Source organism: Comamonas terrae (assembly GCF_001544075.1).
GTDB classification, from domain to species: domain Bacteria; phylum Pseudomonadota; class Gammaproteobacteria; order Burkholderiales; family Burkholderiaceae_C; genus Comamonas; species Comamonas terrae.
In genome coordinates, this window is sequence record NZ_BCNT01000003.1 from 168,721 (window position 1) to 224,798 (window position 56,078).

Sequence of the window (56,078 nt, forward strand, 5' to 3'; positions counted from 1 at the left end):
AGGTCCAAAGAGAAAGGACGAGTCGATCAATTGAAAAATCGGCTCAAGACGCTCCGCCGAGCGAGAGACGAGATTGCCCCTCAGGGTCACACCGAAACTCAACTAATTGCGCGGGATACAAGCGCGTTTCCGGCAGGGCTCCCAACACTCGGAAATGGTAAGGGTTATAAAGCCTTCGAGCTTCCCGATGGCAACGCACTTCGCGTGCATGTCTTTCATCCCGACAAACCTGAACACGTGTCTGGAGCGGACGTTCTATACGAGCGACATGATCCATTAACCGATAGCGCCACACTAGTGTTTGTGCAGTACAAAATTTGGGAGAAGCAGAGTCTCAGTCTAAATGATCCTCGCATGCAGGCACAGCTGATGAAACTCAAGTCCGTAGTCTGTGACGGCGGCCTGTGCTCCATCGACAGTGTGAACACTCCTTACCGATTTCCCCACTGCGCTGCATTCTTGCGACCCACTGACAAACTTCAGAATCCGGACCAAAAGTTGATCAGCAGCGGCGAGCATCTTCCGATCTGCCGAATTGAAGAGTGCACAAAGACGAATCGCTTTAATACACCCGTGCTTGATTTTGAAGGAATTCGCCGAACGTCCTTGTCGGGAACTGCATTCGAATACATGTTCACCTACAACAAGGTCGGATCGCGACCTGTTCCGTACGAAGAACTGGAGCAGCTATATCAACGCCTCAGCATAATGGCAGAGCCTGGCAATCTGCTTGTTCACGCACAGGAGTTCGAACTTGCGTTCGATGACGATGATGCCTAACTCGGTGGTCAAGCTGAAACAATAGGCTGAGCCTGTTGACTCCCTTTGCTTCGCTGTGACGCAGCTTACTGCGAGCGTTGAGAGTCTGCTTTCACGGTCCATCATTGGCTGCTTTTGGCCGATTCCAGCCCATCACCATACCTAGCCACAAACCGATCACGCCTGCATTCCAGGTGGCATAAAACCGAAACGCCCGTCATCTCTGGAATAAAAAAAGCGCTCACCAGGAGCGCTTTTTTTATTGGCAGGTAGAACCGCAGTGCTGTCGGCAATTCACTGCCCTGCCGGCCCCTGCAGATCCGAGGCGGTAGCAGGCGCGTTGCAGACACGCGGTTTCACCCCCCCGTCACCGGCGGGAAAAACGCCACTTCGTCGCCGCTGCGGATTTCGGCATCGCCATCGCACATGGCCTGGTTCAGCGCCATGCGTACGGCCTTGCCGTGGGTGAGCGCGGCAGCGGCGGCGCCGCTCTGGGCCATCAGTTCCTCGCGCAGCGCGCCCACGGTGGCGGCCGCAGTCTGCAGCGTGGCGCTGCCCGTGCCCATGGCTTCGCGGATGGAGGCGAAATAGCGCACGGTGATCGTCTTCAAATTCGTCGTCATGCCATCAGCTCCGCAAAAGGAATGAAGCGCACGGTATCGCCCTCGGCGATCGTGGTGCCGGCCGGGTTGTCCACCACGCCGTCGCCCCAGGCAGCCGAGGTCAGCACGCCCGAACTCTGGTTGCCAAACAGTTCCAGCCCGCCCCGCTCGTTGTAGCGCACGCGCAGGAATTCGCGGCGGCGGTCGGCCTTGGGCAGGGCGAAGTCGGCGCGCGCGGGCATGCCGCGCGGCAGCACGTTGTCCACGCCCTGCAGGCGCAGCAGGAAGGGCCGCACCAGCACCTGGAAGGTCACGAAGCTGGAGACCGGATTGCCCGGCAGGCCGATGAAGTGGGCAAAGCCCGCGCCCTCCTCGCTGCGGTTGACGCGGCCGTAGGCAAAGGGCTTGCCGGGCTTGATGTCGATCTGCCACAGGTCAAGCTGGCCTAGCTGCTGCACGGCGGGCTTGATATGGTCTTCCTCGCCCACCGAGACGCCGCCGCTGGTGACGATCAGGTCATGGCCGGCGGCCGCCCGGGCCAGGGCGTCGATGGTGGCCTGGCGGTCGTCGGGGACGATGCCCAGGTCCGTCACCTCGCAGCCCATGCGCAGCAGCAGCGCGCGCAGGAAGAAGCGGTTGCTGTTGTAGATGCTGCCGGGCTTCATGTCCTGCGGGGCCACGGTACCGGGCATGACCAGTTCGTCGCCCGTGGAAAACAGGGCCACGCGCGGCTTGCGCGCCACCTGCAGGCGGGCAAATCCCATGCTGGCGGCCAGGCCCAGGTGGGCGGGCGTGAGGCGCGTGCCGGCGGCAATCACCGTCGCGCCCAGGGTGATGTCCTCGCCGGCGCGGCGAATCCACTGGCCGGCCTGGGGCAGGGCCTTGATGCGCACGCGGCCGTCTTCCAGCACTTCGCAGTCTTCCTGCATGACCACGGCGTCGGCGCCGGCGGGCACGGGCGCGCCCGTGAAGATGCGGGCCACCGAGGCCGGGGCCAGGGGCGCGGGCGAGGTGCCGGCCGGAATGCGCTGGGAAACGGGCAAGGGCAGATCGGCTTCCCAATCGGCCGCGCGCAGGGCATAGCCGTCCATGGCCGAGTTGTCCTGGGGCGGCACCTGCAGCGGCGAGACGGCGTCCTGCAGCAGCACGCGGCCGTCGGCATCGAAGGTGTCCACCAGCTCCACGTCGGGCCGGGCCTGGGCATGCGCCAGCAGCTCCTGCAGGGCCTGGTCCAGGGGTTTGAGCGGTTTTCTCTGAACTTGCATTCGCTTATTTCTCCAAAACTTGCGGGCGCTGCGCATACGCCAGCTGTTCGCCCTGCTCCAGCAGCCATTGCAGCACCTGCGCGGGCCGGTTCAGGTCCAGCACGGGCTGGCGCGGCGGCACGGGCAGGGCCTGGGGCGCATCGGTGGCCACGGCCAGCACGCGCGCGTCGTGCGGGTACAGGGGCCCGGTGCCCTTGCCCTGCTCCACGCGGTCGGGCTGTTCGCGCCAGACCTCGATCTTGGGCACGTCGCCATGCTTGAAGCCTTCGACCAGCACCCAGTCGACGCGGGGATCGAGCTCGGCCAGCATGTCGTGCACCGACAGCTCCATGGGTTGCTCGAACTCGCGCATCAGCGCCAGCCGGCGGTCCGATGCCAGCAGCACCTCGTACGCACCCGCTTCGCGGTGGCGCCAGCTGTCCTTGCCTTCGCGGTCCACGTCGAAGCGGTGGTGGGCATGCTTGACCACGGATACCCTGAGGCCGCGCTCGCGCATCAGCGCTACCACGGCTTCGACCAGCGTGGTCTTGCCCGAGCCCGAATATCCGGCAAAGCCGATGACCTTCATGCCGACCTCGCTTTGGCCGGCGCCTGCATGGCAATGGTTGGCGACATGAACCCTCTTTTTTTGATAGCTTCCCACGCTTTCCCATCAAGCGCTGGCAGCCATTTTCACCCAAAAAGAAAAAGCACCTGCAGCCAGGCTTCAGGTGCTTTATCCTCGGGCGGCGCAGATCAGCGGCAGTGTTCCGCGATGAAGGCCTTGACTTTCTCGGCATCGGCCGCCATGACGACCACGCGCTTGGGCAGCGACTCGATGCCGTCGAACTTGGCCGGACGGTCGGGCTGGCGGCCCAGCGCCTCCTCGATGGTCGCTGCGAACTTGATGGGCAGGGCGGTTTCCAGCACCAGCATGGGCTCCGCGCCCAGATGCTCGCGCGCGACCTTCACGCCGTCGGCCGTGTGGGTATCGATCATCTGGCCCAGGCGCTCGTAGCAGTCCTTGATGGTGGCCAGGCGGTCGGCATGCGTGCTCTTGCCGCTGACAAAGCCGTATTGCGCCGCAGCGTTCTGGAAGGCCGGATCCCGGCTCAGGTCGAACTTGCCTTCGCGGGCCACGCCCTCGGCAAACAGGGCCTTGGTGCGCGCGCCGTCGCGGCCGACCAGATCGAACACGAAGCGCTCGAAGTTGCTGGCCTTGGAAATGTCCATGGACGGGCTGGAAGTCTCGTAGGTGTGGGCCGCGCCGCGCACCTGGTAGACGCCGGTGCGGAAGAACTCGTCGAGCACGTCGTTCTCGTTGGTGGCCACCACCAGCTTTGCAATCGGCAGGCCCATCTGGCGCGCCACGTGGCCGGCGCAGATGTTGCCGAAGTTGCCGCTGGGCACGGTGAAGCTGACCTTTTCGGCATTGCTCTTCGTGGCCTGCAGATAGCCCGCGAAGTAGTACACCACCTGGGCCAGCAGGCGCGCCCAGTTGATGGAGTTGACGGTGCCGATCTTGTACTTCGCTTTGAAGGCGTGGTCGTTGCTGACCGCCTTGACGATGTCCTGGCAGTCGTCGAACACGCCCTCGATGGCGATGTTGTGGATGTTCTCGTCCTGCAGGCTGAACATCTGCGCCTGCTGGAAGGGGCTCATGCGGCCGTTGGGGCTGGTCATGAACACGCGCACGCCCTTCTTGCCGCGCATCGCGTACTCGGCTGCGCTGCCCGTGTCGCCGCTGGTGGCGCCCAGGATGTTGAGTTCCTCGCCGCGGCGGGCCAGCTCGTACTCGAACAGGTTGCCCAGCAGCTGCATGGCCATGTCCTTGAAGGCCAGCGTGGGACCGTTGGACAGGGCTTCGATCAGCAGATGGCCCTCGAGCTGGCGCACCGGCACGATGGCATCGGTGCCGAATACTTCCCTGGTATAGGTCTTGGCGCACAGGGCGCGCAGGTCGTCGGCCGGAATGTCGTCGATATACAGCGACAGGATCTCGAAGGCCAGGGCCGCATAGCCCTGGGTGGCCAGCGTCTGGCGCAGCCGGGTCAGCTGGGCGTCGTCGATGCGTGGGTAGTGCTCGGGCAGGTACAGGCCGCCGTCGGGCGCCAGGCCTTCGAGCAGGATGTCGCAGAAACGCTTGCGGTCGGCATGACCGCGGGTGGACAGGTACAGCATCTCGAACTCGTCAAAAACAGTCTTCAGAACGGGCAGCCAAACGGGCAGGTGTCATGCCGCCAAGCCCTCCATTATCGGTCAGCGGGCCCGAAGCCACCGTGCGCCAATGCAGAGACCGGCCAACGCCGTTGCCTCGTCCCGCGCCAGGCGCAGGGTCAAGGCTGCAGGTAGCGCTCCGCCCCCGGCCTGACATAGGGCCTCAGGTCCTTGAACGGAACACTGACGCCGCTGCCCAGGCACACCCCCATGGCATGGCCTATGCCGGAAATCACAAAACTCATCCTGTCGGGCTTGTCGAACATCGGCGCCATGTACTGAGGCAGCAGGCCGGCGCAATCGTTGTCATCTCCGGCATGCCTGCGCGCTGCCTTGTCCAGAAAACGCAGGAAGCGATCGCCGTACTCCAGCTTGTACTCGCCATATTTGGCCCCCTTGAGCAGTCGCGTGAAGTCCATGTAGCCGCCCCGCAGCAAATCCAGCACGAACGGATCGTAATGATTGTTGGGATGGGCGCCGCCGCAATCGGTAGACCCCGACTCGACCACGCTCATCAGGGCCTTGCTCAGATACGTGACCTGGATTTGCTCGTTTTCATAATTGCCCAGCGAGCCCGCCGCCGGCCCAAGGTTCAGATAGAGAGAGGCGCGGCAGCCCAGCGCTTCCAGGCTCATGGCCCAGTGGCGCTGCTCCAGCAGGGCATTGGTCCGGGCCAGAATCCGGGCATCGGGATGGCGGGTAAGGCGCGGGTACCAGAGCCTGGTACGGGCGTCGCGCACGGGCTGCCAGGCCAGATCCTGCGCAATCACCACTTCCCGGCCTCGCTCCAGCGGCTGCCCGGCAACGCGCAAATAGTCATAGGGCGTGGTCTGCTCGCTGATGGCAACGCCTTGCGAGACGCTGCTGCCAGCCCCTTGCACGATGGCCTGGGTCACCGCTTCCACGCCTTGCGGCGCAATCCTTTCGGGATCGTAGTGCGCAATGCGCCGGAGGCTCAGCGGCAGTTTCTTGCCATGAATGTGATCCACCCATTCGCCGCTCAGGCCGTCGCCCTGCGGCTGCAGGCTCCAGACCACGGCGCGCTGGCTGGCATCGGTGAACAGCGGCGCATCCTTGCCCAGCTTTTCCGTCAGCTCCGGCGTGAGCGGCTGCGCCTCGGCCAGCGCATTGAGGGGCCCCTGGAGCGGAATATCCACGCCATGGCGGCGGTAGAAATAGCGTCCCTGGCGCGAACCGTCGGCCTGGGGCCTGCCCAGCTCCATCACCACCTCGGAGCCGCCGAGCGTTCCGCGATAGACATCCACGGGCGCAGCAACGGCTGCGGCTGCGCCAGCCACAGAAACGGAAAAGGCCAGCGCCACGGGGCGCCAGCCTCTGGAGGGAAGGCCGGTGCGCGAATCGCACTGGACGGGAAGGGTTCCGGCTCGAGTGCGATCGCGCATGGGCTTTCTCAGTTGAGTTCTTCCTTGCGGATGCGGGTAATGGGCGCCAGCACCGTGGGCAGGCCCTGGATTTGCGCCAGCACGGCGTCCATATTTCCTTCGCGGGTGTCGTGCGTGAGGATGATCAGGTCGGTCTGGGTCGAGCCTTCGCCGCCCACCTCGTCGGCTTCGCGCTGCAGCACGGCATCGATGCTGATGCCGGCTTCGGCCAGCAGGCCGGTGATCTTGGCCAGCACGCCGGCCTCGTCGGACACGCGGATGCGCACGTAGTAACTGGTCACGACTTCGCCCATGGGCAGCACGGGCAGGTCCTTGCCGGCGGCGCCCAGCGTGTGGGACTGGAAGGCCAGCGGCGGCACGCGGTGGGCCGGGTCGGCGTCGTGCAGGCGGGCGATATCCACCAGGTCGGCGATCACGGCCGATGCCGTGGGCTCGGAGCCCGCACCCTTGCCGTAGTATAGGGTCGCGCCCACGGCGTCGCCATGCACGACCACGGCGTTCATCGCGCCTTCCACGTTGGCGATCAGGCGCTTGGCCGGCACCAGCGACGGGTGCACGCGCAGCTCGATGCCCTTGTCGGCACGCTTGGTGATGCCCAGCAGCTTGATGCGATAGCCCAGTTGCTCGGCATAGCGGATGTCGGCCGCGGACAGCTTGGTGATGCCCTCCACATAGGCCTTGTCGAACTGCACCGGGATGCCGAAGGCAATGGCGCTGATCAGGGTGGCCTTGTGGGCGGCGTCCACGCCTTCGATGTCGAAGGTGGGGTCAGCCTCGGCGTAGCCCAGGCGCTGGGCTTCCTTGAGCACCACGTCGAAGTCCAGGCCCTTGTCGCGCATCTCGGACAGGATGAAGTTGGTCGTGCCGTTGATGATGCCGGCCACCCACTGGATCTCGTTGGCCGTCAGGCCTTCGCGCAGCGCCTTGATGATGGGGATGCCGCCGGCCACAGCCGCCTCGAAGGCCACGATCACGCCCTTTTCGGCGGCGGCCTTGAAGATTTCCGTGCCGTGCACGGCCAGCAGCGCCTTGTTGGCGGTGACCACGTGCTTGCCGGCCGCGATGGCTTCGAGCACCAGGGCCTTGGCGATGCCGTAGCCGCCGATCAGCTCCACCACCACGTCGATGTCGGGATTGGCGATGATCTCGCGCGCATCGCCCACCACCTTGGCCTTGTCGCCGACCACGCTCCTGGCGCGGGCCGTATCCAAGTCGGCCACCATGGCAATCTCAATGCCACGGCCCGCGCGACGGCGAATCTCGTCCTGGTTGCGTTCCAGCACATTGAAAGTACCGCTACCCACGGTGCCAATGCCCAACAGGCCTACTTGGATTGGTTTCATAAACTTCAGAGGTAAAACACGCTTCGGCGCTTGCCAGTCAAGCGCCTTCAGCTATCGAAAAAAGATTCACGGCTTGCGCCCACCGGATGCAGGCAAGATCTTTGCCTTGAAGAACGGCTCTGGCGCCTTCTTCCTTCTTGTGGGCGCAAGCTTCAGGATTCCTAGGCCGCCTTCTCCACCTTGGCAACCTTGGGCTGCTGCAGCTGCGCGGCGCGGGGCTTGTCCGTGCCGTGGCGCTGGCGGTACCTGGCCAGGAAGGCAGCCAGGCGGTTGATGGCCTCGCGCAGGTCCGCCTCGTGCGGCAGGAACACGATGCGGAAGTGGTCGGGTTCGGGCCAGTTGAAGCCCGTGCCCTGCACCAGCATGACCTTGGTCTCCTGCAGCACCTCGAGGAAGAACTCCTGATCGTCCTGGATCGGATAGACCGCGGGGTCCAGGCGCGGGAACATGTACAGCGCCGCCTGGGGCTTGACGCAGGACACGCCCGGAATGGCGTTGATCATCTCCCAGGCCAGATCGCGCTGCACCCGCAGGCGGCCACCTTCCCTGACCAGCTCGTCGATGCTCTGGTGGCCGCCCAGCGCCGTCTGCACGGCCCACTGGCCCGGCACGTTGGCGCACAGGCGCATGTTCGAGAGCATGTTCAGGCCCTCGATGTAGTCCCTGGCGGGCTTCTTGTCGCCCGAGATCACCATCCAGCCGGCGCGGTAGCCGCAGCTGCGGTAGGCCTTGGACAGCGAGTTGAAGGTGATGGTCAGCACATCGGTGGACAGGCTGCCCAGCGGCGTGTGCCTGACATCGTCGTACAGCACCTTGTCGTAGACCTCGTCGGCGAATATCACCAGGCCGTGCTCGCGGGCGATCTGCACGATCTCCAGCAGCAGTTCTCTGGAATACAGTGCGCCCGTGGGGTTGTTGGGGTTGATGACCACGATGGCCTTGGTGCGCGGCGTGATCTTGGCGCGGATGTCGTCCAGGCGCGGCATCCAGCCATTGGCCTCATCGCACAGGTAGTGCACGGGCGTGCCGCCGGACAGGCTGGTCACGGCCGTCCACAGCGGATAGTCGGGCGCGGGCAGCAGCATTTCGTCGCCGTTGTCCAGCAGCGCGTTGGTGGCCAGCGCGATCAGCTCCGAGGCGCCGTTGCCCAGGAAGATGTCGTCCAGCGTCACGCCCTTGATGCCCTGGCGCTGGGTTTCGTGCATCACGGCCTTGCGCGCCGCGAAAATGCCCTTGCTGTCGGAATAGCCGGCCGAGTTGGGCAGGTTGCGGATCATGTCCTGCTGCACTTCCTCGGGGGCGTCGAAGCCGAACACGGCCAGATTGCCGATGTTGAGCTTGATGATCTTCTGGCCGTCCTCCTCCATCTTCTTGGCCGCGTCCATGATGGGCCCGCGGATGTCATAACAGACGTTGGCTAGTTTTGCGGATTTTTGAACGGTCTTCATGCTCAAGATAGGAGGAAAGGGTTTTGAGGCACGCCACGGCGCACTGCACGCCACGGTGAAACCTATAATTTGACCACAGTTCCGCATTGCAGCAAGGTCCCCACCCTGGCTGCATGGAGACCAGCGAACATGCGGACGCCTTTTGCGCCGGCGCACGCGGCCGCCGGCCTCCTGCCACACCCCAACCACCTTGCGTGCGCCGCGCCGTCTGCGCACCCGAACGCCATGAAACTCCAGGCCGACAAATTCGAAGCGCAATCCATCACCGGCTACGGCCCGGGCTGGATTGCGGTAGACCAGCAAAACCACGAGCACAGCCTGATCGTGGGCGCGCGCGGCCTGCTCCAGGAGTGGAACTGCGCGCGCTTCGAGGACCTCACGCCCGCCCACTTCGAGGAGCTGGCCCGGCTCGACGCCGAGGTCATCATCTTCGGCAGCGGCGCGCGCAACCGCTTTCCGCCGCCGGCCTGGCTCAAACCGCTGATGGAAAAGCGCATGGGGCTGGAAACCATGGACACGCATTCGGCGTGCCGCACCTACAACATCCTTGCCGGAGAAGGCCGCAATGTGATTGCAGCCCTACTTCTGGAGTAGACTCCTCGCCCCTCAATAGGGGGAATACGTATTTCAGGGTAAAATCGCTGGTTGCGGTTGGGGGCGCCTTGGCTGGTCGATAAAAACAAGAATACGCAACGACACAAAGGCGCCTTCGGCATTTCAACGACTACACCCGAGAGATACAAGCGCATGGCGATCGTTGTCAACAAACCCCTTCCTGAATTTGAAGCCAACGCTACCGGCGGGATCAAGGTGACCAACACCTCCCACACGGGCCAGATTCTGATCCTGTATTTTTACCCCAAGGACAATACGCCCGGTTGTACAACGGAAGCAATGCAGTTTCGCGATAAATACAAGGATTTCGTGAAAGCTGGCGCCACCGTGTTCGGGGTTTCGCGCGACAACATGAAGTCGCACGACGACTTCAAGGCCAAGCTCGAGCTGCCGTTCGAGCTGATTGCCGACACCGAAGAGAAAATGTGCCATATGTTCGGCGTGGTCAAGAACAAGATCATGTACGGCAAGAAGGTCAAGGGCATCGAGCGCTCCACCTTCCTGGTCGGCCCCGACGGCCTGCTGGCGCAGGAATGGCGCGGCCTGAAGGTCCCCGGCCATGTGGACGAGGTGCTCAAGGCCGTGAAGGCCATCAAGGCCCAGGACAAGAAGGTCGCCTGAGCCCCTGCCACCCGGACGCGGCACGGCGGCGAAACACCTGCACCCGCAATGTTTCACCGTCTTTAACAGCGCCGCCGCCCCGCAAAGAATCGGAAATCCGGCCTGAGCGCCCACCGGGCTATGCATAATGGGGCAATGCCTCAGTGCTACGCAGTTTTTCCTTTTCACCCACACAAAGCCGCCTCGGTTTCCAGGCGGCTTTGTGCTTTTTGATCCTTGTTGAGGAACGGTTCGTCCACTATGCCCCTGCCTCCCGCCCCCGGCCGCCGTGCCGCCAAGCTCCCCGCAGAAGCCTTTCTCACCACCCGTGCTGCGGAAACCGACGACGCATTGGGAACCGCCGCCATCTCCGACAGCACGCCCGCAGCGGCCAACGGCGCTGCCGCCAAAACACGTACCCGCCGCGCATCGACTGCCGCGGCAACGGCTGCTGCGCCGGCTGCCGGCAGCGCTGCGGCCAAAAAGCCACGCAGCACCAGAAGCGCCCCCCAATCCGCCAAGGCCCCGGCCGTGACTCCGGCCACGCCGGCTGCGCCAGCCGCCCCGGCCAAGCCTGCACCGGCCGCCGCACCGGTGTCGGGGCGCAAGGCGCGCGGCGGCCACCCGGCGCCCAAGACGCTGTTCGTGCTGGATACCAATGTGCTGCTGCATGACCCCAGCAGCCTGTTCCGCTTCGAGGAGCACGACATCTTCCTGCCCATGGTGGTGCTGGAGGAGCTGGACAACCACAAGAAGGGCATGACCGAAGTGGCGCGCAACGGCCGCCAGGTCAGCCGCACACTGGATTCCCTCGTGGCCTCCCAGCCGGCCGACGGCCTGGACAAGGGCCTGCCTTTGAGCGCCACCGGCCAAAAGGGCGCCACCGGCACGCTGTACTTCCAGACCCATCCGCTGGACTCGGCCCTGCCCGAGGGCCTGCCCCAGGGCAAGGCCGACAACCAGATCCTGGGCGTGGTGGCCGCGCTGCGCGGCGAATACAGCGACCGCGAAGTGGTGCTGGTGTCCAAGGACATCAACATGCGCGTCAAGGCGCGCGCCCTGGGCCTGGCCGCCGAGGACTACCAGAACGACAAGGTGCTGGACGACGGCGACCTGCTGTACGCCGGCGTGCTGGCCCTGCCGCACGACTTCTGGGCCAAGGCCGGCAAGAACGTGGAAAGCTGGCAGGAAGGCGCCATCACCTACTACCGCGTCAGCGGCGCCATCGTGGACCAGCTGATGATCAACCAGTTCGTCTACTACGAAGGACCCGGCGAGCCCAGCCTGTACATGCGCGTGACCGAGATCCGCGACAGGACGGCCGTGCTCAAGACGCTGCGCGACTTCGGCAACCCCAAGAATGCGGTCTGGGGCGTCTCCACCCGCAACCGCGAGCAGAACTTCGCGATGAACCTGCTCATGAACCCGGACGTGGACTTCGTCACGCTGACCGGCACGGCCGGCACCGGCAAGACGCTGCTGGCCCTGGCCGCGGGCCTGGCCCAGGTGCTGGACGAGCGCCGCTACACCGAGATCATCATGACCCGCGCCACGGTGAGCGTGGGCGAGGACATCGGCTTCCTGCCCGGCACCGAGGAGGAGAAGATGGGTCCGTGGATGGGCGCGCTGGACGACAACCTCGAGTTCCTGGCCAAGGGCGACGGCGGCAATGCCGGCGAATGGGGACGCGCGGCGACCAACGAGCTGATCCGCAGCCGCATCAAGATCAAGAGCATGAACTTCATGCGCGGGCGCACCTTCCTGAACAAGTACGTCATCATCGATGAGGCCCAGAATCTGACGCCCAAGCAGATGAAGACGCTGATCACGCGCGCCGGCCCCGGCACCAAGATCATCTGCATGGGCAACCTGGCGCAGATCGACACCCCCTACCTGACCGAAGGCAGCTCGGGCCTGACCTATGTGGTGGACCGCTTCAAGGGCTGGCCCCACAGCGGCCACATCACCCTGGCGCGCGGCGAACGCTCGCGCCTGGCGGACTTTGCCAGCGAGGTGCTCTAAGCCATGGCGATCAGCTGGATCAGCGCGCTCAAGATGGTCCCCTGGGCGGATGTGATCAAGGCCACGCCCCAGGTGGTCAAGGCCGCCCAGGGCATGCTCAAGAAGAAGGACGCCCAGGCAGAGCACCAGGCGCAGGCCGATGCCGCACAGCAGGCGGCCCAGCACCTGTCGCCGCCCCGGTCCTCGGGCGAACAGGCCTTGCTGCTGATCCAGGGCCTGGAAGAGCGCGTGGCCCAGCTCGAGCAATCCCAGCGCCAGTCGCTGGAGATCATCGAGAAGCTGGCTCAGCAGAATGCCCAGATCGTGGCCACGGTGGGCGCGCTGCGCACCGGCGCCCAGCGCCTGGCCTGGGCCAGCGGCATCCTGGGCATCTGCGTGATCGGCCTGGGGGTTTACGTGCTGCGCACGGCCGCATAGCGCATTGCCACTCCAAAACAAAAGCCCGCAGCTTCAACGCTGCGGGCTTTTTATTGGGCGATGTCGACTCTTCTTTTCATAGCTGGCAGCGCCTGGCATTCATAGACTTCATATTCATAAATCTATGAATTCTCCAGAATACCTGCGCTGGCAGCTATGCTTTTAATACTCGTCGCTGCCGTAGCCCTGGGCCAGGTTCTCGAAGCGCGTCTGGTTCTTCTGGAAGAAGAGCTTCACCGTGCCCGTCGGGCCGTTACGCTGCTTGCCGATGATGACCTCGGCAATGTTCGGCTCCTTGCTCTCCTTGTTGTAGTAGTCGTCACGGTAGATGAACATGATGATGTCCGCGTCCTGCTCGATGGCGCCCGATTCCCGCAGGTCGGACATCATGGGGCGCTTGTCGGTGCGCTGCTCCACCGAGCGGTTGAGCTGGGACAGCGCAATCACCGGGCATTGCAGCTCCTTGGCCAGCATCTTCAGGCCCCGCGAGATCTCGCCCAGCTCGGTGGCGCGGTTGTCGGCGCTGGCAGCCCCCGAGCCGCTCATCAGCTGCAGGTAGTCGACCACGATGAGCCCGAGCTTGCCGCAGGTGCGCGCCAGGCGCCGCGCATTGGCGCGCAGCTCCGTGGGCGAGAGGCCCGGCGTTTCGTCGATATGCAGGCTCACCGTGCGCAGGCGCTCGATGGCCTCGGTCAGGCGCGGCCACTCCTCGTCGCTGAGCTTGCCCGTACGCAGATTGCCCTGGTTGACGCGGCCGATGGAACCCACGATACGCACGGCCAGCTGGGCCGCGCCCATTTCCATCGAGAAAATGGCGACCGGCAGGCCTTCGTTGAGCGCCACATGCTCGGCGATGTTCACCGCGAACGAGGTCTTGCCCATGGAGGGGCGCGCCGCCAGGATCACAAGGTCGCCCGCCTGCAGGCCCGAAGTCATGCGGTCCAGGTCGACAAAGCCCGTGGGCACGCCGGTCACGTCCATCGGGTTGTCGGCCATCTCCTGGACGCGGTCCAGCAGGTCCACCACCAGCGTGTCCAGCGACTGGAAGCCCTGCTTGTTGCGCGCGCCCTCTTCGCCGATGGCCATGATCTTCTGCTCGGCCTCGTCGAGAATGCGCTCCACCGTCTTGCCCTGCTGGTTGAAGGCATTGGTGGCGATCTCGTCGCTGGCCGTCACCAGCTTGCGCAGGATGGCGCGCTCGCGCACGATTTCCGCGTAGCGGCGGATATTGCTGGCACTGGGCACATATTGCGCCAGCTGGTTCAGGTACATCAGGCCGCCGATTTCCTCGGCCTTGCCCATGCCCTGCAGGTGCTCGTAGACGGTGATCACGTCGGCGGGCTTGCTGGCGTTGATCAGCTTGCCGATGGCCTCGTAGATCAGCTTGTGCTCATGGCGGTAGAAATCGCTGTCGTTGAGCAGATCGCCCACACGGTCCCAGGCATTGTTGTCCAGCAGCAGGCCGCCCAGCACGCTGGACTCGGACTCCATGGAGTGCGGCGGCACGCGCAGCTGCGCCACTTGCTGGTCCGCCGGGGGCACCGGCGCAAAAGCATCATCATCAAGATCGAGCGGGGGCATTACAGACGACATGGAATTCCTTGGGACAGCCCTCCATCCTAACGGGAGGCGCTCGCCGCGTCACGGCCGCGCCCAGATACCTGGACGCAGCACAGCCGGCACCTGGCAGTGCCGGCCTGAAAACAAAAAAACCGCCCGAAGGCGGCTTTTTGCCAGTTCGGAACGGAGTCCGAATCAGGAGTGGTCGCCGTACACCGAAACGGAGACTTCGGCGGACACATCGGTGTGCAGAGCCACCACCACGGTAGCGTCGCCAACCATCTTGATGGGACCGTTGGGCATGCGCACCTGGGCCTTGTGCACTTCGAAACCGGCCTTGGTCAGTTCTTCAGCGATGTCGGCATTGGTGATGGAGCCGAACAGACGGCCGTCCACGCCAGCCTTCTGGGTCAGCTTGACGTTCACGCCGTTGAGCTTCTCGCCCATGGCCTGAGCGGCAGCCAGCTTCTCGGCAGCAGCCTTTTCCAGTTCGGCGCGCTTGGCTTCGAATTCGGCCTTGGCAGCTTCGGTGGCACGACGGGCAGCGCCCGTGGGGATCAGGAAGTTGCGGGCGTAGCCGTCCTTGACCTTGACGATATCGCCGAGGTTGCCCAGGTTCACAACCTTGTCGAGCAGAATAACTTGCATGGGTTGTGCTCCTTAGATCTTGTGCTGGTCAGTGTAAGGAACCAGAGCCAGGAAGCGGGCGCGCTTGATGGCAGTGTTCAGCTGACGCTGGTAGATGGCGCGCGTGCCGGTCAGGCGGGCGGGCACGATCTTGCCGTTTTCGGCGATGAAGTCACGCAGGGTGTCGACATCCTTGTAGTCGATTTCCTCGACGCCGGCGACGGTGAAGCGGCAGAAGCGCTTGCGCTTGAACAGCAGCGACTGGGTGTTGCGCTTGGGACGCTTGTCCTTGTTGAATTTCTTGAACGTGGCCATTTCTGGACCTCTTGAAAATTAGTTTTGTTGAATGTCCTGAATGTGCAAAACCAGCATCTTCGTATTGCGCGGCGTGGCCAGAAAGCCCTGGAATGTCCATTGGCTGCCTGGGGCCTGGCGGGCCAGCTTCTCAGCCAGCGGGCCGAAGGCCACCGCCTTGACGGATGCAGTGACGTTGCGCTTGCTGCCGGCCTCTGCTTGCTGCGAGCTGTGCTCGATGCGCAGATCCAGGGCGGGCAATCCGGCGGGCGTGTAGCGCAGAGCGGCTAGCTCGGCGAGGGTGCCCGTCAGTGCAACGCGGTTTTCCACTCCTTCAGCGTCTTGGATGCCTTAAGCGTGCTCGGCCTGGTTGGCCTTGCGGGCTTCTTCGCGCTCGACGGTCTTCATCATGGAGGAAGGAGCGGTTTCGGCCTTCTTCTTCTGAACCGTCAGGTGACGCAGCACGGCATCGTTGAACTTGAAGGCGTGTTCCAGTTCAGCCATCACAGCCTGGTCGGCTTCGATGTTCAGGCACAGGTAGTGAGCCTTGGCGAGCTTGTTGATCAGGTAGGCCAGCTGACGGCGGCCCCAGTCTTCTTCGCGGTGGATCTTGCCGCCACCAGCGGTGATCATGCCCTTGTAGCGCTCCAGCATGGCGGGCACTTGCTCGCTCTGATCCGGATGGATCAACAAAACGATTTCGTAATGACGCATAACGACTCCTTTTGGGAAAACGCCGCCCACTGCGTCGGTAGCGGTGCGGCAAGGCAAAACGTGAGATTCTAGCGCAGCTGCTTTGTATCTGTACACTTGGGGCTTCATAAACCCGGCGTCCCGGCCGGGAAAGCAGGCATGCGCCGGTGCAGCAGGCAATCATCGAAGCACTCACTTCACCCGAAAGCATTGCCAGGCATGAAGCTCCTCAAGGGCAGCCGCATCCGGCCATCTCCTACCCGGGCAAGGCTTGAAATAATCCGGGCCGCGCACATCTACTCGCAAGATTGTCTTAAGTTCTGAAAAACACTTACCTATGTCCGACAACAATCCCAACCCTTTGCAAGACGCCTCCCCCGAAGAAGTCGAAGCCGCAATGGCTGCCAACGCGTCTGACGAGATGGATAGGCTGAAGGCTGAGCTGGAGGAACTCAAGGCCAAGAGCTCCGAGCTGGCCGACCAGTATCTGCGCGCCAAGGCGGAAGCCGAGAACGTGCGCCGCCGCGCCGAGGAAGACGTGGCCAAGGCCCGCAAGTTCGGCATCGAGAGCTTTGCCGAAAGCCTGCTGCCCGTGTGCGACAGCCTGGATGCCGCCCTGTCCATCGAGAACGCGACGGCCGAACAACTGCGCGAAGGCTCGGACGCCACGCTGCGCCAGCTGGTTTCGGCCCTGGAGCGCAACAAGGTCGTGCCCATCAATCCGGCCGCCGGCGAGAAATTCGACCCCCATCAGCACCAGGCCATCAGCATGGTGCCGGCCCAGCAGGAAGCCGGCACCGTGGTCACCGTGCTGCAAAAGGGCTACATGATTGCCGACCGCATCCTGCGCCCCGCCCTGGTGACGGTTGCCCAAGGCTGAGGCAGCAAGAAATTGCGCCGCGGCTCTTGAACCCGGGCACAGCGGCCACCAACTAACAACCAATCGAACATTTCACGAATACGGAGAGAAACATGGGAAAAATCATCGGTATCGACCTGGGCACGACCAATAGCTGCGTCGCCATCATGGATGGCAACAACACTCGCGTGATCGAGAACAGCGAAGGTGCCCGCACCACCCCCTCCATCATTGCCTACCAGGACGACGGCGAGATCCTCGTCGGCGCCTCGGCCAAGCGCCAGGCCGTCACCAACCCCAAGAACACCATCTACGCCGCCAAGCGCCTGATCGGCCGCAAGTTCGACGAAAAGGAAGTGCAGAAGGACATCGACCTGATGCCCTACTCCATCGTCAAGGCCGACAATGGCGACGCCTGGGTGGAAGTGCGCGGCCAGAAGCTGGCGCCCCCCCAGATCAGCGCCGAAGTGCTGCGCAAGATGAAGAAGACTGCCGAGGACTTCCTGGGCGAACCCGTGACCGAGGCCGTGATCACCGTGCCGGCCTACTTCAACGACGCCCAGCGCCAGGCCACCAAGGATGCGGGCCGCATCGCGGGCCTGGAAGTCAAGCGCATCATCAACGAGCCTACGGCCGCGGCACTGGCCTTCGGTCTGGACAAGGGCGGCAAGGGCGACCACAAGATCGCCGTGTATGACCTGGGCGGCGGCACGTTCGACGTGTCCATCATCGAGATCGCCGACGTGGACGGCGAAAAGCAGTTCGAAGTGCTGTCGACCAACGGCGACACCTTCCTGGGCGGCGAAGACTTCGACCAGCGCATCATCGACTACATCATCACCGAGTTCAAGAAGGAACAGGGCGTCGACCTGTCCAAGGACGTGCTGGCTCTGCAGCGCCTGAAGGAAGCCGCCGAAAAGGCCAAGATCGAGCTGTCGAACTCCTCGCAGACCGACATCAACCTGCCCTACATCACGGCCGATGCCTCGGGTCCCAAGCACCTGAACATCAAGCTGACCCGCGCCAAGCTGGAATCGCTGGTGGATGAGCTGATCGAGCGCACCATCGCGCCCTGCCGCACGGCCATCAAGGACGCCGGCATCTCCGTGTCCGACATCGACGACGTGATCCTGGTCGGCGGCATGACCCGCATGCCCAAGGTGCAGGAAAAGGTCAAGGAGTTCTTCGGCAAGGAACCCCGCAAGGACGTGAACCCCGACGAAGCCGTGGCCGTGGGCGCTGCCGTGCAGGGCCAGGTGCTGGGCGGCGAGCGCTCCGACGTGCTGCTGCTGGACGTGACTCCCCTGTCCCTGGGCATCGAGACCCTGGGCGGCGTCATGACCAAGATGATCACCAAGAACACCACGATCCCGACGAAGTTCGCGCAGACCTTCTCGACGGCCGAGGACAACCAGCCCGCCGTGACCATCAAGGTGTTCCAGGGCGAGCGTGAAATGGCTTCGGGCAACAAGCTGCTGGGCGAGTTCAACCTGGAAGGCATTCCGCCCGCAGCGCGCGGCATCCCGCAGATCGAGGTGACCTTCGACATCGACGCCAACGGCATTCTGAACGTGTCCGCCAAGGACAAGGCTTCGGGCAAGGAAAACAAGATCACCATCAAGGCCAACTCCGGCCTGTCCGAGGAAGAGATCCAGAAGATGGTCAAGGATGCGGAACTGAACGCAGCCGACGACAAGAAGAAGCTGGAAATCATCCAGGCCAAGAACCAGGGCGAAGCCGCTGTGCACAGCGTCAAGAAGAGCCTGGGCGAGCATGGCGACAAGCTCGACGCCGCCGAGAAGTCGGCCATCGAGGCTGCCGTGAAGGACCTGGAAGAAGCCCTCAAGGGTGACGACAAGGACGCCATCGATGCCAAGACCACGGCGCTGATGACCGCCAGCCAGAAGCTGGGCGAGAAGATGTACGCCGACGCCCAGGCCGCCGCAGGCGGCGCTGAGGCAGCCGCTGCCGCCGGTGCAGGCGCATCCGCCGCAGGCTCCTCCACCGCTGGCGACGACAACGTGGTCGACGCCGAAGTCAAGGAAGTCAAGAAGGACTGATCCCACCCTCGGTCCTGAGTCCACTCACTGACCGCTTGCCGCCGCGCCGGCTCCGACAAGGGGTTGACGCGGCGTTCCTGCTCCTTCTGGCGGAAGAATTACCATGTCCAAACGTGACTACTACGAAGTCCTGGGCGTTGCCAAGAACGCTTCGGACGACGAACTGAAAAAAGCCTATCGCAAGCTGGCGATGAAATACCACCCTGACCGCAACCAGGGTGAAAAGGCCAAGGAAGCCGAAGAAAAATTCAAGGAGGCCAAGGAGGCCTACGAGATGCTTTCGGACGCCCAGAAACGCGCAGCCTACGACCAGTACGGCCATGCCGGCGTCGACCCCAACCGGGGCATGGGCGGCATGGGCGAAGGTTTTGGCGGCTTTGCCGAAGCCTTCGGCGACATCTTCGGCGACATGTTCAGCCAGGGCCGCCGCGGCGGCCGCCAGGTCTATCGCGGCAACGACCTCAGCTATTCCATGGAAATCACCCTGGAAGAAGCTGCCAAGGGCAAGGATGCGCAGATCCGCATTCCGAGCTGGGACAACTGCGACACCTGCCACGGCAGCGGCGCCAAGCCCGGCACCAGCGCCAAGACCTGCTCCACCTGCAACGGCATGGGCAGCGTGCAGATGCGCCAGGGCTTCTTCAGCGTGCAGCAGACCTGCCCGCACTGCCGCGGCACCGGCAAGATCATTCCCGAGCCCTGCCCCTCCTGCGGCGGCCAGGGCAAGGTCAAGCGCCAGAAGACGCTGGAAGTCAAGATTCCGGCCGGCATCGACGACGGCATGCGCATCCGCTCGGCCGGCAACGGCGAGCCCGGCACCAATGGCGGCCCGGCGGGCGATCTGTACATCGAGATCCGCATCAAGGACCACGACATCTTCGAGCGCGATGGCGACGACCTGCACTGCAACGTGCCGGTGAGCTTCATCACGGCCGCGCTTGGCGGCGAGATCGAAGTCCCCACCCTTTCGGGCAAGGCGGCCATCGACATCCCCGAAGGCACGCAGGCCGGCAAGCAGTTCCGCCTGCGCGGCAAGGGCATCAAGGGCATACGCTCCAGCTATCCGGGCGACCTGTACTGCCACATCGTGGTGGAAACGCCGGTCAAGCTCACCGAGCACCAGCGCAAGCTGCTCAAGGAACTGGACGAATCGCTCAAGAAGGGCGGCTCCAAGCACTCGCCCAGCGGCGAAAGCTGGACCGACCGCCTCAAGAGCTTCTTCAGCTGAACAAAAAACGCAGCCACTGGCTGCGTTTTTTTTATCAGGCCGCGCCAAGATGAAAGCGCCCCTCCCGGAGGGGCAGCGTCTACGCGCGGCGAGGAGCGGGGGAGCCATTTTTCATGGCCGGACGGCCCCGGCTCAGCCCGGCTCCCGGACAGGCTTCCAGCTTCGGGCTTCGCGCTGGATGCGCAGACGCTCCGCCGGCGTCAGGGCTTCGCCGGCCGCCTGGGTGCGGGCTTCCAGCGACGCATCCTTGTCCCTGGCGACCAGCAGCCAGAAATAGGCCTTCTGCGGATTCTTGGCCACGCCCTGGCCGCTGGTGTAGAGCGATGCCAGATTGGACTGGGCCAGCGTATAGCCCTGCTTGGCCGAGCGCTCGAACCATTGCACGGCCCTGGCCGGGTCGGCAGCAACCCCCTGGCCGTTCGCATACAGAAAGCCCAGCGTGGACTGCGCCGAAGCCAGGCCCTGGTTCGCGGCCTTCTCGAACCACTGGGCCGCGCGCTGCATGTCCTGCTTGACCACGGCGCCCTCGGCATAGGTCATGCCCGCGTTGTACTGGGCATCCACATGGCCTTGCTCGCCGGCCTTCTCGAACCATTTGAGCGCGGCCTTGGCATCCTCCTTCACTCCGCGGCCGCTGGCGTACATCACGCCCAGGCTGTACTGCCCGGCGGCTTCGCCTTTCTCGGCGGAGCGCTGAAACCACTGCACGGCCTGCGCCTCGTCCTTGGGCACGCCGCGGCCTTCGGCGTACATCAGGCCCAGGTTGTTCTGGGCAATGGCGTCGCCCTGATCGGCCGCCTTGCGGTACCACAGGGCCGCCTGGGCGTCGTCCTGGGCCACGCCCCGTCCATTCGCATACAGCACGCCCAGGTCCGACTGAGCCGGCGCATAGCCCTGCTCGGCCGCGCGCCGGTACAGCTGCACCGTCTGGGACAGGTCCTGCTTCACGCCGTTGCCGAAGCGGTAGCGCGACCCCAGCAGGTATTGGGCCTTGGCATCGCCGGCCTGGGCCGACTCGCGCAGCGCCGCCAGCTCCTTGGCGTCGTCGGCACTGCCGGCCGCTGCATTGGGAGCCGGGCTCCAGTGCTCCAGGCCCATGGGGACGGCAGCCGCTGCGGCGCCAGCGGCTGCCGCCCGGCCGGTGCGGCCGTGGCGGGAAGGTGCTGCGCCCTTCCTGGCCGCGCCCTTGGCTGCCTTGCCCGCCTTGGCTGGTGCGGCCTTGGCCGCAGGTTTCGCGGCGCCGGCCGGAGAACGGGCGGGCGCCGGCTTGGAAGATTTGCTGGCGGCTGCGGTCTTGCCCTTGGCGGGCGCGGCGTGCACAGCAACAGAACCCAGTGCCAGAGCCAGGCTTGCCACAGCCGTCAGGCAGGCATGGCTCCAGCGCAAGGCATGGGAAGAAGAAGGTGAGGACGAAGGCAAGGCGGTATCGAAAAAAAAGGCCGGAAAGCTTCCGGCAGTTGGAGGGACAAGTCTGTCGAGGCTCATATTTTTGCAGCATGCTCTCGAAGCGTCACGCCACTTTACTGTCTGTTAACAGCTGGAAAAAACTCCGGCAGCCCGGCCAGCACATCGCCAGCCGATAGCAGACCCATCGCAAAAGCATCACCCATCGCCAGCAAAGACATCTCATTCAAAGATGGTTAAGCAATGATTTATAGGTAAGAATGCAATCAACTTCTCTAAACGAGAAGACAGAGTCTCCCCCATGAAGAATTCCGAGCGTAGTTTTGCAAGGCGCATAGACCTCACCTCGCTGCAGCTGTTCGTGGCTGTCTGCGAGCTGGGCAGCATTGGCCGCGCCGCAGAGCGCGAGTTCATCGCGGCTTCGGCCGTGAGCAAGCGCCTGTCCGATCTTGAAGCCACCGTCGATACCGCGCTGCTGTACCGCCACAGCCGCGGCGTGACGCTGACACCTGCGGGCGAAAGCCTGCTGCACCATGCGCGCAACGTGCTCTATGGCCTGGAACGCATGCAGGGCGAGCTGTCCGAGTATGCCGACGGCGTGCGCGGCCATGTGCGCATGCACGCCAACATGTCGGCCATCGTGCAGTTCCTGCCCGAAGACCTGGGTGCCTTCGCCCGCGAGCACAGCCAGATCAAGATCGACCTGCAGGAGCACCTGAGCCCCGACGTGCTGAGCGCCGTGGCCGAGGGCACGGCCGATATCGGTATCTGCACGCTGGGCAATGCGTTGCAGCCTGGCAGCAAGCAGGCCACCGTGCAGCTGACCCAGGGCAATGTGCCGCTGCAATACCGCCGCTACCGCGAGGACCGGCTGGTCGTCGTCGTGCCCGAGCGCCATGCGCTGGCCGAGCGCGAAAGCGTGGCCTTCGCCGAAGTGCTGGAGTGGGACATCGTCAGCCTGCATGCGGGATCTTCCATCAGCCTGGCCATGCGCGCGGCCGCAGCCCAGGCCGGCCATGCGCTGCACCAGCGCATCCAGGTCACCAGCCTGGATGCCATGTGCCGCATGATCGACAATGGCCTGGGCCTGGGCCTGCTGCCGGACCGGGCCTTCGAGCTCATGCACGGCGTGGGCCATCTGCGCGCCGTGCACCTGAGCGATGACTGGGCACGCCGCGAACTGTGCGTGGTGGCGCGCGACTTCGACGCCCTGCCCGTCACCACCCGCCTGCTGGTGGACCACCTATGCCCTGCCGGCAGCGCCCGGGCCTGACGCCTGCTGACGGCCTGCCGCACGGCTTTACCGAATCCACACCCCGACAACCCCAACCTCACGAGACCGCCATGGGACGCACCCTTTACGACAAGATTTTTGACGAGCACGTCGTTCACACCGAGGAAGACGGCACCTCCATCCTCTACATCGACCGCCACCTGGTGCACGAAGTGACCAGTCCCCAGGCCTTCGAGGGCCTGCGCATGGCCGGGCGCAAGCTGTGGCGCATCAGTTCCGTGGTGGCCACGGCCGACCACAATACGCCCACCGACGGCTGGGAGCGCGGCTACGACGGCATTGCCGATCCCATCAGCAAGGAACAGATCACCACGCTCAACAGCAACATCGCCGAATTCGGCGCGGCCGCCTTCTTCCCCTTCATGGACAAGGGCCAGGGCATCGTCCACGTGATGGGCCCCGAGCAGGGCGCGACGCTGCCCGGCATGACCGTGGTCTGCGGCGACAGCCACACCTCCACGCACGGCGCCTTCGGCGCGCTGGCCCACGGCATCGGCACCTCCGAGGTCGAGCATGTGATGGCCACGCAGACCCTGCTGGCCAAGAAGGCCAGGAACATGCTGGTCAAGGTCAACGGCAAGGTCGCCCCCGGCATCACGGCCAAGGACATCGTGCTGGCCATCATCGGCAAGATCGGCACGGCCGGCGGCACGGGCTACACCATCGAATTCGCGGGCGAAGCCATCCGCGACCTGTCCATGGAGGGCCGCATGACCGTCTGCAACATGGCCATCGAAGGCGGCGCGCGCGCCGGTCTCGTAGCCGTGGATGACAAGACCATCAACTACATCAAGGGCCGCCCGCTGGCGCCCACCGGTGCCGAGTGGGATGCCGCCGTCGCCTATTGGAAAACGCTGCACTCCGACGCCGACGCCACGTTCGACCGCGTGGTCGAGCTCAACGCCGCCGAGATCGTGCCGCAGGTCACCTGGGGCACCTCGCCCGAGATGGTGCTGGGCGTGGATGCCACCGTACCCGATCCCGACAGGGAAAAGGACCCCAACAAGCGCGGCGCCATCGAGCGCGCCCTGACCTATATGGCCCTTACGCCCGGCAAGCCCATCAACGACATCTTCGTGGACAAGGTCTTCATCGGCTCCTGCACCAACAGCCGCATCGAGGACATGCGCGAGGCCGCCGCCGTGGTCAGGAAGCTGGGCCAGAAGGTGGCCAGGAACATCAAGCTGGCCATGGTCGTGCCCGGCTCCGGACTCGTGAAGGAACAGGCCGAGCGCGAAGGCCTGGACCAGATCTTCAAGGCCGCCGGCTTCGAATGGCGCGAGCCCGGCTGCTCCATGTGCCTGGCCATGAACGCCGACCGCCTGGAGCCCGGCGAGCGCTGCGCCTCCACCAGCAACCGCAACTTCGAAGGCCGCCAGGGCGCGGGAGGCCGCACCCACCTCGTCAGCCCGGCCATGGCCGCGGCCGCCGCCATCCACGGCCACTTCGTCGATATCCGCAAGTTCGCCTGAACACATCCTCTCTTCAGCGAGTCCGACCATGAAGCCACCGTTTCCGATCCTCCTGATTGGCCTGGCCCTCACCCTGGCCGCCTGCAACACCGTCAAGGGCATTGGCCAGGACGTGCAAAGCGCAGGCAGCGCCATCGAGCGCGCCGCTCGCTGATCCCCCAGAACATACGCCTTCAAGCCATGCAAAAATTCACCGTGCACAAGGGCCTTGTCGCCCCCATGGACCGCGAGAACGTCGACACCGACGCCATCATTCCCAAGCAGTTCCTGAAGTCCATCAAGAAGACGGGCTTCGGCCCCAACCTGTTCGACGAATGGCGCTACCTGGACCAGCCCGGCCAGCCCGGCGTGCCCGAGTCCGAACGCAAGCCCAACCCCGACTTCGTGCTCAACCAGCCGCGCTACAAAGGCGCCAGCATCCTGATCGCACGCAAGAACTTCGGCTGCGGCTCCAGCCGCGAGCACGCCCCCTGGGCGCTGGATCAGTACGGCTTCCGCGCCATCCTGGCCCCCAGCTTTGCCGACATCTTCTTCAACAACAGCTTCAAGAACGGCCTGCTGCCCATCGTGCTGCCCGAGGCCACGATCGACCTGCTGTTCAACGAAGTGGCGGCCTTCCCCGGCTACGAGCTGACCATCGACCTGGAGCGCCAGGTGATCGTGCGCCCCCAGGGTGAGGAAATCCCCTTCGACGTGATCGCCTTCCGCAAGTACTGCCTGCTCAACGGCTTCGACGACATCGGCCTGACCATGCGCCATGCCGACAAGATCAAGGCCTTCGAGGCCGAGCGTCTGGCGCAAAAGCCCTGGCTGGCTCACACATTGATCCAGCGCTGATTCATTTCTATCAATAAATGAGCTGCCAACGCTCTCCATTCATAGACTTCCAAGCAAATTCAATATGAAGTCTATGAATATCAAGCGCAAGCAGTTATCAAATTAATCAAAGGAACATCATGAAGATCGCAGTGTTGCCCGGAGACGGCATCGGCCCCGAAATCGTCGCGGAAGCCGTCAAGGTGCTCGAAGCCCTGAACCTGGGCCTGGAAATGCAGACAGCCCCCGTGGGCGGCGCCGGCTATGAAGCCGAAGGCCATCCGCTGCCGCCCGCCACGCTCAAGCTGGCGCAGGAAGCCGACGCCATCCTGTTCGGCGCCGTGGGCGACTGGAAATACGACACGCTGGACCGCCCCCTGCGCCCCGAACAGGCCATCCTGGGCCTGCGCAAGGCCCTGGGCCTGTTCGCCAACTTCCGCCCCGCCATCTGCTACAAGGAACTGACCCATGCCTCCAGCCTCAAGCCCGAGCTGGTCGCGGGCCTGGACATCCTCATCATCCGCGAGCTGACCGGCGACATCTACTTCGGCCAGCCGCGCGGCCGCCGCAGCGCTCCCGACGGCCACTTCCCCGGCGCCGAGGAAGCCTTCGACACCATGCGCTACACCCGTCCCGAGATCGAGCGCATCGCCCACGTCGCCTTCCAGGCCGCGCAAAAGCGCAGCAAGCGCGTGACCAGCGTGGACAAGGCCAACGTGCTCGAAACCTTCCAGCTGTGGAAGGACGTGGTCACCGAAGTCGGCAAGCAGTACCCCGACGTGGCGCTGGACCACATGTACGTGGACAACGCCGCCATGCAGCTGGTCAAGGAGCCCAAGCGCTTCGACGTGGTGGTCACCGGCAACATGTTCGGCGACATCCTGTCCGACGAGGCCTCGATGCTCACCGGCTCCATCGGCATGCTGCCCTCGGCCTCGCTCAACGACAGGAAGCAGGGCCTGTACGAACCCAGCCACGGCTCGGCGCCCGACATCGCCGGCAAGGGCATCGCCAACCCGCTGGCCACCATCCTGTCGGCCGCGATGATGCTGCGCTTCTCGCTGAACCAGGAAGCCGCCGCCCAGCGCATCGAAGCCGCCGTGCAGAAGGTGCTGGCCAAAGGGTTGCGCACCGCCGACATCTACAGCGAAGGCACGACCAAGGTTTCCACCCGCGAAATGGGTGACGCCGTGGTCCGGGCGCTGGCCGAAGTCTGAGCCACCGGCACCGCAAAGGCCGAGGCCAGCTCCCGGCCTTTGCAGCAGATCATGTTTTCGGACGTTTTTGATCAAAACGTCAAAAATAAATCACAAATTTCGACGATTTGACTATTGCATAAAGCACATTTAACAAACTGTGCTTTTACCGCAGTCGCTACAATCACAGCTCTTATGTTTGCCGCCCGCCCTTTCCTCGCTGAAACCGCAGCACCCGCAGCCTCTGCCGGTGTGGACGTGCGCGCGCAAATCGTTAAGACCATTAAGACGATTACAGGCTGACCCAGCCCGGTTCGTCGTGCGCCCCTGATCCGGCCAGACGAGCCGGACGAAGCAGTCTCAAGCTACTGTTTTCAAAACTGAAAGGGCGTTTCAAATGAGCAAGCAACTGGTTGGTTTGGTAGGCTGGCGCGGCATGGTCGGTTCCGTGCTGATGGACCGCATGCAGGCCGAGGGCGACTTCGAGCTGATCGAGCCGGTCTTCTTCTCCACCTCCAATGCCGGCGGCAAGGCCCCGTCCATGGCCAAGACCCACACCCAGCTCAAGGATGCCAACGACATCGCCGAGCTGGCCAAGTGCGACATCATCATCACCTGCCAGGGCGGCGACTACACCAAGGAAGTCTTCCCCAGGATCCGCGCCGCCGGCTGGAACGGCCACTGGATCGACGCCGCCTCCTCGCTGCGCATGGAGAGCGATGCCGTCATCGTGCTGGACCCCGTCAATGAAGACCTGATCAAGCAAAAGCTCGCCGCCGGCGGCAAGAACTGGATCGGCGGCAACTGCACCAACTCCATCCTGCTGATGGGCCTGGGCGGCCTGTTCAAGGCCGGCCTGGTCGAGTGGGTTTCCTCCATGACCTACCAGGCTGCCTCGGGCGGCGGCGCCAACCACATGCGCGAGCTGCTCAAGGGCATGGGCGTGGTGCACGCCGCCGTGGCCGATGAGCTGGCCACGCCTGCCTCCGCCATCCTGGAGATCGACCGCAAGGTGGCCGCCACCATCCGCGAGGACGTGCCCACCGAATTCTTCGGCGCCCCGCTGGCCGGCGGCCTGATCCCCTGGATCGACGCCCAGCTGGACAACGGCCAGTCCAAGGAAGAATGGAAGGGCCAGGCCGAGGTCAACAAGATCCTGGGCACCGAAGCCACCATTCCCGTGGACGGCCTGTGCGTGCGCATCGGCGCCATGCGCTGCCACTCGCTGGCGCTGACACTCAAGCTCAAGAAGGACCTGCCGCTGGCCGAGATCGAGGCCCTGATCCGGAGCGGCAACCCCTGGGTCAAGTTCGTCGCCAACGAGCGTGCGCTCACCGTCAAGGAACTGACCCCTGCCGCCGTGACCGGCGGCCTCGAAGTGGCCGTGGGCCGCGTGCGCAAGCTCAACATGGGCCCCGAGTACGTGTCCGCCTTCGTGATCGGCGACCAGCTGCTGTGGGGCGCCGCCGAACCGCTGCGCCGCATGCTGCGCATCCTGCTGGCCGCCTGAGCGGCGCCGGCCTGGCTCTTGAGCCAGCGCAACTCCCCCTGAAGCGCCATGCCATCCCTTGGATGGATGGCGCTTTTTTCGCCTCTGCAGCACAGCCCAGGCGGCATGCATGGGGCACAATCGGGCGCCACCGATGCCGCTTTTCGGGCGTTTCGACAGTGGCCAACAGGGATACATTAGGTTTCATCTCGTTGCCAATCGACAACATTGCGCAGGCTGGCCTGCCGCCTTATCGCTGGCAACGCAATAGCGTGGATGACAATGCAAGCCGTGTGCCCTGGGCCTTGAACCTGTTCATGCGCCTTTGGTAAGTTTTATTTACATGTGTACCCGCCGGCATTCCCAGAAAAACAATAGGCGCCAGCGGAACGCACCCACAAAAGTTTGAGCTTTATGCAACGCTGGAAACTCTCTGCGCTCGCCGCCGCGACCCTGGCCCTGACCGGCATGACGGCCACCAATGCGTGGGCCCTTGCCCTGGGCCGCATCACGGTGCAGTCGGCCCTTGGCGAGCCGCTGCGCGCCGAAGTGGAGATTCCGCAGCTCAGCGCCGCGGAGGCGGACAGCCTGCAGGCCGGCGTGGCTTCGCCGGAGGCCTTCCGCGCCCAGGGCGTGGAGTATTCGGGCACGGCCAACTCGATCCGCGTCAAGGTCGTCAGGAATGCCAACGGCTCGGCCGTGCTGCAGCTGAGCAGCTTCCAGCCTGTCAACGATCCCTTCCTCGATCTCGTCATCGATGCCAGCTGGGCTTCAGGCAAGCTCCAGCGCAACTACACGCTGCTGCTGGATCCGCCGGCCGCGCGCCGTGCCGCGCCCGGTGTGACGGCTGCGGCCCAGGCTTCGGCCCCCGAAGCCGCTCGGGCTCGCCCCGGCCGCCCGGCCGTCAATACCCCCACAGTCACGGCGCCCGCCCAGGACGACAGCAGCCCCACAGTGCCGCGCAAGCCCGCGCCGCCGGCGGTTGCCGCACGCCCGGCCCCGCCGGCCGCACCGGCATCCGGCGAGGATGTGCGCGTCAGGACCGGCGACACGGCCGGCCGCCTGGCCGCGGCCCACCGCCCTGCCGGCGTTTCGCTGGACCAGATGCTGGTGGCCATGCTGCGCGCCAATCCCCAGGCCTTCATCAACGGCAACGTCAACCGCATGCGCAGCGGCGTCGTGATCCAGATGCCCGATGAGGCCGCCGCCAAAGCCACGCCGCAGAACGAGGCGCGCCGCATCATGGCCGCGCAGTCGCGCGACTTCAACCAGTTCCGCCGCCAGCTGGCCGGTGCCGCCCCCGCCGCACCGGTGGAAGCGGCATCGCGCGCGGCTTCCGGCAAGATCCAGGCCCAGGTCGAAGAGGCCAAGCCCAGCACGGCAGCCCCCGACAAGCTCACGCTGTCCAAGGGTGCGGTCAAGGGTGTGGAAGCCGACGAAAAGCTGGCCCAGCAAAAGCAGTCGGCCGACCAGTCCTCGCGCATGGACGAACTCAAGCGCAACATGGCCGAGCTCAGCCAGATCGCCGCCGCCACCAAGCCCGAGGGTTCCGCTGCCAGTGCGGCCGGCACCGGCAGTGCCGCGACCGCGGCACCAGGGGTGGCCATACCCGCAGCGGCACCGGCAGCCGCAGCACCTGCAGCAGGCGAAACGCCGGCCGAGCCGGCCGCAGCCACCCCGGCAGCCGATGCCGCAGGCACGCCCGCCGCTGCGCCCGAATCAGCCGCATCGCAGGCAGAACCTGCAGACAAGAGTACCGACGAAGCCAAGCCAGCCGAGGCTGCAGCCCCAGCGGCCGCACCGGCGCCCCAGCCCAGGCCGGCACCGGCGCCAGCTCCCGTGCCACAGGAGCCCAGCTTTATCGACAGCCTGATGGAAGACCCCACCATTCCGCTGGCCGGTGCCGCGATCCTTGCCTTGCTGCTCGGTTACGGCGGCTATCGCGTGGCGCAGCGCCGCAAGGCGGCAGCCGCCGTGGCGGACAGCACGCTGGGCGACAGCCAGCTGGCTGCCGATTCCTTCTTCGGCGCCAGCGGCGGCCAGCATGTGGATACCGGCACCAGCAGCCAGATGTCGGGCCATTCCATGCAGTATTCGCCCAGCCAGCTCGATGCCGGCGACGTGGATCCACTGGCCGAGGCGGACGTCTACCTGGCCTATGGCCGCGACCTGCAGGCCGAGGAAATCCTCAAGGAAGCCCTGCGCACCGATCCCAACCGCCTGGTGCTGCACCAGAAGCTGGCCGAAATCTATGCCAAGCGCCATGACCGCAAGGCCTTTGAAGCCACGGCCCAGACCCTGCGCAACCTGACCCAGGGCCAGGGTCCGGAATGGCAACGCCTTGCCGACCAGGGCCGCATCCTCGACCCCGAGAACGCCCTGTACCAGCAAGGCGGCAATACCTCCCTGCCCCAGGCCGGCAGCGCCAGCGCTCAGCCCGCTGCCGCAGAGCCCGCCGCAGACCTGGCTGGCGGTCTGGCCGCAGGCGCCGCCGCCATGGGCTTTGGCGCCGCGCTGGCCCAGTCGAAACTGGATGCCGACCGCGAAGGCCCCGCCACCCTGCCTGCGGGCCTGGACCTGAACATGGATCTGGACCTGCCCGGCGGCCTGGCCGACGCCGAGCCCGTGCACAAGCTCGACGAAGCACCGGCCATCCCCCAGCCCAGCGAACAGGACTTTGCCGATCTCGGCAGCTGGAGCGCCACGCCGGCAGCTCCCGCTGCGGCGCTTCCCGAAGCAGCTCCCGCCTCCGAGCACGACAACAGCCTGGACATGGATTTCGGCTCGGCCCTGGAAGCGCCCGCAGCCCAGCCCCACTCGGCTTCGCCGGGCGGCGTGATGGATACCGAGGCAGCGTCGGCCGTGCCCGCCACGCCCGAGGGCCTGGAGTTCGACCTGAGCGACTTCGCCCTGCCCTCGTCGACCCACGCAGAAGCAACCGACAGGCCTGTGGCTGCCGAGTCCCTGGCAGAAGACGATCCTGCCGACTCCAACGTCATGGAATTCGACCTGAGCGCCCTGTCGCTGGATCTGGGCAACAGCAACGCGCCGGCTTCCCCGTCGCCAGCCCCCGTGGCGCCGGAAGACCCGCTGGCCACCAAGCTGGCGCTGGCCGAGGAATTCAATGCCATCGGCGACAGCGACGGAGCACGTACACTGATAGAGGAAGTGATCGCCGAAGCCCAGGGCGATCTCAAGGCCCGGGCCCAGCGCCTGCTCTCTGAAATTGGTTGATATTTGATGCGTTTGAACTCCACGCCAGAGGCTTTGCCATGCGCATAGCCCTCGGCGTCAGCTACAACGGACAGGCCTACAACGGCTGGCAGAGCCAGCCTTCGGGCAACACCGTACAAGATCACCTCGAAGCGGCCCTGGGCCGCTTTGCTGCTCAAGAAGTGTCCACGATCTGTGCCGGCCGCACCGATGCCGGCGTGCACGGCCTCATGCAGGTCGTGCACTTCGACACCGCACTGCAGCGTGCACCGTTTTCCTGGGTGCGTGGCACCAACACCTTTCTGCCGTCCGACATTGCCGTGCAGTGGGCCCAGCCGGTACCGGACGAGTTCCACTCGCGCGCCTGCGCCACGGGCCGCCGCTACGCCTATGTGCTGCTGCAGTCGCCCGTGCGCCCCAGCGTGGAAGCCGGCCGGGTGGGCTGGGTGTTCCATGCGCTGGACGGTCAGGCCATGCAGGAGGCGGCCCGCCACCTGATCGGCGAGCACGATTTCTCGTCCTTTCGCGCCTCGGGCTGCCAGGCCAAGACGCCGGTCAAGACGCTGTACGACATCCGCGTCAGCCGCCGCATGGCCGATGGCGGCTCCCGGCAGGCCGCCGCCAGCTCCATGCGCCCGGGCGACACCGAGCCCATGGAATGCTGCTACTGGCGCTTCGAATTCGACGGCAGCGCCTTTCTGCACCACATGGTGCGCAACATCATGGGCTGCCTGATCGCCATCGGCCAGGGGCTGCACCCGCCCGAATGGATGCAGCAGGTGCTGGCGGTGCGCTCGCGCGATGCGGCAGCGCCCACCTTCGCCCCGGACGGCCTGTACTTTCTCGGCCCCATGTACGATGAGAAATGGGGCCTGCCCACGCGCACGGCCGCATTCGACTGGCTGCCATGAACCACCCACAACGAACCCGTATCAAGATCTGCGGCCTGACGCGCGAGGAGGACGTGGATGCAGCCGTGGCCGCAGGCGCCGACGCCATCGGCTTCGTGCTCTATGCCAGGAGCCCGCGCGCCGTCAGCGTGGAGCGCGCGGCCGAGCTGGCCCGGCGCCTGCCGCCCTTTGTCACGCCGGTGCTGCTGTTCGTCAACGAAAGCGCTTCCAGCGTGATAGCAGCTTGCGCCCGCATACCGGGCGCTTGCGTGCAATTCCATGGCGACGAATCCCCCGAGGACTGCGCAGCGGCCACGCTGGGCACCCGGCCCTATCTGCGGGCGGCACGCATACCCCTTGGAGACGGTGCCGCGCAGTTCGACCTCGTAGAATATGCGCAACGTTATTCGAAAGCCCAGGCCATACTGCTCGACGCCCATGTCGACGGCTATGGCGGTGGCGGAAAAGCATTCAATTGGTCACTCCTGCCAACAAGCGTCGCCTCTCACCTCGTTTTGTCTGGTGGACTCACGCCTGCAAACGTGACCGATGGCATCTTGCAAGTGCGCCCTCGCGGGCTGTCGCTGGCCGTTGATGTGAGCTCGGGAGTCGAGGCCGACGGCCCCGACGACAAGCCGCTCAAGGGCATCAAGGACGCCCACAAGATCCACCGCTTCGTTGCTGCCGTACGCGCAGCCGATGCCTCCTATTTGCAGACCACGCATGTTTGAATACCAATACCCCGACGTCCAGGGCCATTTCGGCCGCTACGGCGGCAGCTTTGCCAGCGAGACCCTGACCCACGCGCTCACCGAGCTGCGCGACGCCTACGCCAGGTACCAGAACGACCCCGAATTCATCGCCGAATTCCAGTCCGAGCTGGCCCATTACGTGGGCCGCCCCTCGCCCGTCTACCACGCGGCACGCATGTCGCGCGAGATGGGCGGCGCCCAGATCTACCTCAAGCGCGAGGACCTGAACCATACGGGCGCCCACAAGATCAACAATGTGATCGGCCAGGCCATGCTGGCCAAGCGCATGGGCAAGCCGCGCATCATCGCCGAGACCGGCGCCGGCCAGCACGGCGTGGCCACGGCCACCATCTGTGCGCGCTACGGCCTGGAGTGCATCGTCTACATGGGCGCCGAGGACGTGAAGCGCCAGAGCCCCAACGTCTACCGCATGCGCCTGCTGGGCGCCACCGTGGTGCCCGTGGAGTCGGGCAGCCGCACGCTCAAGGACGCGCTCAACGAAGCCATGCGCGACTGGGTCGCCAACGTGGACAACACCTTCTACATCATCGGCACCGTGGCCGGCCCGCACCCCTATCCCATGATGGTGCGCGACTTCCAGAAGGTGATCGGCGACGAATGCCTTGCGCAGATGCCCGAATTCCTGGGTGCAGGCCGGCAGCCCGACGCGGTGATCGCCTGCGTGGGCGGCGGCAGCAATGCCATGGGCATCTTCTACCCCTACATTCCCTATGAGAACACCCGCCTGATCGGCGTGGAAGCCGCGGGCGAGGGCCTGGACAGCGGCAAGCACTCGGCCAGCCTGCAGCGCGGCTCCTCGGGCGTGCTGCACGGCAACCGCACCTTCATCCTGCAGGACGAGAACGGCCAGATCACCGAGACGCACAGCATCAGCGCCGGCCTGGACTACCCCGGCGTGGGCCCCGAGCACGCCTGGCTGCAGGAAATCAAACGCGCCCAGTACGTGGGCATCACCGACGCCGAGGCGCTGGACGCCTTCCACTACCTGTGCCGCGCCGAAGGCATCATTCCCGCGCTGGAGTCCAGCCACGCCGTGGCCTATGCCATGAAGCTGGCCAAGACCATGCGACCCGACCAGTCCATCCTCGTGAACCTCTCGGGCCGCGGCGACAAGGACATCGGCACCGTGGCCGACCTGTCGGGCGCCGAATACTATGACCGCCCTTCCATGCGCGGCCACACCGTCAAGGGTGCGCCGGGCCACGATGCCGCCAAGGCGGCCCACGGCGCTGCGGGAGGAAACAACAAGCTATGAGCCGTATTGCCACCACTTTCAGCAAGCTCCAGGAAGAAGGCCGCAAGGCCCTGATTCCCTATGTGACCGCCGGCTTTCCGTTTGCCGCCATCACGCCCTCGCTCATGCACGGCATGGTGGAGGCCGGTGCCGACGTGATCGAGCTGGGCGTGCCCTTCTCCGACCCCATGGCCGACGGCCCCACCATCCAGCGCGCGGGTGACAAGGCCATTGCCAACGGCGTGGGCCTCAGGCAGGTGCTGGCCTATGTGGCCGAATTCCGCAAGAAGGACGAGGCCACGCCCGTGGTGCTCATGGGCTACGCCAACCCCGTGGAACGCTACGACCAGATGCATGGCGAGGATGCCTTCGTCAACGACGCGGCCGCGGCCGGCGTGGACGGCGTGCTCATCGTGGACTACCCGCCCGAGGAATGCGAGGAATTCGCCGCCAAGCTGCGCGCGCGCGACATGGACCTGATCTTCCTGCTGGCCCCGACCAGCACGGACGAGCGCATGCAACAGGTGGCCCGCGTGGCCAGCGGCTATGTGTACTACGTCTCGCTCAAGGGCGTGACGGGTTCGGGCGCCCTGGATACCTCGGCCGTGGAAGCCATGCTGCCGCGCATCCGCGCGCATGTGAGCATTCCCGTGGGCGTGGGCTTCGGCATCCGCGACGCCCAGACCGCCCACGCCATCAGCCGCGTGGCCGATGCAGTGGTCATCGGCAGCCGCATCATCGAAATGCTCGACGGCCAGCCCCACGAGAAGATTGTTCCGCTGACAATAGACTTTCTGCGTGGTGTGCGAAAGGCTCTCGACGCATAATGCAGCCCTGAAATCAGCCACCCCCTGAGCGGCTTTGCCGCTTCCCCCCTGAAGGGGGACGACCGCTTCGCAGCGGGGCGGCCCTTGCTCGCTGTCCCTGACGGGATTGCGCCAGTGCCTGCGCCGCGCCGCCCTCATGGGTTGCGGGTGGCGCGCAGTGCAGTGGAAACTGAAAAGGAAACACCATGTCCTGGCTCGAAAAACTTCTGCCTGCCAAGATCCAGCAGACCAATCCGACGGAGCGCCACCAGCAGATTCCCGAAGGCCTGTGGATCAAATGCCCCAGCTGCGAAACCGTTCTCTACAAGACCGATCTGGAGAAGAACCAGAACGTCTGCCCCAGCTGCGGTCACCACCACCGCATCGGCGCCCGCGCGCGCCTGAACCATTTCCTCGACGCCGAAGGCCGCTATGAAATCGGCCAGGAAGTCATTCCGGTCGACGCGCTCAAGTTCAAGGACAGCCGCAAGTACCCCGAGCGCCTGAAGGAAGCACTGGAGAACACCGGCGAGACCGATGCGCTGATCGTCATGGGCGGCGCCGTCAAGAGCGTCAACGTGGTCGTTGCCTGCTTCGAATTCGACTTCATGGGCGGCTCCATGGGTTCCGTGGTCGGCGAGCGCTTCGTGCGCGGCGTGGAAACCGCCATCGAGCAGAAGGTACCCTTCATCTGCTTCACCGCCACCGGCGGCGCGCGCATGCAGGAAGGCCTGCTGTCGCTGATGCAGATGGCCAAGACCAATGCCGCGCTCACGCGCCTGGCCAAGAAGGGCCTGCCCTACATCTCCGTGCTGACCGATCCGACCATGGGCGGCGTCTCGGCCGGCTTCGCCTTCATGGGCGACATCGTCATGGCCGAGCCCAATGCGCTGATCGGCTTTGCCGGCCCGCGCGTGATCGAGACCACGGTGCGCGTGAAACTGCCCGAAGGCTTCCAGCGCGCCGAGTTCCTGCAGGACAAGGGCGCCGTGGACATGATCGTGGACCGCCGGGAACTGCGCGACCGCATTTCCAGCTCGCTGGCCATGCTGCAGCGCCTGCCGGCCGACGCCGTGCAATAAGCACAAGCACCCGGGCGCATTCTGCGCCTGCCAGCAAAAAGCCCGTGCAGACCGAGATCTGCACGGGCTTTTTACCGGGCAATGCCGATCAGCCGGCGCTCACATCCCCATGGCTCCCATGGCGATGGCACCCAGCCCCCAGGCCTGCACATGGGCCAGCACGATGAGCCCCACCTGCAGCACGATCATCCCGACCAGGGCGGAGAGATCCACATTGCCGATCAGCGGCATGATCTTGCGGATGGGCACGAGCAGAGGGTCGGCCAGGCGCTGCAGCACGTTGTAGATTGGCGAGTACGGCTGCACCCAGGACAGGATGGCATAGGCCAGCAGGATGCCCATCATGCCCATCAGCGCGAGCTTGACCAGGCCGCACAACGCCAGCCAGGGCACGGCCAGCACCGACGCGGCAGCACCCAGCAGCCAGCCGATCACCATCTGCAGCAGCAGCAAAGCAGAAGCCGCCACCAGGCTGGGCACGTCCCAGCTGCCCCTGGTGGGCATCAGCTTGCGCAGCGGCAGCACGATCCAGTCGGACAGCGCAAACACCAGCTGGCCTATGGGATTGCCGAACGGAACGCGCTGCCTTTGCATGTACAGGCGCAGCAGGCAGGCGCCCCCGACCAGGCTGACCGCGACATCCAGCAGAAACCAAACGATTTGAAAAAGCATGTAGTTGAATCTATCGGCAAGTTGGCAGACATGAAACCGGGCCGGCACCGCAGACATTGCCGCGGCCATGCCCCACAGATCATGGGATGATAGCCGGGCACCATGACCGAAGCCGCCACACTGCACTCCCTGCCCCTGTTTCCGCTGGGCACCGTCCTGTTCCCGCAAGGGCTTCTGAGCCTGAGGGTCTTCGAGGTGCGCTATCTCGACATGGTGCGCAAATGCCAGGCCGCGGACGCGCCATTCGGCGTGGTGGCGCTGCAGGCCGGCCACGAGGTGCGCAAGGCCGGCGCCCGGCCCGAGCAGCTGTATGCCGAAGGCACGCTGGCCCGGCTGACGCGGCTGGAGACCGTGCAGCTGGGGCTGATGCATCTGCAATGCCGGGGCCAGCAGCGCTTTCGCATTCTCGGCAGCCGGCAGCTGCCCCACGGGCTCTGGGTGGCCGATGTGCAGATGCTGCCGGACGATGCCGAGATCGCGGTGCCCCAGCACCTGCGCAGCGTGGCCCATGCACTGGCCCAGGTACTGCTGCAGCTGCATGCGCGCGCCCAGGACCCCGACCATGCGCAACTGCCTACACCCGCCCAGATGGCCGATTGCGGATGGGTCGCCAACCGCTGGGCCGAGCTGCTGCCGCTGCCGCTGGCCGTCAAGCAGCAACTGATGACGCTGGACAGTCCGCTGCTGCGCCTGGAGCTGATCGCCGACCTGCTGGAGCGCAATGGCATCGGCCAAGCCCCCGCCACCTAGCACCAGCGCCTTTCAAGGGGGCCATTTGGGGCTTGAGGTGCTCCCCTGGCAAAAAAAACTAAAATCGCCGGTTCGGGCCGCAAGCCGTGCGGCCCCATTTTCCGGGCTTCCTGCCTTTATTTCCGGCGCCTGGCGCTGGCGCTCATTTTCATGACTGAACAAAACACCTCTTTAGCGGCTGAAAACACCGCCCCTCAGGACGAAAACAAACTCATCGCCGAGCGCCGCGAAAAACTCAAAACCCTGCGCGAGCAGGCCAAGGCCAGCGGCAATGCGGCCTTCCCCAACGACTTCAAGCCCGAGCACCGCGCCGACGCGCTGATCGCCGCGCATTCCGGCAAGGAAGCCGAGGCCCTGGAAGCCGAGGCCATCGCCGTCAGCGTGGCCGGCCGCATGATGCTCAAGCGCGTGATGGGCAAGGCCAGCTTCGCCACCATCCAGGACGCCACAGGCCGCATCCAGATCTATGTGACGCGCGATGCCGTGGGCGAGGACGTGTACGCCGACTTCAAGAAGTGGGACCTGGGCGACATCATCGCCGCCGAAGGCACGCTGATGAAGACCAAGACCGGCGAGCTGTCCATCAAGGCCACGCGCATCCGCCTGCTGACCAAGAGCCTGCGACCCATGCCCGACAAGTTCCACGGCATGGCCGACCTCGAACAGAAGGTGCGCCAGCGCTATGTGGACCTGATGATGGACGAAGAGGCCCGCAAGCGCTTCGTGGCCCGCAGCAAGGCCGTGGCCGGCATCCGCGAATTCATGGTCGAGCACGGCTTCCTCGAGGTCGAGACGCCCATGCTGCACCCCATTCCGGGCGGCGCCAACGCCAAGCCCTTCATCACCCACCACAATGCGCTGGACCAGGACATGTACCTGCGCATCGCGCCCGAGCTCTACCTCAAGCGCCTGATCGTGGGCGGCTTCGAGCGCGTGTTCGAGATCAACCGCAACTTCCGCAACGAAGGCATCTCGGTGCGCCACAACCCCGAGTTCACGATGATGGAGTTCTACGCGGCCTACTGGAACTACCGCGACCTGATGGACTACACCGAGGCGCTGATCCGCGACGCGGCCATGAAGGCTGTGGGAACGCTTTCGCTGGCCTATGGCGGCAAGAGCGTGGACCTGGCCCAGCCCTTCGAGCGCCTGACCATCGTGGAAGCCATCGTCAAGTACACCGACGCCGGCGAGAACGTGGGCAACCGCGACTGGCTGATCAATGCCTTGAAGAAGCTGGGCATGAAGGAAGACAAGGACAAGCTGTCCACCCGAACGCTGGCCAGCCTGCAGGTGCTGTACTTCGAAGAAGTGGTCGAGGAAAAGCTCTGGAACCCCACCTTCATCATGGAGCACCCCACGGAGATCTCGCCGCTGGCCCGCGCCAACGATGAGCGTCCCGAGGTGACCGAGCGCTTCGAGCTGTACATCACCGGCCGCGAGTTCGGCAACGGCTTCTCCGAGCTCAACGACGCCGAAGACCAGGCCGCGCGCTTCAACGCCCAGGTCGCCGCCAAGGACGGTGGTGACGACGAGGCCATGTACTTCGACCACGACTTCGTGCGCGCCCTGGAATACGGCATGCCTCCCACCGGCGGCTGCGGCATCGGCATCGACCGCTTCATGATGCTGCTGACCGACAGCGCCAGCATCCGCGACATCATCCTGTTCCCGGCACTGCGCCGCGAACAATAAGCCTTATTGCCTCCAGATCAATAGCTGCCAGCCCTTTTACAGAAAGGGCTGGCAGCTATTTTCATATAGGGAGCCTGCAACCGGCCGGTCACGGCCCGTGGCTATACTGGCCCCCCATGCATATCCCTCGATACTGGGCGCAAGCGCGGCTGCGCCATGAAACCGGCCAACGCCACGGCGCGACCGTCCAGCGTTGGGGTTGGTCCGACAGCAGCCCGCAGGAGGCCGAAGCCCATGCCCGGCAGCGGGCCCAGGAAGCGCTGAACGCCCTGCTGGCCGCTCCCGCGGCAAGCAACCTGGATGCAGGATTCGAGCGCATGGAATGGCGCGGCGAATACGGTCTGGACGGCGCCACGCCCATCCGCGAGGAAGTGCTGGAGCGCCGCGGCGACACGGTGCTCACGCGCAACAGCTACGGTGCCCACTGCCTCAATACCGAGCAGGTGGCCATTGCCGACATGGATTTTCCCGAGCCCCGGCGGTCGCCGCGCTTTCCGCTGCTGTCCAGCCTGCTGCTGGCGGCCGCGCTGGGCTGGCTGGCCACCCAGCCTCAGGCCGTCAATGCCCTGATGCTGGCCGGCATCGTCGCGACGGCGCTGATAGGCCTGTATTGGCTGTCCAAGCTGCGCCAATGGCAGCATGCGCGTACGGCCCGGGCCCGTGCCGTACCGCCGCTGCAGGCGGCACTGGAGCGCGTGCACACGCTGGCCAGCCAGCATCCGGACTGGAGCCTGCGCCTGTACCAGACGCCCAAGGGCCTGCGCGTCATCGTCACGCACGCCACCTTCGGCCCCGGATCTCCCGAAGTCCAGATCCTGTTCAATGCGCTGGCGGTGGATCCGCTCTACGCCATGCTGTGCGACAAGCAACAGTGCTTTCGCGCGCGCGTCACCGGCAAACCCTGGCGCATGGGCCTGAGCGGTCTTTCGTCGCAGGACCGGCAATGGCCGCTGCAGCCCAGGCATCTGCCGTCGCGCACCGCGTGGTGCCGCGATTACGACCGCAAGGCCGCCCAGTTCGCGGCCTGCCATTTCATCGAGCAACTGGGGCCGGGCGCCAGCTGTCCGCAGGCCCAGGCCTTTGTGCAATGGCATGACCAGGCCTGCAACGCCCGCACCGCGCTGCCGCTGGCCTGAGTCGCCGTGTCGCCGCAAGCAGACATTGCTTTACATTGATGTAAATGAAAGGCGGTTAAAGTAACAAAAAACTACACTCCCGGTATTCATTCCGGCCCGCCGCCCTGTTCCATGTGATCCCGCCGGATCAGCAGACCCGTACGCACATGTCCGTCATTCCGCCCCCGAGTTCCGAACGCTCAGCCATTGAATCGGACGCTGCGCGTTTCACGCCGCAGGATGCCAGCGCGCCGTTTTCCGTTCTCGTGGTGGAAGATCAGCCCTCCATGCGCACGGCCCTGGTCAGGGAGCTGCACCAGGCGGGTGTGAGCGAGGTGCTGGAAGCAGAGAACGGCCGTGCAGCCCTGGCGCTGTTTCGCAGCCGCCGCCCGGACCTGGTGCTGCTGGACATCCGTCTACCCGGCGAGGATGGCTACTGGGTGGCGCGCCAGCTGCGCGAGACCGAGCGCGGCGAGTGGACGCCCATCATCTTCCTGTCGGGACTGGACAATGACCTGGATGTCTGGCGCGGCATCGAGGCCGGCGGCGACGACTATCTGGTCAAGCCCGTCAAGCCCATCGTTCTGGTGGCCAAGCTGCGCGCCATGCGGCGCCTGCTGGACATGCGCCGCCGCCTCGTGACCCTGTCGGCCGAACTGCATCTGGCCAACCAGAAGCTCAACGAGATGGTGGAGCTGGACTCGCTCACCAACCTGGTCAACCGCCGCGGCATGGACCGCATGCTGCATGCGGAGATCGCCGCAGCCCGCCGCGAGGGCAAGCCGCTGACGCTGATGCTCTGCGACCTGGACCATTTCAAGCAGTTCAACGATACCTACGGCCATGTGCAGGGCGACGAATGCCTCAAGCACGTGGGACGGCTGCTGCGCGAGGTCTGCGTGCGCCCGCGCGACGTGGCGGCCCGCTACGGCGGCGAGGAATTCGCACTGATCCTGCCCAACACGCCGCGCTCCGGCGCGATGACGTTTGCCCGCGCGCTGGGCCAGATGCTCAAGAGCCTCAAGGTGCGGCCGCCCAATGCGCCCGGCGAGCTGCAGCTGACGCTCTCTGGCGGCATCACCACCTGCATTCCCGACGAGCACACCAGCGCGGAAACCATGCTGATGCGCGCCGACGAAGCCCTGTACGCAGCCAAGTCCCAGGGACGCAACCGCTTCTTCAGCTTCGAGATGCAGATGGACACCATCGAGCAAAGGCAGCTCTAGGGCTCTTCCTGCCCGCCCGGCGCACTGCGCGCCCGCCGACGCCGGCAGCGGCGATTAGGCGCTAGGATCAAGGCTCCGACCGGCCGCTGCTGCGGCCGGCGTTCTTGTTTCTCCCCATTGTTGGTTTATGCGCCGTCTTCAAATGCACCTGCCGGAATGGATGCAGGAATGGCTGGAAGTCCTGGTCCCGGGCATCCAGATTTTTCTCATCATCGTTGCCGCCTGGCTGCTCAACCGCCTTTGCAAGCGCATCGTCTCCCGCGTCGGCCAGCACTATGCGCTGCCGCATGAGCTGCTGCTGCCGATGCGCGGCGTACTGCGCTGGATCATCATTGCCGCCGCCGTGCTGCTGGTGCTGGAACGCCTGGGCATGTCGGCCACGGTGCTGTGGACCGCCTTCACAGGCTTCGCCACCGTGGGTGCCGTCGCCTTCTTTGCCGCCTGGAGCGTGCTCTCCAACCTGTTCTGCGCCGTGCTGATCGTGACCGTCGGACCGTTCCGGCTCGGCGACCACATCGAGCTGCTCGATTCGGCCGACAAGCCCGGCGCCAAGGGCAAGGTGATCGACCTCAACATGCTCTACACCACGCTGCAGGACGACAGCGCCCCCGAGGGCGTGCCCAATGTGGTGCAGATTCCCAATTCGCTGATCTTCCAGCGCGTGCTGCGGCGCTGGAAAGGCGGCATGCCCATGGCGACGGAAGCCGCGCCTGCCAGCAGCGGCGAGGAAGCCAGCGCCATTGCCCTGGCAACGCCCGCAGCCCGGAGTGCGGACCAAGCCGGTGCCTGACTGCGCACGAACGCAAAAAGAAAAAGGGCTCCTTCCGGGAGCCCTTTCGCATGGATGGCGCTGCCGTCAGGGCAGGCGTGGCGCCACCTTGCCGGCGGCCAGCTTGGCGTTGGCGCGGGCCGTCTCCACGTCGGCCGCGCGGGCCAGCGCCACGCCCATGCGGCGCTTGACGAAGCTCTCGGGCTTGCCGAACAGGCGCAGGTCGGTACCGGGGATGGCCAGGGCTTCATCCACGCCATCGAACACCAGGCCCGTGGCATCCTGGCCGCCATAGATCACGGCGCTGGCACCGGGATTGCGCAGGCTGGCATCCACGGGCAGGCCCAGGATGGCGCGCGCATGCAGCTCGAACTCGCTCTGCCACTGGGTGGCCAACGTCACCAGACCCGTGTCGTGCGGGCGCGGCGAAACTTCGCTGAACCAGACCTGATCGCCCTTGACGAACAGCTCCACGCCGAACAGGCCCAGGCCGCCCAGGTCGTCGGTCACGGCCTTGGCGATCTGGCGGGACTTTTCAAGCGCCGCCGCCTGCATGGGCTGAGGCTGCCAGCTTTCCACATAGTCGCCGGCCTGCTGGATATGGCCGATGGGGTCGCAGAAATGTGTCCGGACCTGGCCGTCGGCGCCCCTGGCACGCACGGTCAGCTGGGTGATTTCGTAGTCGAAGGCTATGAAGCCTTCGACGATGACGCGGCCCTTGGCCACGCGGCCGCCGGCCATGGCGTAGTCCCAGGCCTTGGCCACATCGGCCGGGCTGTCGATCTTGCTCTGGCCCTTGCCCGAGCTGCTCATCACGGGCTTGACCACGCAGGGATAGCCGATGGCCGGCCGGCCGTCCGTGCCGTCGATGGCGGCCTGCAGCTCGGCCAGCGAGTCGCAGAAGCGGTAGGGGCTGGTCGGCAGGCCCAGGGTCTCGGCGGCCAGGCGGCGGATGCCTTCGCGGTCCATGGTCAGGCGCGTGGCGCGGGCCGTGGGCACCACGGTGACCACGCCCGCGGCCTCCAGCTCTTCCAGCATGGGCGTGGCAATGGCCTCGATCTCGGGCACGACCAGATCCGGCTTGACCTCTTCGATGAGCGCCTTGAGCTGGGCCGGATCGCTCATGGTGATGGTGCGCGCATGGTGGGCCACCTGGTGGCCGGGCGCGTTTTCGTAGCGGTCCACGGCAATGGTTTCGACGCCGAGGCGCTGCAGCGCGATCAGCACTTCCTTGCCCAGTTCGCCGCTGCCCAGCAGCATGACTTTGGTGGCATGGGGGGAGAGAGGGGTTCCTAGAGTGGTCATGGAGCGGTCCGGCAAAGAATGAAAGAAATGTATGGCTCAGCGTGCGTCTGCCGCCGCGGGCAGCAGCGAATAGTGCTGGATGCGGCAGGGCCCGCGGTCCTTGCATTCGCCGTCCAGATAGCGGTAGCGCACCTTCACGGTCTGGCCCGGCTTCGGCCATTGGCGTCGCGGCACTTCGGCCTGGTAATCGGGCGTCTCGGGCCTGAAGCTCAGGGCTGCGCCGGGCTGCGGGCATTCCGCATCGCCCCGGGCCTGGGTGCTGACCACGCGGGTCTGCAGCTGCCTGCTGGAAGTCTGCTTGTCGCGCACCTTCACGCCCAGCTCGCAGATCTGCCACTGCCCGGCCATGGCCGGTGCGCTGGCGAAAGCCAGCAGCAGCAAGGACAGGGCTCCCAGAATCGGGCCGGCAATGCGCCGGCCGAGCGGCGTGCAAAACGGCTTGCGGTGTGGTTTGTGGTCTTCAGTCATAGATGTGGTCGAAGAACTGGCGCTCCAGCGCCACGGCCTGGCGGAAATACGCGGCGGCCTCGGCGCGCCGGACATCCGTGAGCTGCGGGCCCACGCGGTCCAGCTCGCGGCGCAGCCAGCCCACGAAGCCGCGGAAAAAATCGTTGGCATGCAGTCCTATCCATTCGGCATGCTCGAAGCGCGCGGGCAGCGGCACATGCTTTTTGCCGTCCTGGTCGGCCCAGTCCAGGTACAGGCCTTCGGCCACGGCCAGCACGGCAATGCAGTTGGCATAGCTCAGGCTTTGCGCAGCATCGTGCATGAGCTGCCGCAAGGCCTGTGTCGGCTGCGTGAGCGCGGGCGCCAGGCGCTGCGGCGGCGGCACGCCCAGGGCATCGAAGCTGCGCAAGAAATAGGTGTTCTCGTCGCTGGTGATCATGGCCGCGAACTGCGCCAGCCGCACACGCGGCGCGAATTCGTCGGCGCTCGCAATGGCCGCTCCCAGCAGGGCCACGAAGCGGTCGATGAACTGGTAGTCCTGCACCAGGTAGCGGCGCAGCACGGCGTCATCCAGCGTGCCGTCGAAGATCTCGTGCACGAAGCGATGGTCCACGCAGGCCTGCCAGTCCTCGCTGCAGGACCGGCGCAGCTGTTGTGCAAACCCCTCGGCCAAAACATTCATTCCGCTGCCTTCCAATACTCTTGAATCCATAGCTGCCAGTGCTTGCCCATACTGCACTACAGCCCGAATACCTTCAATGCGTGAGGCCGCCCGCCTTGGCGCCGCGCTGCGGAATCTCCTCGCGCGCAAAGTCGATGTCCGGCGTCCACACCGCATCGTCCCAGTTCCAGGGGCTGCTGGCCTGCTCCAGGCTCAGCACATGCACGCCGGACAGGTCCTTGATCCGTTCCTTGAGCCAGGCGATCTGGTCGTAGCGCACGAAGACCAGACAGCTCACGCCCCAGTCGGGCGACACGATGCCATGGGCCTGCAACTGGGCCAGCAAGGGGCCGTACCAGCGCTCCACGCGCTCGTTGATGCGGTTGACCAGGGCCAGCGGATAGCCCGAGGCGGACACCTCCACCACGCAGACCTCGCGCCGCGCGGGGCGCAGCGCCACGAAGGCCGGGCATTGCCAGCCGTCGGCCACCTCGTACTTGGGCGCCACAAAGGTTTCGCCGTTGGCCGTGAGCAGCTGCATCACGGCTTCTTCATGCCGGTCCATGTCCATTCCTCCTTCAGCCGGGCAGCCGATCGCCCAGGCAGATGCCGATGTCGCGCGCCATGGTGATGAGGTCGCTGGTAAGCGGCACGGTGCGCTGGGTGTTGGCCACATCGGCAATCGCCACGCTGCCGATCCTGCCGTCCTGCAGCGTCACCATATGGCCGAAGCGCCCTTCCATCACCAGCTGCGCCGCATGGTGGCCGAAGCGCGTGGCCAGCACGCGGTCGAACGGCGTCGGGTCGCCGCCGCGCTGCACATGGCCCAGCACCGTGGTGCGCACCTCGCTCTGGAGATGGGGCTGCAGCTGCGCGCGCAGCACATGGCCCACGCCGCCCAGGCGCACGGGATCGGGGCTGTGCTCTATGCGCTCGCGCACCGTGAGGCTGGCGCCGCTTTCCTTGGCGCCCTCGCCTATGCAGATGATGGTGTAGCGCTGGCGCTGTTCGCGCTGGCGGCAGGCCTCGATGACGGTCTGCAGGTCGTAGTCGATCTCGGGCAGCAAGATGATGTCGGCCGCGCCGGCAATGCCGGACTCCAGCGCCAGCCAGCCCGCGTGGCGGCCCATGGTCTCCACGATCATCACGCGGTGGTGGCTCATGGCCGTGCTTTCGATGCGGCGCAGGCTCTCGGTCACCGTGGCCACCGCGGTGTCGAAGCCGAAGCTGCGCTCGCAGCTGGCGATGTCGTTGTCTATGGTCTTGGGCACGCCCACGCAGTGCAGGCCGATGTTCCGCAGTCCGTGGGCCAGGCTCATGGTGCCGTCGCCGCCGATGACCACGGCCACATCCAGGCCCAGCGCCTGCACATTGCGCTGCACCTGGGCCAGCGTGGCCTCGTCGCGCAGCGGATTGGCGCTGTTGCTGGTGCCCAGGATGGTGCCGCCGATGTGCAGAATGCCCGAGACTTCGTCCCAGTCCAGGGGCTTGACGCGCGGCTGCGCGTCCATCAGGCCTTCGAAGCCGTCGGCAATGCCCAGCACCTCGCACTGGCCATGGTTGATCAGGGACTTGGTGACCGCACGGATCACCGCATTGAGACCGGGGCAGTCGCCGCCGCCGGTCAGCACACCAACGCGCATTCGGGAGTTCTCCAAAAACAGGGCCGGCCTCTATCATCCCATGCCGCGGGCCGCTCCGAGCGCAGGCACCCCAGAGGAAATGCCGGCCGCGCGGATTTTTCCGTTGTCGGCATCGAGCACCCAGCGCCTGTCATGAAAGCGCGCCACGCTGTCGCGGTGGGCCACCGAGACCAGGGCCCCGCCCCGCTCGCGCACCAGCTGCACCAGGCGCGCATAGACCTCGGCCTCGGCCGCGCTGTCCAGTGCGCTGCTGGCCTCGTCGGCAAACACCCAGGCCGGGCGCTTGAGCAACACGCGCGCAATCGCCAGGCGCTGGCGCTCGCCGCCCGAGAGCAGCGCATTCCAGGCCGCCTGCCGGTCCAGCTGCCCGGCCAGCCGCGGCAGCTGCGCCTGGATCAGCGCCTGCTCCAACGCCGCATCGGCATAGCGCGAGGCCGGCTCGGGATAGGCCAGCGCATCGCGCAGGCTGCCATCGGGAAAATAGGGGCGCTGCGGAATGAACATGGCATCCGCGGGCCGCTGCACGCGCCCCCTGGCAAACGGCCAAATGCCCGCGAACACGCGCAGCAGGGTCGATTTGCCGCTGCCCGAGGGGCCGCTGATCAGCAGCCTGTCGCCGGGCTGCACGTCGAGCTCGCTGGGCTGCAGAATGCGCTCGCCGCTGGGCAGATCCACTTCCAGCGCGCTGGCATGCAGCTGCGCCCCGGCCTGCATGCTGACGCCTGCAGGTGCGGACTCCCGCGCGCGCAGGCAGGCCTCGAAGCCGCCCAGGCGGTTGGTGGTGGCGCGCCATGCCGCGATGTCGGCATAGTTGTTGACGACCCAGCTCAGCGATTCCTGCACCTGGTTGAAGGCCGAGGCGATCTGCATGAGCTGGCCCAGCTGGATGGCGCCGCTGAAAAAGCGCGGCGCCGCGATGATGAAGGGAAACACCACGGCCGCCTGGCCGAAGAAGTTGGTGAACCAGGTCAGGTTCTTCTGCTTGCGGATGAGCTGCAGGTAGTTGGCCAGCGCGTCCGCAAAGCGCAGCGACAGCTGTTGGCCCTCCACGCGCTCGCCGCCATCGAGCGCAATGGCTTCGGAATGCTCGCGCACGCGGATCATGTGGTGGCGGAAATCGGCCTCCAGCTGCTGCTGGCGGTTGTTGAGCCAGACCTGCGGCTTGCCGATCCAGAAGGTGATGGCGCTGCCCGCCAAGCAGTACAGCACGGCCATCCAGACCATGAAGCCGGGAATGTGCAGATCGCCCCCGCCCAGCAGCTGCGGCAGGCCCACGTCCATGGCCGCGCTCAGGCCCCAGAGGATGCCGACAAAGCTGGCGAAGGTGACGCAGGCATTGAGCAGCCCCATGGAGAGCGAAACCATGTAGGTGGTGAAGAGGTTGAGGTCTTCCTGGATACGCTGGTCGGGGTTGTCAGGCACGCCCGCGCCTTCCCCATAGCGACCCAGCTCCAGCCGGTAGAAGGCCTGGTGCGCCAGCCAGCGCCCCAGCATGTGCCGGGTCAGCCAGCGCCGCCAGTCCAGCTGCAGCAGCTGGGTCAGATAGAAGCGGTAGACCGCGATGACGATATAGGCCAGTGCCAACCAGAGGAAATGCCATAGCTGCTGCCAGAACACATTGGCCTGCTTGTTCTGCAACGCATCGTAGAACACGCGGTTCCACTCGTTGATCTGCACCAGCATGAACACGGCCGCGAGGTTCAGCGCCACGATGGCGGCCAGCAGGCCCCAGGCCCTGGCTTTCTTGTCGGAGACGAAGTAAGGCCGGCTCAGGGCCAGGGCCTGCCCGAGGACTTGGATGCGGCTGTGCCCGGGGGCAGCCGTCGCTGGCGCTGTGGTGGTCATGCGGCCTCTTCTTCTGAAGTGTTTGCCGACCACTTTACGCCCGCCGACTGAGGCGAGGCTTAAGTCGCAGGCTTTGCTAGGGCAGCAGGTCCAGCGCCTGCAGATACGCCGGCTGGCGCATCAGGTCGTCCCAGGCCTGCGGCGCGGTTTCGGGCAGCAGGGCCAGGCGGCGCGATTCGGAATCCTCGTCGGGCACCCAGCGGCCGCCCTGCAGGGCGGCATCCATGCCGTCCAGCAGCTCGTCCACATGCTCGCCCAGGCCCAGGCTCTGGTTGCACAGCAGCACCATGTCGCAGCCGGCATTGAGCGCGGCCAGGGCCGCCTCGGTATAGCTGATGAGCTTGCCGCCGATGCGGCGCGCGCCTTCCATGCTCAGGTCGTCGCTGAAGATGGCGCCGTCGTAGCGCAGGCGGCTGCGCAGCACATCCTTGAGCCATTTCTCGCTGAAGCCCGCGGGGCGCTTGTCCACCTTGGGGTAGATCACATGGGCCGGCATCACGGCCGTGAGCACGGAAGACAGCCAGGGATACGGCGCGGCGTCTTCGCTCAGGATGGCCGTGAGGCTGCGCGTGTCGACGGGGATGTCCACATGCGAGTCGGCCTTGACGAAGCCATGGCCCGGGAAATGCTTGCCGCAGTTGCCCATGCCCGCCTGCAGCAGGCCGTGCATCAGGCTCCTGGCCAGGGCTGCCACCACGCGCGGGTCGCGGTGGAAGCTGCGGTCGCCGATGACCGAGGACTCGCCGTAGTCGAGGTCCAGCACCGGCGTGAAGCTGAAGTCCACGCCGCAGGCGCGCAGCTCGCTGCCCAGCACATAGCCGGCCGCGGTGGCTGCGTTCATGGCGGCCATGGCACCGCCGCCTTCCCGCGGCTTGCGGCCCTTGCCGCTGTGCATGCCATCCTCCATCCACATCCGGCCGAAGGCACGCATGGGCGGCAGGTGGGTGAAGCCGTCGGTGCGGAAGCGCTGCACGCGGCCGCCCTCTTGGTCCACGCAGATCAGCAGATCGGGCTTGACGGCCTTGATGTCGGCGCACAGCTGCACCAGCGTGGCGCGGTCCTCCCAGTTGCGCTTGAAGAGAATGATGCCGCCCACCAGGGGATGGGCCAGGCGCGCGCGGTCCACATCGGTGAGCGTCGTGCCGGCAATGTCGATGATCAGGGGGGCGTGCAGGTTCATAAGGTCTTCAAGATTTGGGAGAGTTCGACAAACAGCGCTTGCCGCAAGCCGGCCCCTGCAGCGAGGCCGCCAGCATGGGCCGAGGCCAGCCGCGCCGTCCCGCAGCAAAGGCGGCCGTCCCCCTCAGGGGGAAGGTGCGCAAGCGACTCAGGGGGAGCATTTTTCTACGACACAGAAGCTGGCTGCGTATTCGGATTCGTCGGTCACCGTGATGTGGGCCTGCAGGCCCCGGGCTTCGAACCATTCCTTGAGCTCGCCGTGCAGGCGGATCTCGGGCTTGCCCGAACGCAGATTGGCGATCTCGCAATGGCGCCAGGTCATGGGCATGCGCATGCCCAGGCCGATGGCCTTGCTGAAGGCCTCCTTGGCCGAAAAGCGCGTGGCCAGATAGCGTATGCCGCGCTCGGGCCAGCGCTGCGAGCGCGCGCGCCAGACGGCCAGCTCGCCCTCGGACAGCACCTTCTCGGCAAAGCGCTCGCCATGCCTTTCCAGGCTGGCGCGTATGCGGCGGATATCGCAGATGTCGGTGCCTATGCCGTAGATCATGGTTTCAGTCCAAATGGCTTCAAGCGCTTGCCCAGCATGCGCCACCAGCTACAGATTCAGGAGCACCTGGCCACCATGCCCGCATCGATGGCCGCCTGGTAGGCGCGCACGGTTTCTGCGTAGCCCAGTTCCAGCGCATCGGCGATCAGCGCGTGGCCGATGGAGACTTCGGCCAGGCCGGGCACGCGCGCCACGAAGGCGGGCAGATTGTCGCGGTTCAGGTCGTGGCCGGCATTGATGCCCAGGCCCGCATCCAGCGCGGCCTGCGCGGCGCTGGCATAGGCCTGCAGCTGATGCTCCTGCTCCGCCTTGCCCCAGGCGGCGGCATAGGGCTCGGTGTAGAGTTCCACCCGGTCGGCCCCCACGGCCCTGGCGGCGGCCATCTGCCCGGGGATGGGGTCCATGAACAGGCTCACGCGCACGCCCAGCGCCCGGCATTCGGCAACCAGTGGCTTCAGGCGCTCGGTATCCTGCGGGAAGCTCCAGCCGTGGTCGCTGGTGAACTGGTCTTCGCTGTCGGGCACGAAAGTGGCCTGGTGCGGGCGCGTGGCGCGGATGAACTTCATCAGGTTCTGGGTGGGGTTGCCTTCGATGTTGAATTCGGCCTGCGGCCAGGCCTTGAGCAGCGCGTGCAGGTCGTGCACGTCCTGGGCGCGGATATGGCGCTCGTCGGGACGCGGATGGATGGTGATGCCCTGCGCCCCGGCCTGCAGGCAGATCTCGGCGGCGCGCGTCACGGACGGAATGCCCAGATGCCGGGTATTGCGCAGCAGCGCCACCTTGTTGACGTTGACCGACAGCGCCGTGCGCGAAGAGGCGGGAAGTTTCATAGCGATTGCAAATCCATCATCAGCTGGCGGGTGCGCAGCATGGTTGAGCCGCAATGGTATTGCAGAAGATTGCGCAGCTGCGGCTTCAGGGCCTGCGCCACCTCGGGCTCGGCCAGGGCTTGGAGGGTCTGGGGAAAGGGCTGCGCCGACTGCAGGGCCAGCTCGATGGCCTGCCACTGCCGGCCGCCCAGCGCCGCGCGCTCGTGCGGGGCGGCCTGGCGCAAGCCGCCTTCGGCCACCAGCGTGTAGCGGGCCGCGGCCGCCACATCGCTCAGGGTGGTGCTTTCCTGGTCCAGCGCGGGCAGATGGCCCAGTTCGCGCAGCAGCACCAGCTCGAAGGCGCGCAACACGGGCTCGATGGCATCGGTGCTGGCGCCATGCTGTCCCGCCAGCACGCGCACCACGCCCGCATAGATGTCGAACAGCGCGGCATAGGGGTCGTCGCGCGCCAGCAGCCGCATCAGCAGCTCGTTCAGGTACATGCCCGACCACAGCGCATCGCCCTGCGGCATCACATGGCCGCCCACCCATTCGGCACCCTTGAGCGTGTGGATCTCGGCATTGCCCTCGGCGCCCAGCGTGTAGTTCAGCTTCAGGGGCTGCAGCGGCAGCAGCACCGGGCGGAAATTGGAGGTATGGCGCTTGACCCCTTTGGCCGCCAGCGCCACCCGCCCGCGGTGGCGCGTGAACACCTCCAGGATCAGGCTGGATTCGCTCCAGTCGTACTGGTGGAGGATATAGGCGGGTTCGTCAGCAACCCTTTTGGCGCTAGCCATGAGGCACTCCAGCTAGGGCTGCGGCACATGGCTGAGCCCGCCCCCCCCCGCGAAACCGAGAGGAAGGCGGTTTTGCCGCCGGGCCGCCCCAAGGCGAAACCCGGCGCAGCCGGTCAGGGCCCCCCTGAGGGGCAGCGGCTACACGCAGTGAGCAAGCGTGGGGGCCATCATTACTCATATCCAAAGGATTTGACACGGGCCTCGTCGTCGGCCCAGCCCGAACGGACCTTGACCCAGATCTCGAGGAACACCTTGGCGCCCATGAGCTTTTCGAGTTCCTGGCGCGCCTCGGTGGAGATGCGCTTCAAGCGCTCGCCGCCCTGGCCGATGACCATGGCCTTGTGGCCGTCGCGCTCGACCACGATGGTGGCGGCAATGCGCATGAAGCGGCCGTGCTTGGGGCTGGGCTCTTCCTCGAACTTGTCGATGACCACGGTGGAGGTATAGGGCAGCTCGTCGCCCGTGAAGCGGAACAGCTTCTCGCGGATGGTCTCCGAGGCCAGGAACTTCTCGCTGCGGTCGGTCAGCTCGTCGGGGCTGTAGAACCAGGGCTGCTGCGGCAGGTACTTGGCGCAGATGCCGAACATGCGCTCGATGTCCTTCTTGTTCTTGGCCGACATGGGCACGAACTCGGCAAACGGGTGGCGCTCCTGCATGTCGCGCAGCCAGGGCGCGATCTCGGCGCGGCGGCCCACGGTATCGAGCTTGTTGGCGATCAGGAGCGTCGGAATGCCAGGCTTGAACAGCGACAGCACCTTGGCATCGGCCAAGGTGAAGCTGCCGGCCTCGACCACGAACAGGATCAGGTCCACGTCGCCGATGGCGCCCATCACCGTCTTGTTCAGCGACTTGTTCAGCGCCGTCGAATGCTTGGTCTGGAAGCCCGGCGTATCCACGAACACGAACTGGGTCTCGTCCTTGGTGCGGATGCCCGTGATGCGGTGGCGCGTGGTCTGGGCCTTGCGCGAGGTGATGGAGACCTTCTGTCCCACCAGCGCATTCATCAGCGTGGACTTGCCCACGTTGGGCTTGCCGACGATGGCGATCAGGCCGCAGCGCTGCTCCTCGGGCGCATAGACGCGCGCGGGCTGTTCCAGCTCCGGGGTCTCCTGGCGGACGGCCGCAGCGGCGCTGCCGGGCTTGGCCGCCGCCAGCATGGCGTCGATGTCGGCCAGGGTCTGGACGCCGGCATCTGCCGGCTTGCCCGCACTCTTTCTGGCTTTGGCGCTTGCCGCGCCAGCGGTGCTCGCTACTTTTTTCTTAGCAGCATCGGTCATAGGTGTTTGGCTTTCAATTGTTCCAGCACGGCAGCCGCCGCAGCCTGTTCGCCCGCACGGCGCGATCCGCCCGTGCCATGGGCCTTGATGTTCAACTCTGCCACAGCGCATTCGACCTTGAAAGTCTGGCGGTGCGCAGCGCCGGTGATTTCCACCACCTGGTACTGGGGCAGCTTCATGCGCCGGCCCTGCAGCAGTTCCTGCAGCGCGGTCTTGGGGTCCTTTTCCGCCGCGCGCATATGGGGATTGATGTCCACGCCTTCGAACAGGTGGTGGACCACTTTCTCGGCCGCAGCGAAGCCGGCGTCGAGATAGACGGCGCCGATCAGTGCTTCCACCGCATCGGCCAGGATGGAGGGGCGCTGTTTGCCGCCGGACTTGGATTCCCCCTCGCCCAGGCGCAGCAGGCCCGGCAGCTGCAACTGCAGCGCGATCTTGTGCAGCGTCTCTTCCTTGACCAGATTCGCACGCACGCGCGACAGGTCGCCCTCGGGCATGGAAGCCAGCCGCGCATACAGCAGGCTGGAGATGGCCAGGCTCAGCACCGAGTCGCCGAGGAACTCCAGGCGTTCGTTGTTGTCCGCCGAGAAGCTGCGGTGCGTGACCGCACGCTGCAGCAGCGCCGGATTGGCAAAAAGATGTTGCAGCCGCTGCTGCAGTGCGTTGAGTGCAGGTTCCACCGGAATGGTTCCACGGCATGCGCTCCAGAACGGAGCCTGGCTGGCGCATGCCGCGGCCTTGTTGATAGGACTTGCGCGGGATTCGCCAGGGCCTGGCGCAATGCCTTGCCCTGCTTGCGCAAGTCGCGGTTATTTCTTGAAACGATAGACCAGGTAGGCCGGACCCGCCAGATGGATTTCTCGCGAATATTCGAAGCCCACGACCACCTTGTCGTTCACCTTGGTCACGTGCAGCTCGCTGCCGCTGACGGACTTGATGTCGTCGATGGCCGCCGCGCGGTCGAAACTGGCCCGGACTTCGGCCACTGTGCTGCCTTCGGCTGCGGCCTTGTTCGCCGCCTTGACCGCCGCCTGGTATTCCAGGAAGACGGGCAGCGATTGTGAACCAATCCCGACCACGGCGACCAGGACGGCCACGAGAAACACCAGTCCGATGAAGGACAGGCCTTTTTGACGCGAGCGGCTTGCAATGCTGTTCATGCTTTTTCCCTCCTCAAAGGCGGGCTTGTATTTGCCCGCTCATTCCCAGAAAACGGCGTGATGGCGGCCGGCAGCCTGTTCAGTGGAAGCTGCCGATGCGCTTGAAGTCCCCGAAGTTCATCCAGACGAAGAACGCCTTGCCGACGATGTTGCGGTCCGGCACGAAGCCCCAGTAGCGCGAATCCAGCGAATTGTCGCGGTTGTCGCCCATGACGAAGTAATGCCCCTCGGGCACCTTGCAGGTCACGCCCTCGACGCTGTAGCGGCAGTTCTGGCGGAATTCGAAATTGCTGGCGCCCTGGATGAAGGCCGGCACATCGTTGTTGACGATGATGCGGTGCGGCTTGTCGCCCAGGGTTTCGTCGAACTGCTTGAAGTAGCGCATCACGTCGCGGTCCAGGAAGTCCGGCAATTCGGCCACCGGCAGTTCCTTGCCGTTGATCGTCAGGCGCTTGTTGAGGTAGGCGATCTCGTCGCCGGGCACGCCCACCACGCGCTTGATGTAGTCCAGGCTGGGCTGGGGCGGATAGCGGAACACCATCACGTCGCCGCGCTGCACGGGCGAGCCTTCGGTGATCTTCTTGTTGATCACGGGCAGGCGGATGCCGTAGGTGAACTTGTTCACGAGAATCAGGTCGCCCACCAGCAGCGTGGGAATCATCGAGCCCGAGGGAATCTTGAAGGGCTCGAACAGGAAGGAGCGCAGGATGAACACGATGGCGATGACCGGGAACAGGCCCGCCGTCCAGTCCAGCCACCAGGGCTGCATGAGGATGCGGCCCTTGGCCTCTTCCGAGACCTCGATGTCAGTCTTGGCGATGCCCATGCGGTCCAGCTCGGCGCGGCGCGCGATGGCCGACTGCTCCAGCGCCTGTGCCGCGGCGCGGCGCCGGGGCAGGAAATAGACGCGCTCGGCAATCCAGTACAGGCCCGTCACCACCGTGGCCAGGAACAGCAGCAGCGCGAAATTGCCCTCGATCGCGCCGGTGTACCAGGCGCCGATGTAACCGACAAAGGCCGCCAGGACGGCGGCCGTGAACCATTGCATGACTTGCATCAATCCTCCACTTGCAGAATGGCCAGGAAAGCCTCCTGCGGAACTTCCACCGAGCCGATCTGCTTCATGCGCTTCTTGCCGGCCTTCTGCTTCTCCAGCAGCTTGCGCTTGCGCGTGATGTCGCCGCCGTAGCACTTGGCCAGCACGTTCTTGCGCATGGCCTTGACGGTTTCGCGCGCAATGATGTTGGCGCCGATCGCGGCCTGGATGGCCACGTCGAACATCTGGCGGCTGATGATCTCGCGCATCTTGGCCACCACGGCGCGGCCGCGGTACACCGACTGCGAGCGGTGCACGATGATGGACAGCGCGTCGACCTTGTCGCCGTTGAGCAGGATGTCCACCTTGACCACGTCGGAGGCCCGGTACTCCTTGAACTCGTAGTCCATCGACGCGTAGCCGCGCGACACGGACTTGAGCTTGTCGAAGAAGTCCAGCACGATCTCGCCCAGCGGCATCTCGTAGGTCAGCATGACCTGGCGGCCGTGGTACTGCATGTTGATCTGCACGCCGCGCTTCTGGTTGGCCAGCGTCATCACCGGGCCCACGTAGTCCTGCGGCATGTACAGGTGCACGGTCACGATGGGCTCGCGGATCTCCTGGATGCGGCCGACATCGGGCATCTTGGAGGGGTTTTCCACGTCGATGACCTCGCCGTCGCCCTTGACGACCTGGTAGACCACGCTGGGCGCGGTGGTGATCAGGTCCTGGTCGAATTCGCGCTCCAGGCGCTCCTGCACGATCTCCATGTGCAGCAGGCCCAGGAAGCCGCAGCGAAAGCCGAAGCCCAGCGCCTGCGAGACCTCGGGCTCGAACTGCAGCGACGAGTCGTTGAGCTGCAGCTTCTCGAGCGCGTCGCGCAGCTGGTCGTACTCACTAGCCTCGGTCGGGTACAGGCCCGCGAACACCTGGGGCTTGATCTCCTTGAAGCCCGGCAGCGCCTCGCTGGCGGGGCCCAGGTTGTTGGGCAGCTTCTTCTCGAGCGTGATGGTGTCGCCCACCTTGGCGGCCTTGAGTTCCTTGATGCCGGCGATGATGTAGCCCACCTCGCCCGCCTTCAGGCTGTCGCGCGGCTGGTTGGCCGGCGTGAACACGCCCAGGCTGTTGGCTTCGTAGGCGGCGCCCGTGGCCATCATCTTGAAGCGCTCGTTCTTCTTGAGCTCGCCGTCGACCACGCGCACCAGCATCACCACGCCCACGTAGCTGTCGAACCAGCTGTCGATGATCATGGCGCGCAGCGGCGCATCGGGGTTGCCCTTGGGCGGAGGCACCTTGGCGACCACGGCCTCGAGGATCTCGTCGATGCCCATGCCGGTCTTGGCCGAGCAGGGAATGGCGTCGCTGGCGTCGATGCCGATCACGTCCTCGATCTCGGCCTTGGCATTGTCGGGGTCGGCCTGGGGCAGGTCCATCTTGTTGAGCACGGCCATCACTTCCACGCCCAGGTCGAGCGCTGTGTAGCAG

54 protein-coding genes (2 of these 54 only partly in view) are annotated in these 56,078 nt (G+C 65.4%); 25 read left to right on the forward strand and 29 right to left on the reverse strand.

Going from position 1 to position 56,078, the window contains the following annotated elements; translation table 11 throughout:
- Positions 1 to 780, forward strand: partial view of a hypothetical protein gene (locus Cte04_RS04145; protein WP_217997566.1) — the 3' portion only. 441 nt of this gene lie to the left of the window's left edge; 780 of the gene's 1,221 nt are visible here — the last part of the coding sequence; its start codon lies off the left edge, out of view; its stop codon occupies positions 778 to 780.
- A 335-nt stretch (positions 781 to 1,115) separates the two neighbouring features.
- Here Cte04_RS04145 and moaD read toward each other — a convergent pair whose 3' ends face one another.
- The 7 genes from moaD to Cte04_RS04180 form a co-directional block, all read right to left on the reverse strand.
- Positions 1,116 to 1,382: a molybdopterin converting factor subunit 1 gene (gene moaD, locus Cte04_RS04150; protein WP_066472481.1), complete on the reverse strand. Its 267-nt coding sequence runs from the start codon at positions 1,380 to 1,382 to the stop codon at positions 1,116 to 1,118.
- Positions 1,379 to 2,626 (reverse strand): molybdopterin molybdotransferase MoeA, encoded by a 1,248-nt coding sequence (locus Cte04_RS04155; protein WP_066472483.1) that lies wholly within the window; start codon positions 2,624 to 2,626, stop codon positions 1,379 to 1,381. Before Cte04_RS04155 ends, moaD begins: the two co-directional genes overlap by 4 nt.
- Positions 2,627 to 2,630: 4 nt before the next feature.
- Positions 2,631 to 3,194 (reverse strand): molybdopterin-guanine dinucleotide biosynthesis protein B, encoded by a 564-nt coding sequence (gene mobB / locus Cte04_RS04160; RefSeq protein ID WP_066472485.1) that lies wholly within the window; start codon positions 3,192 to 3,194, stop codon positions 2,631 to 2,633.
- Between the two features lie 167 nt (positions 3,195 to 3,361).
- Positions 3,362 to 4,786 (reverse strand): threonine synthase, encoded by a 1,425-nt coding sequence (gene thrC, locus Cte04_RS04165; protein WP_066472487.1) that lies wholly within the window; start codon positions 4,784 to 4,786, stop codon positions 3,362 to 3,364.
- A 155-nt stretch (positions 4,787 to 4,941) separates the two neighbouring features.
- Positions 4,942 to 6,225, reverse strand: coding sequence for a hypothetical protein (locus Cte04_RS04170; RefSeq protein WP_245633286.1), 1,284 nt, complete (start codon positions 6,223 to 6,225; stop codon positions 4,942 to 4,944).
- 8 nt (positions 6,226 to 6,233) lie between these two features.
- On the reverse strand, positions 6,234 to 7,568 hold the full coding sequence (locus Cte04_RS04175; protein WP_066472493.1) for a homoserine dehydrogenase: 1,335 nt from the start codon (positions 7,566 to 7,568) through the stop codon (positions 6,234 to 6,236).
- Positions 7,569 to 7,729: 161 nt separating this feature from the next.
- Positions 7,730 to 9,016: a pyridoxal phosphate-dependent aminotransferase gene (locus Cte04_RS04180; RefSeq protein ID WP_066472495.1), complete on the reverse strand. Its 1,287-nt coding sequence runs from the start codon at positions 9,014 to 9,016 to the stop codon at positions 7,730 to 7,732.
- A gap of 225 nt (positions 9,017 to 9,241) precedes the next feature.
- Between Cte04_RS04180 and Cte04_RS04185 the strand changes: the two genes are divergently transcribed.
- The 4 genes from Cte04_RS04185 to Cte04_RS04200 all read left to right on the forward strand — a co-directional run bounded on the left by Cte04_RS04185 (position 9,242) and on the right by Cte04_RS04200 (position 12,670).
- Entirely contained in the window at positions 9,242 to 9,610 is a 369-nt protein-coding gene (locus tag Cte04_RS04185; RefSeq protein ID WP_066472500.1) for an Mth938-like domain-containing protein, read from the forward strand.
- Positions 9,611 to 9,763: 153 nt separating this feature from the next.
- Entirely contained in the window at positions 9,764 to 10,252 is a 489-nt protein-coding gene (locus tag Cte04_RS04190) for a peroxiredoxin (RefSeq protein ID WP_066472505.1), read from the forward strand.
- Between the two features lie 240 nt (positions 10,253 to 10,492).
- The gene (locus Cte04_RS04195; protein ID WP_066472515.1) at positions 10,493 to 12,253 is read left to right on the forward strand and encodes a PhoH family protein; all 1,761 of its coding nucleotides are present in this window, start codon (positions 10,493 to 10,495) and stop codon (positions 12,251 to 12,253) included.
- Positions 12,254 to 12,256: 3 nt separating this feature from the next.
- Positions 12,257 to 12,670, forward strand: coding sequence for a hypothetical protein (locus Cte04_RS04200; RefSeq protein WP_066472517.1), 414 nt, complete (start codon positions 12,257 to 12,259; stop codon positions 12,668 to 12,670).
- A gap of 162 nt (positions 12,671 to 12,832) precedes the next feature.
- Here the strand turns inward: Cte04_RS04200 and dnaB are convergent, their stop codons facing one another.
- From dnaB to rpsF, 5 genes are all read right to left on the reverse strand, one after another.
- A complete protein-coding gene (gene dnaB / locus Cte04_RS04205; protein WP_066472519.1) occupies positions 12,833 to 14,263 on the reverse strand; it encodes a replicative DNA helicase in 1,431 nt (476 codons plus the stop codon).
- 162 nt (positions 14,264 to 14,425) lie between these two features.
- The gene (gene rplI, locus Cte04_RS04210; RefSeq protein WP_066472528.1) at positions 14,426 to 14,878 is read right to left on the reverse strand and encodes a 50S ribosomal protein L9; all 453 of its coding nucleotides are present in this window, start codon (positions 14,876 to 14,878) and stop codon (positions 14,426 to 14,428) included.
- Between the two features lie 12 nt (positions 14,879 to 14,890).
- The gene (gene rpsR / locus Cte04_RS04215; protein ID WP_027016880.1) at positions 14,891 to 15,172 is read right to left on the reverse strand and encodes a 30S ribosomal protein S18; all 282 of its coding nucleotides are present in this window, start codon (positions 15,170 to 15,172) and stop codon (positions 14,891 to 14,893) included.
- An 18-nt stretch (positions 15,173 to 15,190) separates the two neighbouring features.
- Positions 15,191 to 15,481: a primosomal replication protein N gene (gene priB, locus Cte04_RS04220; protein WP_066472531.1), complete on the reverse strand. Its 291-nt coding sequence runs from the start codon at positions 15,479 to 15,481 to the stop codon at positions 15,191 to 15,193.
- 21 nt (positions 15,482 to 15,502) lie between these two features.
- The gene (gene rpsF, locus Cte04_RS04225) at positions 15,503 to 15,865 is read right to left on the reverse strand and encodes a 30S ribosomal protein S6 (RefSeq protein ID WP_066472534.1); all 363 of its coding nucleotides are present in this window, start codon (positions 15,863 to 15,865) and stop codon (positions 15,503 to 15,505) included.
- Positions 15,866 to 16,181: 316 nt separating this feature from the next.
- Between rpsF and grpE the strand changes: the two genes are divergently transcribed.
- From grpE to dnaJ, 3 genes are all read left to right on the forward strand, one after another.
- Entirely contained in the window at positions 16,182 to 16,724 is a 543-nt protein-coding gene (gene grpE / locus Cte04_RS04230) for a nucleotide exchange factor GrpE (RefSeq protein WP_066472540.1), read from the forward strand.
- A 92-nt stretch (positions 16,725 to 16,816) separates the two neighbouring features.
- A complete protein-coding gene (gene dnaK / locus Cte04_RS04235) occupies positions 16,817 to 18,763 on the forward strand; it encodes a molecular chaperone DnaK (RefSeq protein WP_066472542.1) in 1,947 nt (648 codons plus the stop codon).
- A gap of 103 nt (positions 18,764 to 18,866) precedes the next feature.
- On the forward strand, positions 18,867 to 19,991 hold the full coding sequence (gene dnaJ, locus Cte04_RS04240) for a molecular chaperone DnaJ (RefSeq protein ID WP_066472544.1): 1,125 nt from the start codon (positions 18,867 to 18,869) through the stop codon (positions 19,989 to 19,991).
- A gap of 132 nt (positions 19,992 to 20,123) precedes the next feature.
- Here dnaJ and Cte04_RS04245 read toward each other — a convergent pair whose 3' ends face one another.
- On the reverse strand, positions 20,124 to 21,410 hold the full coding sequence (locus Cte04_RS04245; RefSeq protein ID WP_245633287.1) for a tetratricopeptide repeat protein: 1,287 nt from the start codon (positions 21,408 to 21,410) through the stop codon (positions 20,124 to 20,126).
- Positions 21,411 to 21,696: 286 nt separating this feature from the next.
- Between Cte04_RS04245 and Cte04_RS04250 the strand changes: the two genes are divergently transcribed.
- From Cte04_RS04250 to accD, 12 genes are all read left to right on the forward strand, one after another.
- Positions 21,697 to 22,668, forward strand: a complete 972-nt coding sequence (locus Cte04_RS04250; RefSeq protein ID WP_066472553.1) for a LysR family transcriptional regulator — start codon at positions 21,697 to 21,699, stop codon at positions 22,666 to 22,668.
- A 71-nt stretch (positions 22,669 to 22,739) separates the two neighbouring features.
- On the forward strand, positions 22,740 to 24,161 hold the full coding sequence (leuC, locus tag Cte04_RS04255; protein ID WP_066472556.1) for a 3-isopropylmalate dehydratase large subunit: 1,422 nt from the start codon (positions 22,740 to 22,742) through the stop codon (positions 24,159 to 24,161).
- Positions 24,162 to 24,189: 28 nt separating this feature from the next.
- On the forward strand, positions 24,190 to 24,315 hold the full coding sequence (locus Cte04_RS04260) for an entericidin A/B family lipoprotein (protein WP_066472559.1): 126 nt from the start codon (positions 24,190 to 24,192) through the stop codon (positions 24,313 to 24,315).
- A gap of 26 nt (positions 24,316 to 24,341) precedes the next feature.
- Positions 24,342 to 24,998 (forward strand): 3-isopropylmalate dehydratase small subunit, encoded by a 657-nt coding sequence (leuD, locus tag Cte04_RS04265; protein WP_066472562.1) that lies wholly within the window; start codon positions 24,342 to 24,344, stop codon positions 24,996 to 24,998.
- A 119-nt stretch (positions 24,999 to 25,117) separates the two neighbouring features.
- On the forward strand, positions 25,118 to 26,194 hold the full coding sequence (gene leuB / locus Cte04_RS04270) for a 3-isopropylmalate dehydrogenase (RefSeq protein WP_066472565.1): 1,077 nt from the start codon (positions 25,118 to 25,120) through the stop codon (positions 26,192 to 26,194).
- A gap of 376 nt (positions 26,195 to 26,570) precedes the next feature.
- On the forward strand, positions 26,571 to 27,683 hold the full coding sequence (gene asd, locus Cte04_RS04275; RefSeq protein ID WP_066472568.1) for an aspartate-semialdehyde dehydrogenase: 1,113 nt from the start codon (positions 26,571 to 26,573) through the stop codon (positions 27,681 to 27,683).
- A gap of 393 nt (positions 27,684 to 28,076) precedes the next feature.
- The gene (locus Cte04_RS04280; protein ID WP_066472573.1) at positions 28,077 to 30,896 is read left to right on the forward strand and encodes a motility hub landmark protein FimV; all 2,820 of its coding nucleotides are present in this window, start codon (positions 28,077 to 28,079) and stop codon (positions 30,894 to 30,896) included.
- Positions 30,897 to 30,934: 38 nt separating this feature from the next.
- Positions 30,935 to 31,786, forward strand: coding sequence for a tRNA pseudouridine(38-40) synthase TruA (gene truA, locus Cte04_RS04285; protein ID WP_066472576.1), 852 nt, complete (start codon positions 30,935 to 30,937; stop codon positions 31,784 to 31,786).
- Positions 31,783 to 32,496 carry a phosphoribosylanthranilate isomerase gene (locus Cte04_RS04290; protein WP_066472579.1) on the forward strand — a complete coding sequence of 238 codons (714 nt, stop codon included), beginning with the start codon at positions 31,783 to 31,785 and terminating at the stop codon, positions 32,494 to 32,496. The genes truA and Cte04_RS04290 overlap by 4 nt, the downstream gene beginning before the upstream one ends.
- On the forward strand, positions 32,489 to 33,793 hold the full coding sequence (gene trpB / locus Cte04_RS04295) for a tryptophan synthase subunit beta (RefSeq protein WP_066472587.1): 1,305 nt from the start codon (positions 32,489 to 32,491) through the stop codon (positions 33,791 to 33,793). The genes Cte04_RS04290 and trpB overlap by 8 nt, the downstream gene beginning before the upstream one ends.
- Positions 33,790 to 34,599: a tryptophan synthase subunit alpha gene (trpA, locus tag Cte04_RS04300; protein ID WP_066472591.1), complete on the forward strand. Its 810-nt coding sequence runs from the start codon at positions 33,790 to 33,792 to the stop codon at positions 34,597 to 34,599. Before trpB ends, trpA begins: the two co-directional genes overlap by 4 nt.
- A gap of 185 nt (positions 34,600 to 34,784) precedes the next feature.
- On the forward strand, positions 34,785 to 35,660 hold the full coding sequence (gene accD / locus Cte04_RS04305) for an acetyl-CoA carboxylase, carboxyltransferase subunit beta (RefSeq protein ID WP_066472595.1): 876 nt from the start codon (positions 34,785 to 34,787) through the stop codon (positions 35,658 to 35,660).
- A 99-nt stretch (positions 35,661 to 35,759) separates the two neighbouring features.
- On the opposite strand, the gene Cte04_RS04310 is transcribed toward accD, so the two are convergent.
- Positions 35,760 to 36,332 (reverse strand): YggT family protein, encoded by a 573-nt coding sequence (locus Cte04_RS04310; RefSeq protein ID WP_066472605.1) that lies wholly within the window; start codon positions 36,330 to 36,332, stop codon positions 35,760 to 35,762.
- Positions 36,333 to 36,434: 102 nt separating this feature from the next.
- Here Cte04_RS04310 and Cte04_RS04315 point away from each other — a divergent pair, with 102 nt between their 5' ends.
- The 5 genes from Cte04_RS04315 to Cte04_RS04335 all read left to right on the forward strand — a co-directional run bounded on the left by Cte04_RS04315 (position 36,435) and on the right by Cte04_RS04335 (position 41,908).
- Complete coding sequence (locus Cte04_RS04315) at positions 36,435 to 37,082, forward strand: LON peptidase substrate-binding domain-containing protein (RefSeq protein ID WP_066472608.1); 648 nt, start codon at positions 36,435 to 36,437, stop codon at positions 37,080 to 37,082.
- Between the two features lie 150 nt (positions 37,083 to 37,232).
- Positions 37,233 to 38,777: a lysine--tRNA ligase gene (gene lysS / locus Cte04_RS04320; protein ID WP_066472612.1), complete on the forward strand. Its 1,545-nt coding sequence runs from the start codon at positions 37,233 to 37,235 to the stop codon at positions 38,775 to 38,777.
- A gap of 116 nt (positions 38,778 to 38,893) precedes the next feature.
- Positions 38,894 to 39,913 carry a hypothetical protein gene (locus Cte04_RS04325; RefSeq protein WP_066472614.1) on the forward strand — a complete coding sequence of 340 codons (1,020 nt, stop codon included), beginning with the start codon at positions 38,894 to 38,896 and terminating at the stop codon, positions 39,911 to 39,913.
- Between the two features lie 146 nt (positions 39,914 to 40,059).
- Positions 40,060 to 41,118 (forward strand): GGDEF domain-containing response regulator, encoded by a 1,059-nt coding sequence (locus tag Cte04_RS04330; protein ID WP_066473935.1) that lies wholly within the window; start codon positions 40,060 to 40,062, stop codon positions 41,116 to 41,118.
- Between the two features lie 127 nt (positions 41,119 to 41,245).
- Positions 41,246 to 41,908 carry a mechanosensitive ion channel family protein gene (locus Cte04_RS04335; RefSeq protein ID WP_174522893.1) on the forward strand — a complete coding sequence of 221 codons (663 nt, stop codon included), beginning with the start codon at positions 41,246 to 41,248 and terminating at the stop codon, positions 41,906 to 41,908.
- 66 nt (positions 41,909 to 41,974) lie between these two features.
- Here Cte04_RS04335 and purT read toward each other — a convergent pair whose 3' ends face one another.
- The 15 genes from purT to lepA all read right to left on the reverse strand — a co-directional run.
- Entirely contained in the window at positions 41,975 to 43,192 is a 1,218-nt protein-coding gene (gene purT / locus Cte04_RS04340) for a formate-dependent phosphoribosylglycinamide formyltransferase (RefSeq protein ID WP_066472620.1), read from the reverse strand.
- Positions 43,193 to 43,228: 36 nt separating this feature from the next.
- On the reverse strand, positions 43,229 to 43,660 hold the full coding sequence (locus Cte04_RS04345; protein WP_245633288.1) for a hypothetical protein: 432 nt from the start codon (positions 43,658 to 43,660) through the stop codon (positions 43,229 to 43,231).
- Positions 43,653 to 44,321, reverse strand: a complete 669-nt coding sequence (locus Cte04_RS04350) for a TenA family protein (RefSeq protein WP_066472622.1) — start codon at positions 44,319 to 44,321, stop codon at positions 43,653 to 43,655. Before Cte04_RS04350 ends, Cte04_RS04345 begins: the two co-directional genes overlap by 8 nt.
- A gap of 73 nt (positions 44,322 to 44,394) precedes the next feature.
- Positions 44,395 to 44,865 carry a hypothetical protein gene (locus Cte04_RS04355; RefSeq protein ID WP_066473946.1) on the reverse strand — a complete coding sequence of 157 codons (471 nt, stop codon included), beginning with the start codon at positions 44,863 to 44,865 and terminating at the stop codon, positions 44,395 to 44,397.
- A 13-nt stretch (positions 44,866 to 44,878) separates the two neighbouring features.
- Positions 44,879 to 45,943, reverse strand: a complete 1,065-nt coding sequence (locus Cte04_RS04360; RefSeq protein ID WP_066472627.1) for a 6-phosphofructokinase — start codon at positions 45,941 to 45,943, stop codon at positions 44,879 to 44,881.
- Between the two features lie 33 nt (positions 45,944 to 45,976).
- Entirely contained in the window at positions 45,977 to 47,788 is a 1,812-nt protein-coding gene (locus Cte04_RS04365) for an ABC transporter ATP-binding protein/permease (RefSeq protein WP_066472630.1), read from the reverse strand.
- A gap of 76 nt (positions 47,789 to 47,864) precedes the next feature.
- The gene (gene nagZ / locus Cte04_RS04370; protein WP_066472642.1) at positions 47,865 to 48,968 is read right to left on the reverse strand and encodes a beta-N-acetylhexosaminidase; all 1,104 of its coding nucleotides are present in this window, start codon (positions 48,966 to 48,968) and stop codon (positions 47,865 to 47,867) included.
- Positions 48,969 to 49,115: 147 nt separating this feature from the next.
- A complete protein-coding gene (acpS, locus tag Cte04_RS04375) occupies positions 49,116 to 49,514 on the reverse strand; it encodes a holo-ACP synthase (RefSeq protein ID WP_066472645.1) in 399 nt (132 codons plus the stop codon).
- 56 nt (positions 49,515 to 49,570) lie between these two features.
- Positions 49,571 to 50,344 carry a pyridoxine 5'-phosphate synthase gene (locus tag Cte04_RS04380; protein WP_066472656.1) on the reverse strand — a complete coding sequence of 258 codons (774 nt, stop codon included), beginning with the start codon at positions 50,342 to 50,344 and terminating at the stop codon, positions 49,571 to 49,573.
- Positions 50,341 to 51,120, reverse strand: coding sequence for a DNA repair protein RecO (gene recO / locus Cte04_RS04385; RefSeq protein WP_066472660.1), 780 nt, complete (start codon positions 51,118 to 51,120; stop codon positions 50,341 to 50,343). Before recO ends, Cte04_RS04380 begins: the two co-directional genes overlap by 4 nt.
- A gap of 170 nt (positions 51,121 to 51,290) precedes the next feature.
- Positions 51,291 to 52,397 carry a GTPase Era gene (gene era, locus Cte04_RS04390; protein ID WP_083526502.1) on the reverse strand — a complete coding sequence of 369 codons (1,107 nt, stop codon included), beginning with the start codon at positions 52,395 to 52,397 and terminating at the stop codon, positions 51,291 to 51,293.
- Positions 52,394 to 53,077, reverse strand: coding sequence for a ribonuclease III (gene rnc / locus Cte04_RS04395; RefSeq protein ID WP_066472665.1), 684 nt, complete (start codon positions 53,075 to 53,077; stop codon positions 52,394 to 52,396). Before rnc ends, era begins: the two co-directional genes overlap by 4 nt.
- Before the next feature lie 129 nt (positions 53,078 to 53,206).
- Positions 53,207 to 53,557 (reverse strand): DUF4845 domain-containing protein, encoded by a 351-nt coding sequence (locus tag Cte04_RS04400; protein WP_066472671.1) that lies wholly within the window; start codon positions 53,555 to 53,557, stop codon positions 53,207 to 53,209.
- 79 nt (positions 53,558 to 53,636) lie between these two features.
- Positions 53,637 to 54,614 carry a signal peptidase I gene (gene lepB / locus Cte04_RS04405; RefSeq protein WP_066472673.1) on the reverse strand — a complete coding sequence of 326 codons (978 nt, stop codon included), beginning with the start codon at positions 54,612 to 54,614 and terminating at the stop codon, positions 53,637 to 53,639.
- On the reverse strand, positions 54,614 to 56,078 hold the 3' portion of the coding sequence (lepA, locus tag Cte04_RS04410; protein WP_066472674.1) for a translation elongation factor 4. It continues 344 nt past the right edge of the window; 1,465 of the gene's 1,809 nt are visible here — the last part of the coding sequence; its start codon lies beyond the right edge, outside the window; the stop codon is at positions 54,614 to 54,616. The genes lepB and lepA overlap by 1 nt, the downstream gene beginning before the upstream one ends.

Bases quoted from the DNA above. Each gene is read 5' to 3' on its own strand.
- leuD (WP_066472562.1), top strand. From the start codon at position 24,342: ATGCAAAAATTCACCGTGCACAAGGGCCTTGTCGCCCCCATGGACCGC.
- Cte04_RS04345 (WP_245633288.1), bottom strand. From the start codon at position 43,660: ATGACTGAAGACCACAAACCACACCGCAAGCCGTTTTGCACGCCGCTC.
- lysS (WP_066472612.1), top strand. From the start codon at position 37,233: ATGACTGAACAAAACACCTCTTTAGCGGCTGAAAACACCGCCCCTCAG.
- Cte04_RS04330 (WP_066473935.1), top strand. From the start codon at position 40,060: ATGTCCGTCATTCCGCCCCCGAGTTCCGAACGCTCAGCCATTGAATCG.
- Cte04_RS04315 (WP_066472608.1), top strand. From the start codon at position 36,435: ATGACCGAAGCCGCCACACTGCACTCCCTGCCCCTGTTTCCGCTGGGC.
- Cte04_RS04170 (WP_245633286.1), bottom strand. From the start codon at position 6,225: ATGCGCGATCGCACTCGAGCCGGAACCCTTCCCGTCCAGTGCGATTCG.
- Cte04_RS04180 (WP_066472495.1), bottom strand. From the start codon at position 9,016: ATGAAGACCGTTCAAAAATCCGCAAAACTAGCCAACGTCTGTTATGAC.
- Cte04_RS04290 (WP_066472579.1), top strand. From the start codon at position 31,783: ATGAACCACCCACAACGAACCCGTATCAAGATCTGCGGCCTGACGCGC.
- nagZ (WP_066472642.1), bottom strand. From the start codon at position 48,968: ATGAACCTGCACGCCCCCCTGATCATCGACATTGCCGGCACGACGCTC.
- Cte04_RS04190 (WP_066472505.1), top strand. From the start codon at position 9,764: ATGGCGATCGTTGTCAACAAACCCCTTCCTGAATTTGAAGCCAACGCT.
- Cte04_RS04310 (WP_066472605.1), bottom strand. From the start codon at position 36,332: ATGCTTTTTCAAATCGTTTGGTTTCTGCTGGATGTCGCGGTCAGCCTG.
- Cte04_RS04355 (WP_066473946.1), bottom strand. From the start codon at position 44,865: ATGGACCGGCATGAAGAAGCCGTGATGCAGCTGCTCACGGCCAACGGC.
- purT (WP_066472620.1), bottom strand. From the start codon at position 43,192: ATGACCACTCTAGGAACCCCTCTCTCCCCCCATGCCACCAAAGTCATG.
- Cte04_RS04360 (WP_066472627.1), bottom strand. From the start codon at position 45,943: ATGCGCGTTGGTGTGCTGACCGGCGGCGGCGACTGCCCCGGTCTCAAT.
- grpE (WP_066472540.1), top strand. From the start codon at position 16,182: ATGTCCGACAACAATCCCAACCCTTTGCAAGACGCCTCCCCCGAAGAA.
- Cte04_RS04400 (WP_066472671.1), bottom strand. From the start codon at position 53,557: ATGAACAGCATTGCAAGCCGCTCGCGTCAAAAAGGCCTGTCCTTCATC.
- Cte04_RS04335 (WP_174522893.1), top strand. From the start codon at position 41,246: ATGCGCCGTCTTCAAATGCACCTGCCGGAATGGATGCAGGAATGGCTG.
- trpA (WP_066472591.1), top strand. From the start codon at position 33,790: ATGAGCCGTATTGCCACCACTTTCAGCAAGCTCCAGGAAGAAGGCCGC.
- asd (WP_066472568.1), top strand. From the start codon at position 26,571: ATGAGCAAGCAACTGGTTGGTTTGGTAGGCTGGCGCGGCATGGTCGGT.
- moaD (WP_066472481.1), bottom strand. From the start codon at position 1,382: ATGACGACGAATTTGAAGACGATCACCGTGCGCTATTTCGCCTCCATC.
- trpB (WP_066472587.1), top strand. From the start codon at position 32,489: ATGTTTGAATACCAATACCCCGACGTCCAGGGCCATTTCGGCCGCTAC.
- Cte04_RS04250 (WP_066472553.1), top strand. From the start codon at position 21,697: ATGAAGAATTCCGAGCGTAGTTTTGCAAGGCGCATAGACCTCACCTCG.
- Cte04_RS04350 (WP_066472622.1), bottom strand. From the start codon at position 44,321: ATGAATGTTTTGGCCGAGGGGTTTGCACAACAGCTGCGCCGGTCCTGC.
- thrC (WP_066472487.1), bottom strand. From the start codon at position 4,786: ATGCTGTACCTGTCCACCCGCGGTCATGCCGACCGCAAGCGTTTCTGC.
- dnaK (WP_066472542.1), top strand. From the start codon at position 16,817: ATGGGAAAAATCATCGGTATCGACCTGGGCACGACCAATAGCTGCGTC.
- leuC (WP_066472556.1), top strand. From the start codon at position 22,740: ATGGGACGCACCCTTTACGACAAGATTTTTGACGAGCACGTCGTTCAC.
- era (WP_083526502.1), bottom strand. From the start codon at position 52,397: ATGACCGATGCTGCTAAGAAAAAAGTAGCGAGCACCGCTGGCGCGGCA.
- Cte04_RS04325 (WP_066472614.1), top strand. From the start codon at position 38,894: ATGCATATCCCTCGATACTGGGCGCAAGCGCGGCTGCGCCATGAAACC.
- lepB (WP_066472673.1), bottom strand. From the start codon at position 54,614: ATGCAAGTCATGCAATGGTTCACGGCCGCCGTCCTGGCGGCCTTTGTC.
- Cte04_RS04185 (WP_066472500.1), top strand. From the start codon at position 9,242: ATGAAACTCCAGGCCGACAAATTCGAAGCGCAATCCATCACCGGCTAC.
- mobB (WP_066472485.1), bottom strand. From the start codon at position 3,194: ATGAAGGTCATCGGCTTTGCCGGATATTCGGGCTCGGGCAAGACCACG.
- truA (WP_066472576.1), top strand. From the start codon at position 30,935: ATGCGCATAGCCCTCGGCGTCAGCTACAACGGACAGGCCTACAACGGC.
- leuB (WP_066472565.1), top strand. From the start codon at position 25,118: ATGAAGATCGCAGTGTTGCCCGGAGACGGCATCGGCCCCGAAATCGTC.
- Cte04_RS04365 (WP_066472630.1), bottom strand. From the start codon at position 47,788: ATGACCACCACAGCGCCAGCGACGGCTGCCCCCGGGCACAGCCGCATC.
- Cte04_RS04260 (WP_066472559.1), top strand. From the start codon at position 24,190: ATGAAGCCACCGTTTCCGATCCTCCTGATTGGCCTGGCCCTCACCCTG.
- accD (WP_066472595.1), top strand. From the start codon at position 34,785: ATGTCCTGGCTCGAAAAACTTCTGCCTGCCAAGATCCAGCAGACCAAT.
- acpS (WP_066472645.1), bottom strand. From the start codon at position 49,514: ATGATCTACGGCATAGGCACCGACATCTGCGATATCCGCCGCATACGC.
- Cte04_RS04195 (WP_066472515.1), top strand. From the start codon at position 10,493: ATGCCCCTGCCTCCCGCCCCCGGCCGCCGTGCCGCCAAGCTCCCCGCA.
- Cte04_RS04380 (WP_066472656.1), bottom strand. From the start codon at position 50,344: ATGAAACTTCCCGCCTCTTCGCGCACGGCGCTGTCGGTCAACGTCAAC.
- Cte04_RS04175 (WP_066472493.1), bottom strand. From the start codon at position 7,568: ATGAAACCAATCCAAGTAGGCCTGTTGGGCATTGGCACCGTGGGTAGC.
- rpsF (WP_066472534.1), bottom strand. From the start codon at position 15,865: ATGCGTCATTACGAAATCGTTTTGTTGATCCATCCGGATCAGAGCGAG.
- rplI (WP_066472528.1), bottom strand. From the start codon at position 14,878: ATGCAAGTTATTCTGCTCGACAAGGTTGTGAACCTGGGCAACCTCGGC.
- Cte04_RS04280 (WP_066472573.1), top strand. From the start codon at position 28,077: ATGCAACGCTGGAAACTCTCTGCGCTCGCCGCCGCGACCCTGGCCCTG.
- dnaJ (WP_066472544.1), top strand. From the start codon at position 18,867: ATGTCCAAACGTGACTACTACGAAGTCCTGGGCGTTGCCAAGAACGCT.
- Cte04_RS04200 (WP_066472517.1), top strand. From the start codon at position 12,257: ATGGCGATCAGCTGGATCAGCGCGCTCAAGATGGTCCCCTGGGCGGAT.
- rpsR (WP_027016880.1), bottom strand. From the start codon at position 15,172: ATGGCCACGTTCAAGAAATTCAACAAGGACAAGCGTCCCAAGCGCAAC.
- recO (WP_066472660.1), bottom strand. From the start codon at position 51,120: ATGGCTAGCGCCAAAAGGGTTGCTGACGAACCCGCCTATATCCTCCAC.
- Cte04_RS04155 (WP_066472483.1), bottom strand. From the start codon at position 2,626: ATGCAAGTTCAGAGAAAACCGCTCAAACCCCTGGACCAGGCCCTGCAG.
- dnaB (WP_066472519.1), bottom strand. From the start codon at position 14,263: ATGTCGTCTGTAATGCCCCCGCTCGATCTTGATGATGATGCTTTTGCG.